Genomic DNA, 57671 nt, shown 5'->3' with positions numbered 1-57671 from the left:
CACTTAATATCAGATGTGCAATCTCCTTCACCTCTAATGTCGAAACAACAGTATTCAACATGTAATTCTTTTGATGAGAATATCCTCCATAGCTTTTCCAAACCGAAATACCATGACGATACTTCTTTGTATATGCAGCTACAATTTCTTCAGGCATCTTACTTGTTATCTGTATCGTACTACGGTCATATCTTCGATACAGACTTTCAATAACTTTGGTCGATACAAACTGCATAATAATAGAATACCCTGCACGCTCCCATCCAGACACAAAACCAAAGATACATAACAAGATACAGTTATATACAAAAACATATGTCCAAATACTCTTACCTGTCTTATTCGAAACATATAAGGCAATAAAATCTGTACCACCTGTACTTGCATTACCTACTAACGCAGCCACAATTCCTAAGCCGTATACCGCACCACCAATAACGATGTTTAACATGATATCATCAAACAAAATATCAAATTGAAATACAGTTAAGAATATTGACACACATGCAAATTGCAATGATGATAGTATAGTAAACTTTGTTGAAATAGACTTACCACAGAGTATCGCTACTGGTAGATTCAGTAATACTATCATTAGTGCAACTGGTATTTGTATTTGATGTTGACTGCCTATCACATTGATTAATATTGCAAGACCCGTAAATCCACTCGACAGCAATCCGGCAGGTCTTAAAAAAACTTTTAAGGCATAAGTTTGCAACAAAGCCGAAAAGATGACACAGAGAATACTGAATAATAAACGGATCGATTGTTTCTGCTTAAAATCGATGAGTTTCTCTTTCATTCCATCCCTCTTTTTCTATTACTATTTTAATCAATTCTCAGTTAGATTCCTATGTTTTGTTTTCCTACTATTAGGAAAATATTATTCTACGCTACGAAAGGTGATTATCATGAATAAACGACAAGAAAAAATTCTTCACATTCTAGGTGAAGAAAACAAATGGTTCACTGCAAATGAACTCGCTAAATTATTATCTGTATCTAATCGTACGATTCGCTCTGATATTGATACAATCAATAAAGTTTACTCTGAGAAGCTAATCACCTCAAATCTTCGAAGTGGATATGCACTCATCCCTGAAAACTATAAACAATTTCAATCAAAACGACAAAACTTATTGCAGAGTTCCCTCGAAAGAAATTTATATATTTTAAAGTCACTTCTCTTATCGCGTGATTCTATCTATATTCCTGATTTATTAGAACAGTTATGCATCTCTGAATACACTCTCGATGCACATCTCAAAGAGATTCGTAAACAATTAGCAAATTATCAAAATCTCAAACTCAAGAAATCATCAAACCATCTCGTCCTATTAGGCTCTGAAAATGAACTACGTAAATTATACAAACATCTTCTCATGGACGAGACCAAGCAAAATTTCTTAAATATCAACGAGCTAGCAAATCTATATCAAAACTTTGATTTACTTAGATGTAAAAGCGAGTTGGAAAACTTACTGCAAGAACACAACTATGTAATTAACGCAAATGCATTACCATCTATTCTATTACACATCAGCATTTCCATCGATCGTATTCTCAGCGGAAAATACATTGAATCAACATACACAAGTTCCAAGATTCACGATGCTATCGAATATAAGATTGCCAAAGAATTCTACGAACGAATCGCGATCTTATACCAAGCGCATGTTATTGAAAGTGAAGTTAATATCCTTGCATTATTACTGATGGGAAACAACCCTGCTCAAATCAGTGATACAGAAATCTCCAACTATATGCCAGATGGATTACTCTGTAGCGATATCGTTAATGAGTTGATTGCGTTTATATACGGTCATCATGGTATCGACTTCTCTAAAGATGATGACTTTAAACTTGGTCTAACACTCCATCTTCAATCATTAATTGAACGTAGTATTAGTCAAACCCACACAACCAACTTATACCTGCAAGAAATTAAACGTAAGTTCCCACTGATATTTGAAGTGGGTGTAAGTACTGCAACCTTCCTTGCAAATAGGCTACACATCAACATCAATGAGGATGAAATTGGTTTTATTACTCTACATCTAGGACTAGCCTACGAGCGTATCTATCACTCAAAAAAACTCAGAGCGGTATGGATTTATCCGTTGGGTGAAAAAGCATTCTATACCCAACGCAAAAAGATTGAAACGATATTCTATGAACACATCGAGATTGTCAAAGTGTATGCATACTTCCAGGAAGAACTCATCCTTGCGGACGAGCCAGACTTATTGATATGCTCAATTCCACTACGTCACAACCTGAAGATTCCAACTGTTGAAGTTTCATTACTGTGCGGTAAAGATGATGAAGCTAAACTTTTCGAAATGATTCACAAAATCGAAAGAACACGTACGCAAAAAGAATTCTACACAAATCTAAAAGGATTGATTTCAAAACAGTTCTTCTATAACCATCAACTCTTCAATACACCACAAGAGATTCTAGAGTTCATGTCAAAAGAACTCCAAAAAGCCTCTATTGTGACAGATGCATTCTATCCATCTGTAATGCGACGTGAAGCACTATCACCAACATCGTTTAATTTTAACTTTGCAACACCACACCCAATTGACTCCTCTTGTCTAAAATCCGCAATTTCAATCATGTTATTAGATAAGCCAGTTCTATGGGGCAAGTATGAGGTACAGCTTATTTTCTTACTAGCAATCGATAAACCGGATACCACAACACTGAAACCATTCTTCGATTGGGTTGCCTCTCTTACAGAAGATTACGAAAAGTTATCGCACTTAATTTCAAGTAACACATATGAAGAATTCATTAGTTATCTCATCTCATAAACTCAAAAGAAGATGCAACAAGGATAATTCTCTTGGTACATCTTCTTTTTCATATCTCAAACAAAATTCTAAAATACTACAAAGTAAATCTAAACTTCTGCCAAGGCTTTAGACTATCAAGAATAAAGAGTTCTTCTTCACGAATATGTCCAACTACATTAGTTCTTCCACTATTCTTCATATCCTGTAATGCAACCTGCAGTTCACCAGCATATGTTCCATATTCACTACTATCAATCAATACATCACCTCGATGAATCATATCTGGTGCATGGAATACATCAAAGTGGTGGCCTCTATATTTCACTCTACTTTGACTTGAACGAATCATGCATGGATTTAAATCACCTCGATTTAAATGGAGTTCTTCTAATACAATCTTCTTTTCTGTTTCAGGAATATTTGGTTCAAGTTCAACTTTGAAATTTACAACATCTAAAGAAACATGCTTTAATGCTTCTTTCTCTACTGCACTTGGATAACAGTTTGCGATAATAATATCATCAATCATATCTAATGCGACTAGATGTTTTAATTGAATATCGATCGGCATATGACGATGCATCTCTAATGTACATAAACCATCTGTTGTAGGCCATGGCCCATACGCATCTTTTTCCAAAGAGCCGATAAACGCAGCTGTTCTCAATCCATAGTGTCTAAACTTTTCAGAACATTTCAAGAAGAAATCTAAATCCAATCCTGTATAATCGTGTGGATAAAAATTATGACATGCACACAACTGATAACGATTTGGTTGATAGTCCATGATTGTATCAATTGTATGTGTACTTGAACTCATGTTAATTTCTACTTTCAATCCATATGGATTGTATGTCATAAGCGCTTCTTCAAAACCACTAAAACCTCCATCCATACGGATACCATCCGCATGAATATCATGGAAGAATTTTAAATCTGTATAACTAACACCCAATTCTTTAAATACAGATGGATTCACATCCAAGATGATTTCATAACCAAGACTCTTTGCGTAATCATGAATCTTTGTAAACTCTTCCTTAATTTCATTTGCTGGCTTTCTTACAGATAATAAGCAAGAAAATATTCTCTTTGCACCAATTTCACTCATTTCTTTTAAATATGCAAAGATTTCTTCAATACTACTTTTTTCTGGATAAATAGAAACTCCTAGTTTTCTCATAACTTCTCCTCCTCTAATGGATTTTCAGGTATCTCTTCTGTACTTAATTTATATAGTGTCCATGCATAAATTTTTGCACACGCAACTAAATCATCAATATTGACCCATTCATTTGGCTGATGTGCAATTCCATTTTGTCCTGGGAAACTTGGTCCATACGGAATAATGGAATCACAAACATGCGCGTATGTTCCGCCTGTTGTTGTCGTCGGTTTGACGCTAGTATCCGTCGCCTCTTCATATGCCTTCTGCATTGTCTTTACAAGCCATGAATCTTTATGGTGTAGCACTACTGGGGAATTCGATACTAACTTCACTTCTAAACCTACTGCTTTTGTTTGAATCTGTTGCATAATCTTATCCATATCACAAGTTGGATAACTAAGCGAGAAACGAATTCCCATCTTATTATTTGCATACAATAAAAGTTTATTGCGAGTCTTCATTTCACCAAAATGTTCATCCTTTACGGCAATGCCCAATCTATCACCATTGATATTTGCATTCATAAAATACTCATTCGCAAATTCAATTACTTTCTGTTCATCACCCCAGACCTCAATGACCGCTCTACCACGTTCACCATAAATGGCTGGAAATTTATTATCCGGTGTAAAACCAACAAGAGGTTTTTTCTCATGTTTCAAGAAGTAATGCATGTCTTCCATGCCAGTTTCTTCATTTGTTCCAAAGATGATATGTATCGCTGTTTTTGGCTGAATCCCTAAATCTTTCAATGCAAGCATGCCATACATTGCCGCAAAAAGTGGTCCCTTATCATCTAACGCACCGCGTCCCCAGATTCTTCCATCGTGGATTGCGGCAGAAAAAGGCGGATCAATCCAGCCATCACCAACTTCAACAACATCTACATGTCCAACAATACCAATATATTCTTCACTATTCCCGAAACTACCATAACCCATATATCCATCTACATTTTTCGTTGGCAGTCCCTCTCGTTTACAAATTTCAAGTGCTTTTTCCAAAGCGTTTGCAGGCCCAATTCCAAAAGGCATTCTATCTTGTGGCTCACCACGTCTTGAATCAATTTGTACCATCGTACAAATATCATCAATCATATCTTGTTTCCGTCTTTCAACCTGCGCAAATATCTCTTCCTTATTCACAATTGATCTCTTTTCTTTTAATCTTATATACATGCATGTATATAAATTTTTCTATTTTTTAAAATAAGCCCGAACAGATAGAGTTTGTCCGGGCTTGACTTATTCTAATAACAAATTGTTTCTTTTAATGCTTCAAGATTTTCCGGATGATTTACGGATGCATCAATGAACTTTGCCATATTTTCAAATGACTCACTCAATCCTGTTCCACCTTTCTTAGGCATCTTAAGGATTGTAATATCATTCTTATATTGTGCAATCACTTCTTGATTTTCAATTGCCATCATACTTGCGACTTTTGCTGTTGTTTTTTCTGCAATTAATTTTGCACAACGAGCAGCCATCTCACTGTATTCAGGGAAGTTAAAGCATGGCCCACACAAGACAAAATCTGGTTCCAATTTTTTCACCATCGCAGTCATCTTCATAACCACTTCATCTTTATTCTGCTTGTAGTAATCCATTCCACAATAAAGTGTTGCACTAATCTGACCGCCTATTTCTTTCAAATATGGTTCTAAAAGCATTGCAGTCCCAGCAATCTCTCTCGTTGCACTTAGTGTACAATCAGGGTTGCTCTTACCACCTGCTCCAGCTAAGCCGGAATCAAAAATCAATATTACTTTCATATTAGTCTAACTTCAAATCATCGAAGGACAATTCATCAAGTTCATCCTTCTTCTCTTCCTTTGCTAACTTCTCTTCTTCCTCTAGATACTTACTATCTTGCATCTTGAAGAATGGATAGTAGAGAGCCATGTCTGCAAGTAACATAAATAGCTGTAAGATTACAGCATTAATCGAACCAGTCGTCAGATAACCTGAAATAAAGATTGGCGTTGTCCATGATAACTGAACACCAGATGTAACTGGAATGAATCCTACTGCTGTTGCAAGTTGTCCAATAATTGTATTCATAACTGGCGCTAAGATAAATGGAATTACCATGATAACATTCAATACCATTGGGAAACCAAAGATAATTGGTTCATTGATACCGAAAATACCGGCAGGAAGTGCCATTCTTCCTAATGTCTTTAAACGCTTGGACTTTGCCATAAATGTCATCATCAATACAAGACCCAATGTAGATCCTCCACCACCGAAGTTGCAGAAGAAATCTGAGAATGCTGATGTAAATACATTTGTCATTGGTAAACCAGCCTTCGCCAATTCATAGTTCTCTAATGTTAATGCCTTATGAATTGGAGCGAAGATTGTATTTGTAACAGCAGGTCCATTGATACCAAAGAACCAGAACAATGTACTTAAGAACTGATAGATAACTTCAAATGCTTGAGACTTGCCTAAACCAACTAATGGAGCTTGTAATACTTGATAAATAAATGTATGTACATTTCCAAATGGAGTATTAACAAAAATCATGTTAACGAAGAAGAATACAAGCATGGATAATCCTGCTGGAATTAACGCAGCAAATGAATCCATAACTGCTGGTGGAACACCATCAGGTAACTTAATAACAAGTTTCTTCTTAACTGCAAATGCAAAAATTTCTGTAGAAATAATGGCTACAATCATTGCCAAGAAGATACCCTTTGTACCTAAATGGCCGAATGAGAAACCAGAGAACATCTTGCCATCTGCATTCATGAACGCAGCATGTTTCATTGGAGTAATCATCAAGAATGTAACAAGAGCAACAACCGCAGATTCAATCTTATCTACACCCTTTTCACGTGCATATGCATATGCAATACCCATAACAGATAGTAATGCATAGCAATCAAATGTAACTGCAGTTACTGCATCAAAATATTTCTCCCATCCTTCGCCAGCAAATGTCGCAATCATCTCTGACCAACCTTCGATTGGGAAGTTGGAGATTAATAGGAAAATAGATCCAACGATAACTACTGGTACTGCATACATAAAGCCATCGCGGATAGCCACTAATACCTTATTCTTAGATAAGGCATCAGCGATTGGGATAAGGAACTTTTCTAAAGCCTTAATCATAATAATTATTTACCTTCGCTTTCTGCTTTCTTCTTTTTAATTTCTAAAATGGCACGTTTGAGAACTCTCTCTCCGTCCATGTTACCGTACTCTTCAGTATCAATAACGAAAATTGGTTTTCCAAGATGGCCATAACGGTCTACAACCTTATCATATAGATACTTAACCTGTGGACCTAAAAGAATAGCATCTGGATTTTGTTCCGTAATGATTTTATCTAATAAATTATCAGAGAATGCTTTTACTTCAATATCTAAAGAATGTTGATCTGCAACCTTCTGCATTTTACTTGCCATCATAGAAGTAGACATCCCCGCATTACAGAACAGATAGATTTTATGCATAACTTTCCCTCCTTTCTATCGTTCTACCACTATATTAATCGTAAAACTAAACTATAGTCCTTAATTTATCTGCCGCATGCTAGGAAACTTTACTTCCTTTCTCTTCCAAAGAAAAAGGATGTGACAAAGTTCTACCTCGTCAACATCCAATGTATCATTTTAGTTTTCGACTTCATATCATGCTTTACTTATAGCACCAACAAATCTGCTAGACAGGTTATATTGTTAGTTGAGCGTATAACTCTCTTATACTCCTGAATAGCTTGTATTAATTTATCAATATCATCAAAATAAGATTTAATAAAATTAGGATTTTTGATGTTTTTAATTTTTAAAACCGACTTGCAATACTCACTTGGTTTTGTACTATTCTTGTATTTCCTTGAGTACTCTTCAAACTTTTCCTCACTAATGATTACTAGCATTTCTATTTCTGGTGCAGTAATTACATTTATTACTTCAACCTTATTTTGATATGCTTTACGCAATTTAAACTGTTCTCGCTTCGAATCTAGAATTCGATAAACTGTAATTTTTGCAACAAAGCTTTTACCCATGTATCGATCTTCAAAATTTTTTGCACATCTACATCGTAGTACTTCTTCATCTATAAGCTGTTCCCTAGAAAAGCACAATTTATTATTATCTAACAGCAGTTCAATAATAGCCTTTTCAGTGGCCCCTTCACATAAACATGCGATGGATGCCGTCATAGTTTAATAGCTCCGTGCATAATTGCTTTTTTTAGTTGAAGATAGGCATCATATGATGGCGCTGTCCCCTTCAAATAGTCACTCTTGAAAGCATCACTCTTTTTAATGTCTGTCCTCTTTAGAATATCGTTTAACTTTTGAATCGTTATTCTATCTACATTTCTTGTGATGTAAATATTATCATTTCTGCTAAACTCATCTAATAGCTCTGAGTAATGTGTTGAAAATATCAGTGTTGCACCTCCGACATTTACATTTTCCTGAGTGAAGAATCTAATTAACGTAGAAACTATTTCTCTATTAAAGTGATTTTCCAATTCATCCACAATTACATATCCACCATGCTTGAATGCAAGCATCGCATTAATAAACACAACAATTCCCTTAATAGTTCCTGAGGATAAATAATTTTGAAATTGAATAGGGCTAGAAATTGTAATTGGTTTTCTACCATAAAACTTTAAGATTTCTTCTTGTGTTTTCTCATTATATGTTATTGATTCAATACTCGGATCTAAAAACGCCAATAATTCGCGTGGATAATCCCCTAGTATTCTCAATACATTTAAATTGGTAAAATCAAGTAAATTTCTAACATAAATTTTATTATCCTTCGTGATTGATAGTGCAATACTAATATCATTCTGCAAGAATTCCTCCGTATTGTCTCTTTCTCTCATCAAGTGACTTTCATCAAATGTTAACATATCTTTTTTCTTCTGAATGGTAGATATTTTTTTGAAATACAATTTCTCATTTTTTATGATATATTCTTCATCCAAGTCAATCGTTTTAACTTTTCCTATTGCTGATACAAGATGATACACCCCCTCATTTTCAACATAGAAAGTAGTATCGATTTGTATGTTCTCGGAATTTGTAAAGATATCATTATAGTCAATACTATTAAGTGACTTTCCATTAATAAAATCAAAACAAAGTGCGATCAATTTTAATATTGTCGTTTTCCCCGAGGCATTAATACCCACAAGAGATATCACATTGTTTGTATATACTCTTCCAAAAAGATTTGATAACATTCCAAGTTTATCTGACAAAACTCTTTGTTCTGCAAAAAAGTCAATATCTACCTTTTCTTTTAGTAGATTTAACCCACTAGCTGATAATCTAATTAACTTAATCATGATATTTTCTCCTTGAAGTAGCTTTATTTTATCATAATTGTTGAATATTTTCCATATTTTACACGTATTATGCGTGTAAAATATATAATTTCTACAGATTTTATCTCCTATTTAATGTTTTAAACATAAAGTTCGCACAAAATATTGAATTAAGATATTTATATGGTTTCAATCCTATATCATGGTTGATAGCTCTCCAAAAACCATCGATCTTTCTCTAAGAATAAGTTTCTACATCTACCTTGGATAATACATACATAACGGATACCACAACCACCAACACAAGACTCTTTCCTAGAGTGACTTAGCACTTTATCAATTTTATACTCCCGTCCATCATTCCAACATAGATAGAGTGGACGTAATTCTCCTGTTTTTCTTTGCATCACCACGACATCTACATATTTCTTATATAGCTGCATATCTCTCTCCTGTTATTTGTATTATATCGATTTGTGTTGCGTATTTCAATTATATACGCAACATTTATAAATTAATTATCTTCTAATTGTCGCAAATCTGTTATACTAATGCTGAGGTAATGTAGATGACACTAAAAGAAATGATTCACCAATACAAAACAAAAACCGGATGTAGTGATTCTGAACTTGCACGCAGATGTAATGTTTCTCGTTCGACTGTTGCACGATGGTCTAGTGGAGAAATTAAGAAGGTCAACGATGATACTGCCGAGATCTTATCTCAATTATTAGGTTACAACATCACTCCTATCCTAATGGGAATGGACACAACCATTCGCTTACCAATCCTTGGTTATGCAAAAGCTGGATATGATTTATTTGCAGAAGAAAATTATCTTGGCGAAGAAGAAACAACTCTAAAAGAAAGAGAGAATGGTGATTATTACTTGCGTATTACTGGTAACTCCATGTCTGGTATCGGAATCATGGATGGCTCACTTGTATTAGTTCGCCAATGCAATTCTATTCCCAGTGGTAAAGTTGCGGTTGTCATGATTGATCAAGAAGTTACCGTCAAGCGTGTTATCTATAAAAAAGGGATGATGATTCTTGAAGCTGCAAACCCAGATGTTGCAAGCCGTTACTTCACCCCAAAAGAGATAAAAGAATTACCAGTAAAAATAATCGGACAAGTATTGTCTTGTCGCACAAACTTCTAGACACAAAATGAGCGAGTAGCAGTGGAATATGCTATTCGCTCATTTGTAGTATGAATTTTACTTAAGCAAAAATAGTACGATCTTGGATTATCAATCCTTGATAGTACTATTTCTAAATGACTTACTTCCACTTTATTTTTTATTCTTTAGAAGTGGAATTTAACTTTTCACTTGAGCGAATCATAATCGCAACTTATTATTTTTAAGATTTTTGTTTCTTTTTTGTTCTGCTGCTTTATGATAGTTTTCAATTATAGACCCATTCACTCCCTGTTGAGTATTATCTTCAGAAACGTCGGGGTTGATTCTATTCATAGACATCACATCATGTGCTGGTTTCACAATTAATCTATTCTTTCCAAACACAGCTTCAATTAGCATGCAAATCATTGAAATCATCATAGAAATCATCAGCATACCAAGGTATTTCTTCACATGAAGCGAATCGCTTGTCTTTGGTGTTGGAACTGTTAACGGACTATTTTGTATAAATTTCCCTCTGATAACAACATCTCCATCTGGCATTGAGAAGGACTGACCAGCTTGTACATAAACATCATCAGATGTCCATCCGCTGAAATGATATCCTTCTAGCTTTGGATTATCAGCAATTGTCACAACATCTTCATAAATATGTGTTTCCGGTGCTGGAACAAGTGCTTGACTTTCATTTGGGCCTTCAATAACATAGGTCACTTTATATTGAATTGGCTCCCAAACCGCTGTCAATGTAATATCCTTATTCACAATTCCTGTTTTGAAAGTATCACTTTCTTTATATACATTACTATCTTCATCTTTCCAGCCCACCAATCGATAACCCGTTTTCTTCATTGTACCCGCACCTAGCACGGTTACTCGATCTGTATTGGAATCATCAATACTTGGGTAATATGGTGTTGTATCCACCGGTGCATCGCCAGTAACACCCACCGTATCATTCTTATACAATACGTTTGCATAAACAGCCGCGTTAAATTTACCCTCAACGACATCACCAAGTGTATTCGCTGTTGAAACCTGAATATCTTTCACCAAACCGGTTTGCTTTGGTGTTACCTTACCGTTCGCATCCGAATCAAGAATGTTTCCCGAAACTGGAACATACGTTAATGCCGGTTTCAAATTATTCGGATTTTCGCTGCTTGCATTTTGGTTAAATGCGGATGGTGATTCCGTAACATGGATCATTTGCATCGTCAAATTCAGCTCAGGAAGCTTAATAAGTCCTGCCGCAACATTTTGCGCATTTCCTGCTGCATCAAATCCATTGAAGGTTGCCGTCTTAATTGTTGTTCTATCAAAATCAGAATCTGCATCACTTACTGTCGGATCACCTGTTCCAGTTTGTTTTGTAGCTTTGACACCAGCCGGTAACGTTCCTTGTACAGAATAACTTGTTGACTGTGTATTCGTACGTATTGAGAAATTTCCGTGTCCATCAATAATTCCTTCTTCTCCCGATGTTGATCCAACAACATTTCCATTGGCATCTTCCAAATTCATCACAATATCGGTATTCTCTACTGCCGGCTCGTCCGCATCAACGACTCCATCTTCGTTCTTGTCCCACCACAATTTACCTTTTAATGTATATGGCTTCCAAATATATTGGGCTGAAGATGTATTTGCTGAGAGCACTTCACTACCTGTCGTAAAGGTATATGTACCTGTGATATAACTGCTTAAGTCATCCGCTTTAGCCGGTGTATCTTCCGCATTAACAGGAATATTCACATCAATATTTGCATCACTTCCTGGGTTCGGCTGATGTACAATTTTAGCCTTAATATAGCGGTAGTCCTTCCAATCCGCAGATGAAATTGCACTTTCATCTACATAGTTTTGTCCATCTTTACTATACGTGTATGTAACCGTATCCGTACTTCCTAATCCCGAGATGTGATTGCTCTTTGCTGGACCGGTTAAACGCATGGTAAAGTCACATGTCTTTGAAGTCTTTATTTCGTTACCTTCGCTATCAAAGGATGTCACATTAATTTGATTTCCCTTTTCAGGAAGTTGTACAACAACTTCAGCTTCATTGAGAGACCCTGGAATATGCACTTGCTCACTTACCATTAAATTCTCTTTTTCGCGTGTCAAGAATGTTACTGGCCCATTTCTATCGACAATATTATTCTTTCCTGGGTATAACTGCACACCGTTAAGAACATGCTGTAAAACTCTAACTGTGAATTTACTCATGTCACCGACTTCAAATAAAGTTGGTGTCGTCGTATCACCTGTCTTACGAATATCATCTACATCCGGAACAGCACCCTTAAACTCATATTTCTTATAAGCCGCTGCTTCTGATCCATCATACTTTGTTAATAAACCGGAAACATCATAATATACCTTTCCGAACGGATGATGATCTCCCAAAGTAGCACCATTCCAAACCTGTAAGTTGATCTTGCCTAACTCATATTTCAAACTTCCTTGGAGTTTATCAAAATGGCTCAAAGAACCTCCACTAGAAATCTTAAGATATCGTTTCCCATTTGCATGAACGACGGATATATCTTCGGCACTCAGATTATATCCATATGAAAAATCATATTTTCTCTTCACTTCCGAAACAACGGAGGCAACATCAAACTCATCATCCGTCAATTCAACATACACTGCTTCCGGCACATCCATTGGAGCATTGCCTGTAGACGATCTCTCATCATTCAACAGATCTTTGCGTTCTGCTCGGAAACTTCCGTTAAATACTCCGGATTTTTCCATGAACATATGCGTTGTATCTTCGCTTTCTTCTGCCGTTGCAATACCACCCTGATAAGCAACAACAGTGCGATCATCGCTCTTAAAATTTGCGCTCTTTAACGTCCAACGTTCTCCTTGTGGCTTATATCTCAAAGCCATTCCGTCTCCAGATCTGACTTTACTTTCAATTCCGTTCGGATCCGTATAGACTGTTCCGGAGCAAGGATCATCACATTTAAAATATCCGTCAAAATAGATCTGTCCACGATTTGTTTCCGGACCATTCACCTTTACATCCTGATTGTGATATAAAGATTTATTTCTTGATGTATCACCCAATATACGAACCATTCTAAATTCGATTTGGTGATTGTACAAGAAATCAATATCACTATCGTACTCCAAATGGAAAACTCCATCATACTTCAGCTGTAGAGATGTAAAATACTCGTTTTCATCTAATCCTAAAGTCTCTTTACTGATAACAGTATCGCTACCGCTTGGATCCATATTCGCAACGGTATACTCTTGATCATTCTTTGTTACACCGGTAGATTTGTTGTATGTTGAATAAACAACTTTCCACCCTTTCATGCGCTTGCTTAAAGTAATCGCCTTAATATAACTGATTGGCTCTTCAATGCCTACAATATTATTTGCACGTGCCTTTATTGTAATAACGGGGTTCGTATATGTACTTCTGTAATTTGTCTCATCACCTTTAAAATAGATTACACCGGCATTTGGCTCATTATACCAAAATTTTGCCTCATTCTTCTGTCCAAAGAAATATACATCTTTGGTTCCAGTATTGTCCTGTTCCATAAATTCATTACATTTTTCTTCACCGACCTTCACATATAAATAATCGGTATCCGTATCTGTATCGTATGTATACGGTGCACTATCTTTTTTCGGATGTTCTACATGATATCCAATTTGGATTAACTCATCCTTAACAAGTGGTGTTCCGTCGGCATGCGTTCTCGCTACCGCATAATTAAATGTTCCTGGAGTTTTTCCGCCACCCGAAGAATTTGTAAGAGCACTCCATTCTATCTTTACTTCACTTACTCTGTCTCCGTCTTCCAAATATTTTGCAAATGAGAAATTCGTACCATCAGAACTATATCGTATGTCATTTTCATCAACCGCTTTTGTTACAGTTGTTCCGTCTACTTTTACAACCGTTAAAATAATATTTTTCAATTTTGACCCTGATCCATATGAATCACTTCGTTTAAATGACGTAGGTCTTATTTCATAAGGGAAACGATATGTTTCCGTATATTCACCTTCAGACATAACCAAATCACCATTTGCATCATAATTTGATAAGTATCGATAATTATATACCTCTACAAATTTTTGCTCAGATTTGGAGTGACCAGGAATGACTTCCTCAATATTTGCGGAATCCTTTTTGAAATTCGGACGTGGTGTTACCTTAAATCGATCATCATAAATGCCCTTTGAAACCTTCATCTTTGTACCGGTTACACTCTTAACAATTTCTTTTCCGCCTTCGCTTTCAAAGGTAATTTCCGTATCTGCAGCCTCACACAAAGTTCCGCTTGGGAGGAATGCTCCCTCTTTGAATTTCCAAATGGCCCTAATCTTTTTCAACTGATCTCTATTATATGTCAGCCCTTGAAATCTTGAATCATTTACCTTTGAATCCGCTTCTAAATCGTACTCGAATATATCATAGGTTCCATTGGCATCTACCTGTGGAGTTGTATTCACCTTTTTGAATGATCCACCGCCGATTACATTTCCGTTTTCAACATCAAGCGAGTCTGGCCAGCATAAATCTTCCAATCCCTTTGGACGATAGACCTTGACTTGTTTGATTCGTATCAGCTTATTATCGTCTGTTCCCGCAGAAGGAATATCTAATTTTGCAAGAGGATATAAATGGTCTCGAAAATACAAACCTTTTTCCACAGAATTGTTGATATCGTTACTTATTGTAACATTTGCCGTATCTGTATCAAAAATGGAAGTTGCATTAATTTTCTCAGAGTTTCCCGTCTTTGGGCTGACAACATAGTTCTTGTTTTCGCCCATTAAATTTCCGTTCCTGTCAAGTAAGCGGAAACAAATAGTTTCCTTAGGAATACCATTTTTTATGATATTATCCAAATCACCGGTTGACATGTAATTTATATCCGTATTCACCGCCAATGCAGTAGCAAGATTATCCAATGCACCTGCATCTCCCTTAAAGGTGACTGTAACCGAAGTTAAATCATTCGGATCATATTCCACACTTTTCACTTCCGTCTTATCCTTTAAATGGTCCAATCCTGCTTGATCAAACTTCATTTCTTTTGGAAGTGTTGCTGTCAACCTGAAATCGCCACCGTGAAATGCTTCTTTTGGAATGGTAATGTTAAATACACCATTTGTCCCAGGATTAAATTGATAATGATATACACCCTCACTATCTTTTCCAACATCATTTAACATCTTACAATCAACCGTCAAAGGTACATTTGTGATGCTTGGCAGTATCGGAGAACCCAGCACACCTAAATAGAATGGGCTAAATGAAGAAGCAGTAAATGTGATTTGTCCCTCTTCATTCACTTTTAAATCAACCTTTTCCATCTTACCATCAGTATAATGAACCAACTGGTATTGTTCTCCTTCAGGTAGCTTTTCCCCATCTTTTCTCGTTAATGTTATCTTTACCTGCTTATCTTTAGCCGGTTCAACTTCATTATTATCCCATTGATTTCGAAAAGATATATTCATTCCATAAATATTTTTAATTGAAATCTCTTCCTCTGTTTTTCCAGATTGTTTAATAAAGGCTTCCTTTGCCAATTCCATTCTACCGGTAGATAAGTCTGAACTTGCCTGTAACGTCGTGGACAAAGGAAATGTATTTTCACTATATTCTGCTTTAATCGTGAATATGCCACTAATATCGCCTTCAAAGCTTCCAGCCTCCATATATTGAGGAGTATTCTGTACAGCCTGAATATCATCATTTCCCGATTCTTCTACCTTATCTGTATTTTCTTCCTTAGTAGAAGGTTGGTTATCAGGAACACTTGTTTTTTCCGGAAATCCATTCACTTCATTAGAAGAACTTTTCGCATCTAGAGAATCCTCCGTTGCTGTTTCATTTTTTTCTATAACATTCGTTGTCTCACTTTGATCGGCAGATGCTTCATCTGTTTCAGCACCAATCGCTTTAGATGTTGTGCTTATATCAGTGCCATTTGCCGTCTCTGCATAAGTTGCCAAAATATAATGACTCACCATACTGAATATAACCAGTAAACTAGTTATAAATGTTTTGAAATTCCTTAGTGCTCGGTTTTGTGTTTTTTTCTTCATACTTTCCTTACGTCCTTCTTTTCTTTAAATACCCTTAAATAATTGCTTCAATATTTCATTTTTTTGACCATGATTTATTCCACAAAATCCTTCATAACAATCTAATTTTTTCTTTAATATGTATTTTGCAAATTTTAATACCATTGCCAAACCAACCCAAATTAATATTCCCAAAATTGTCAATTTATTCATAATTTTTATAGTTTCCCATTTTACTTAGCAGCATCGTTTGCTTTCTATTAATCCAAATTAATGTTTGAACCATCGGTAATAAGATGGATATGCCATATATTCCTGTCAAAATTATAGATGTTAAAATAACAATATTTAGTGCAGAGAGTTGCCAATCATTGTTAATATTCTTTGTAGGAATCACCTTTAGAACATCATATCTTTTTTGTTTGGAAAATTTATTCTCTGCAGCCGAAGAAATAAGGTTAAACCCATTTTCGTCAGAAATCTCGTTATTTTCCTCAACAATCTTATTGTTGTCAGATTCCACAAACTGATTCGCATCAATTGACTGGATTATATTTCCTTCTATATTATCTGATGACATTTCTATCTCTTCATTTGATACATTCAAATTGTCGTTGTCCTTATCAAAATCAACCGACTGATTTGTATTTGAACCAGATTCTGTCGACTGATTTACATTCGGTTCAGATTCTGGTGACTTTGTTTTTTCAGATTCCGAGGACTGATTTGCATTCGGTTCGGATGTTGGCGATTTTGATTTTTCAGATTCTGATGATTGATTTGCGCTCTCTTCAGATTCTGGTGACTTTGTTTTTTCAGATTCTGATGATTGATTTGCGCTCTCTTCAGATTCTGATGATTTTGATTTCTCAGATTCTAATGGCCCATTTGAATTCGGCACCGTCATTATGTTTTTGGTATATATATTTGGGAAACCATCACCCATTAAAAAATCTGATTTTCCCCGATTATCCATATCCACGATAGTATTAGAATTGATTTCTTCTGCCTTTACTACGAATCGAGGTGATAATATCAACAACAGTATAGTTGAACCTATTAATACCATTTTATATTTACTCATAGATTTCCCTTTCTAACATTAATAGTACAAGTAGTATATTTTATTTTTCTTATTATAATACCAATTTTTGTATAAACGACATCTATTGTGAGTAGACAGCGGTCTAAGTATATAACTTGGAATCTCTACCGATAAAAAACTCCTATGCTAAAATTCAGTCTTACAAGTGATTGAAATTAAACATAGGAGGCGCCAAATGGCTATAAATGATACTATCATATCCACGCTCAATGCTAGTGACGATATGATCTTTTCGATTGATACATATAAAGCAAATAATACTCATTCTACCCATGTTGTTGAAAATAAGTTCCAATTTGAAACTTGCGTATGAATTGGAGGAACTATATAGGAACTTTAATAAACGCTGTTCTTTTGAAGAAGTTACTATACAATATAAAAACAGTAATAGAAGCACTTGAAACCCGAAATCATCAATAGTTCCAGAAGCCCTTATGATAATAGACGACAATCTATCACATTAACTAACGGACAGCTAATCAATGTAATACCATCAATCACTTGTACACAAAAGGATGACTACATCAGAATGCCAATACTAGCACTCTATAGTCATCCTATTTTACTACTCAAAACTCATTACTTAATTTACTTGAACAAAGTTATGCACATAATGTCACATCTCTTTCGCCTACTATTTTCACAAACTCTATACTATGTGATTTTTCTATAACTATAAGCTATTTCACATTATCTTTATAAATGTAATAAAGTCTTTACATTACTACGATATTTTCTGCCCACTGGAATTTGCATATTGTTTGCTAAGCATAAACCTTCTTGATAGGAATATCTTACGATCTTATCGGCTGAGACCAAAAATGATCTATGTACACGAATAATACGATAAATCAATAATGTATTCTGCATTTTATCTAAAGAAGAGTAAAATTCAAATTTTTGCTTATCTCCATAGTACACAATTATTCGATTATTTTTTGCTTCAAATGCAAATATATCCGAAAGTGCAATATTTCTATATTCACCAATACCTTTTAATAAAAGATACTCCTTCTTCTTTTCTTGTGCATTGCATATTGCCATTCCAATAACTTCTTTTATTCTAATATCTGATGTTTTGTTTTTTACAATATATCCGCTAGCATTCACATCAAATGCATCAAAAACATATTTTTCAGATTTTGTAATAAAAACAATCTCTCCTGCAAAATGATATTGTTTACGTAACTCTTTAGATACCTCTATACCGTTCTTTCCTGATACCATACCAATATCCAAAAATAGAACATCAACAAGTGCTCCATAATCTTCAATATTTAATAAAACTTCTGCTGCTGAAGTACAAGTATGTATCTCTAATGGAATGTTTATATTTTTTGCAATTTCTACCGCAATAATCTTGTATTTTTCAATATCTTCTATTTCGTCATCGCAAAATAAAATATGCATATATAGCCTCCAAATACATTTTAAATTTCCCAGATTTAAATGTTTCTATTAAATAAACACCGTATGATTAGGTATATTGTACAAAGACATTACATCATTTTGCAAGTTTACCATGTAAATTCATTTCGCACTTCGTGTTCAACAGGACCATTCGTTCATAAATAAAAGTTAACCCTCTAATTTGCTATCCAACTTTTGGGGTTAACTTCGGTTATTTTATATTATTCTTTCATTGTTTCTTCTGTAGCAGGTTCTGATGTATCTTTTTCTTCATATTTGAAGTCTGCAGAAATATCTTCACCCTTTACAACTCTTTGAATCTGCTCAGCTGTTAATGTTTCATATTCCATTAATGCATGGGCGATTGTTTCAAGTTCTGTCTTATGGGCTTCGATAATCTGTCTTGCCTTTGTATGGCATGTATTAATGATCTTACGTACTTCCTGATCAATCTCATACGCAACCTCACCAGAAACGTTATTTGGTTGGTTATAATCTCTACCTAAGAATACATTCTCATTACCGGCGTTGTATTTAATAGGTCCAAGATCACTCATACCATAGAGCGTAACCATATCTTTTGCGATATTTGTCGCATTTTGAATATCGTTACTTGCGCCTGTCGTAATGTCATCAAAGAATAATTCTTCTGCTGTACGTCCACCCATATAGGAAGTGATTGTATCGAGTAAATCGTTCTTTGTATGCATCATCTTTTCTTCCTTCGGTGTCATGAGGTTATATCCACCCGCTTGACCACGAGGAATGATTGTGACTTTCTGTACTACCTGTGCATTCTCTAAGAATAAACCGATAATTGCGTGTCCACTTTCATGGTAAGCAACTAACTTCTTTGTCTTATCATCGTATGTACGACTCACCTTTGCAGGTCCCATCATAACACGGTCGATTGCTTCATCAATCTGTTTCATGCCAATTTCATCTTTGTTTTCACGTACCGCAAGAATTGCAGCTTCATTCAATACGTTCTCTAAATCGGCACCAGAGAAGCCTGGAGTACGCTTTGCTAAAGCACCTAAATCTAAGTCCTTTACAAACTTCTTATTACGAGCATGTACATGTAGAATTGCTTCTCTACCCTTACGGTCTGGAAGTGCTACTGTAATCTGACGGTCGAAACGTCCTGCACGTAATAATGCTGGGTCTAGTACATCAGGTCTATTAGTTGCCGCAATGACAACAACACCTGTGTTTTCTTCCATACCATCCATTTCAACGAGCAATTGGTTCAATGTCTGTTCACGTTCATCGTGTCCACCACCAAAGCCAGCACCACGTTGACGACCTACCGCATCGATTTCATCGATGAAGATAATGCATGGTGCAGTCTGTTGTGCCTTCTTGAACATGTCACGAACACGGCTTGCACCAACACCGACAAACATCTCAACGAAGTCTGAACCAGAGATACTATAGAATGGTACATTTGCTTCACCGGCAACTGCCTTGGCAAGCAATGTCTTACCAGTACCTGGATGACCACTTAATAGGATACCCTTTGGAATACGAGCACCCATCTTCTCAAACTTCTTAGGATATTTGAGGTAGTCGATGATTTCTGCCATTTCTTGCTTTTCTTCATCACAACCTGCCACATCACTAAAGCGAACACGAATCTTACCTTCTAATTTCGCTCTTGATTTTGAGAATTCAAATGCCTTCGCATTAGCACCGTTTGCGCCATTCATACGGTTTAACATCCAAACCGCAAATACCGCAAATAAGATAAATGGAATAATGGATACCACTGTTTCCAAGAAGATATTGGATGCGTCCGCATCCACAATTGTCAACTTAGTGGATTCATTTCCAAGATTTTTAATCACCTGTCCAATTTGATCAGAAGTTGATGGAATTGTCGCAGTAAATGTTACTTTTTGTTTATCTTTTTCGTAAACACCCTTTACGACTGTCACATTCGTCCCGATTGAGACAGATACTTCATCTACCTTTTCTTTTTCAATGACATTCTGTAGTTCATAGTATGTGATGCGTTCTGATGAAGCACCCATGTTTAATCCTAATAAGCTGATAACCGCAAGAATGACCACAAGATAAGGGAGAAAGTTTGCTAATTTATTTCTCTGCATTTATTTACTCCTCATTGCATTGATAACATTCGTCTTTCAATACACCAATGTACGGAAGACAACGATATCTCTGGTCGAAATCCATACCAAATCCAATTACGAATTCATTTTCGATTTCAAAACCAACATAATCCGCTTTAATATCTACGACACGACGACTAGGCTTATCTAATAGTGTAATGATTTTAACGCTATTAGCACCCTTATGTAATAGTGTTTCACGTACCGTCTGAATTGTTCTTCCTGTATCAACAATATCCTCTACAAGTAAGATATCTAGTCCTTTCACAGATGTATCTAAATCCTTTAAGATACGAATATCGCCAATCGATTCTGTACCTTCATAACTACTAACATCCATAAAGTCATACTGAATGTCTAAATCAATATGTTTAATTAGCTCAGCTAAGAAAGGAACTGATCCACGTAACAGCGCAACTAATAGTGGTTGTTTTCCAGTATAGTCTTCTGTAATCTTAGCGCCTAATTCCTTAGAACGTTCACTAATCTGTTGCTCACTAACTAACACTTTCTTTATATCTTTTTCTACCCACATGAGAAATAACTCCTTTTATAACATTAGTATTGTATCACATTCAAATTAGGCATTGTAGAGTAATGCAGCACATTACAGCCAAGTCCAGGCACAAGAATAATCTCTCCCGTAGCGTTCTCTACAACTGGCCAAGTTTCTCGTTGATATTTTGGAATATGACGGTCAATAAAGAAGCGATGCACTTCTTTACAACCAAAACGCATTTGAATCTTATCTCCTGCTTGAAAAGAGCGAATCCGAATTGGAAAGTCTGCCTCTTCTAGCGTTAGCGCAAAGACGCCAAGACTTCCGTTTTCTGTATAGAAATGTTCTTTACGAATATCTTGTAATTCCTCCATTGATTCAAACACATAACAATATGGTTTTTCTGAAACATACTTCAAAAGATATGTCCCATCACTCACTAACGATAACTCACCTAGTGGAATTATAAAATCACATGCATGCATGATAGTTTTATCAATCCCTTGCAAATGCTTTAAAGAATAGTGTGGTGTCTTTTCCACAAACATTCTTAGCATTGTCACTCTATCCTCTTGCGCTAATGCACGATATGTCGCTAACAGAATCTTGTCTTGTCGAATATAGGTTTTCACACGACATCTTCTTTCCTGCATAATAGCGTTTTTTTGTTTGATTTCACGTAGATATACGCTTCTTTCGAAGGAAGTCATCGGTTCTACAATTTGATGGCGAATCTGATTTCGCGTATACTCATCACTTAGATTTGTCACATCGATATAATAGCGTAATTCATGCTCCTTACAGTATGTAACAAGTTCTTCCTTCGTCATTTGCAGTAAAGGCCTTTTAAACAATACACCATGCATTAACATCTCTTCCCGCAAGCCATAATACTCTGGCACAATATTCTTACTTTCTTGCATGATATACGTCTCTAATAAATCATCTTGATGATGCCCAATCAATACACCCTGAAATCCCTCACGTCTTACAATCTCTACAAAAAAGCGATAGCGTAACTCACGTGCCGCAGCCTCAAAGTTCCCCGTATAAACAAATGGATCATTATGTACAAAGATTGAAATTCCTCTTTCCACACAAAAACTGCGGATATAGTTTTCTTCTTCATCCGCTTCTGGACGATGATGATAGTTTACATGCGCAACCGCACAATCAATACCCGCATCAATACACATTTGTAAAAGTGCCATAGAATCTGGTCCAGATGAAACCGCAATTAACCACTTTCCTTGTAGTTTTTCCATGTCAGTATAATAACATATCCCATCACTCTGTGCTGAACATCACCCTCAACATTCTTTTCTGAACTTCTTTAAACATAGGTGCTGTAACAGGAATATGTGCTTTAATATCAATCACTCTAGCTGTATTGATAAAACGTATATCATTTAAAAATAACACCGATGGTTTGTTCAAACCATTTATTAAACCGATCTTCATTAAGTGATATTTCCCCTGTGGATGATAGATAGAATCATAAGCTTTTTGATATGTTGCCTCATTGGAAGTCATCGGAACAACCAAAGCTTTCTTTGCACACACAGATACGACTAAACCAAAATGTTGATAACCCATTTCATTCAGGTATGATTGACCAAATTCGATATAACAAATATCACCTGGTTTTACACTGATACCAATATCCTTCCCCGATTGATAACGTGAACGTATCACCCAGTTTGCTTCAGATATCATACCCGCTTCAATATTATGAGGTTGTATAATCCGATAGAGATCCTTGCGGTAGGACATGTAATGATGCCATAAATCATATTTTTGTGCCTTATCTTTCATATCATTGTTTCCCCTTTACTTCTATATTCAAAGGGAAACTAGAAACTCCACATCATTTCTCAAAGTTTATGAATATAACTACAAAAGACCAAATGCATATCCTCAAATGGTCGAATGATACAGTCATTTATTATCTTAAGTCAAAATATAATTATTCTTCATTTTTCACTACTAAAACAATTGAATAAAACAAGGATTATTCCCAATTTATTTTTAGTTTCTTCTTTTCCTTTACACAGTCTGCTAAATATAAATTAATTAATGTTTGATAAGGAATACCCGTATGCATCGACTCATTTTTAAAATAGTCAATCACAGATTTATTAATATTAATCGTAACTTGCCGCTTTAATTCCTTCACATATGGATTTTTAATCGCTTTTTCAAAATTAAACTCTTTCTCTAGATATTCATCTTTTTTTGTCATACTCAAATACCCCTTTCGTAATTCCGTCTTTCTGTTAACGTTGCTTTTCGAGATGATATGATTCTAATTATTTTCTCCTCTCTAATGCAGTGAACAACCAACAATATATTTCCTAACTCACTACTTCCTAAGATACGAAATCTATCTTCATCATTTGAATGCAAATTATCATATTCTAACAATGCATTTTCATCATAAAACACTGTCATTGCTTCTTCAAATGTTACACCATGTTTAGATTGGTTAATTTTACTTTTATATTGATCCCATTCAAACGAATACATCAAGATACCACCTACATCTATATGATAATTATATTGTAATTATCATATAATTCAATATTATTAATCAAATTGGCATTAATTATATAACAAAACAGGCAACCACAAATTATTGTAATTGCCTGCTTACTTTATCCAAAATGGAAAAAACTTAATATAAATGAACCTGCTAGGTATGCAATTGCCATCACTAGGATGAAGTAAAGCGCCTGTGCTTGATTCACTTTATTTTTGCGTAATAACTTTTCATAATTGATTGCGTCCATCGCAAACCACGTCACAAGGAACATCAATAAATATACAACGGAGCGCAAGATAAAGTACAGATTGGACATGTCTTACTTTGTACCGAAGATACGGTCGCCAGCATCCCCTAATCCAGGTACGATATAACCATTTTCATTGAGATGGTCATCCAATGCGGCGATATATACATCTACATCTGGATGACTCTTTTGAATTACCTTGACACCTTCTGGTGCAGCCACTAAGCATACAAGCTTAATATTCTTTGCGCCACGCTTCTTGATTTGCGCAATCGCATCCTTTGCACTACCACCAGTCGCCAACATTGGGTCAACAACCATAACGATAGTGTCTTCTAAATGGCTTGGGAACTTCGCAAAATATTCTACAGGTTCTAAAGTTGTTTCATCACGATACATACCGATAAAACCTACCTTTGCTGTAGGAACCAGACGTCTAATACCATCTAATAAACCAATACCTGCACGCAAGATTGGAACGATGACTACTTCTTTACTTAATTCATAACCAGTACACTTCGCAACCGGTGTTTCAATTTCAATTGGATTTGTTGGTAAGTCACGGCATACTTCATATGCCATTAATTCCGCAATCTCGTCAAGATTCTCACGGAAATCCTTTGTTCCGCACTCTTTACGACGCATCTGTGTCAACTTATGTGTAATTAGGGGATGATTCAATACTTCTAACATTATCTTCTTTCCTCCATATTTCCTGTTCTAAATGATATAAGAAGATACCCATACATGCAAGGATATCACGAGTTATTTCAATAATTTTTCTGTGATGTCCTGCATTGTGATTGGACCTGGTCTTAAAATAGCTAGTTCTTCTTTTGTGCAATCTACAATGGTACTTGCTTCACCAAAGGACACATCACCTTCTAGCATTCCATCTAAATCGGGACAACTCTTTTCAATCTCATCTAACGATGTACAAGTTGGCTCTCCCGATTGATTCGCACTTGTCATAAAGATTGGTCTTCCTAAACCTTTGATAATCTTCGCAAGTGTATCAGACGTGGCCATACGAATCGCAATCGTATCCAAGTTTTCTTGGGATAGATTGACTCCATCTTTGCGCTTTAATATGACGGTTAGCGGCCCTGGCATAAAGCCTTCAATGACCTTCTTGGCTCTATCATCTACTTCCGCAATCTCTTGAATCTGTTCAAGATCTGCACACATCACTGGAAAAGCCTTTGTTAGAGGGCGATGTTTTACATTTCTAAGGTTCTCTTCTGCTTGATGGCTTGATACCTGCGAACATACACCATATACCGTATCTGTCGGTACACTAATAACCCCATCCTTTTTTAATATCTCAATGATTTCTTGAATCTCTTCTGCTTTAAAACGACGCATATACTTCCTCTTTTCTACTTTTATCTCTATACCTTATAATTATAGCGCGAAATATGGAGGTTATTAGATGATTCGATTCGATAGTGACTATACAGAGGGTTGTATTCCTGAAATACTAACAGCCTTAACAAATACAAATGATGAACAAACCATTGGCTATGGTAAAGATAACCATTGTTTCAACGCCGCAAATTTAATCAAACAAACCATCAAGCGTGAAGATGCGGATATTCACTTCATGGTTGGTGGCACACAAACCAATATCGCCGTTATCACATCTATCTTAAAGCACCACCAAGGCGCAATCTGTGCGGAAAGCGGTCATATTAACGCACATGAAACAGGTGCACTTGAATCCGTAGGACATAAATGTCTAACATTACCAACATCCAACGGAAAAATCACAGCCAAGCAAGTCGACACACTGATTCAAGAACACTATAGTGACGCCAGTTCTGAGCACACAGTACAACCAGGTATTGTATATATTTCATTTCCCACAGAAAGTGGTACTCTATACTCTAAACAAGAACTCACAGAGTTATATACAGTATGTCAAAACCACAACATTCCCCTCTTTATCGATGGCGCAAGACTTGGTTATGGTCTAGTGGCCAAAAAGAATGATGTGACATTTGAAGATATCGCAAATCTATGCGATGTATGTTATATCGGTGGTACAAAGGTTGGTGCCCTATTTGGCGAATGCATTGTCATCTTAAATGATTTATACAAGAAAGATTTCCGCTACGCCATCAAACAACACGGCGGAATGCTAGCCAAGGGTAGAATGCTTGGAATCCAATTTGAAGAACTCTTTAAAGATAATCGCTACCTCACAATCTCTAAACATGCTATCGATATGGCAGATATTCTCACCGAAGGATTTCAATCAAAGGGATATCACTTCTACTTCCCCGCTGAAACAAACCAACTTTTTCCAATCTTTGAAAACGCAAAGCTAGAAGAACTTTCCAAAGAGTTTGCCTTTACCCCTTGGGCAAAGATTGATGAAACACATACTGCTGTACGCTTTGTAACATCCTTTGCGACAAAGCGCGAAAACGTTGAATACCTACTAACAAAAATATAGTTGCGTATAATCGCAACTATATTTTTGTTTTATTCATGAATTGAAATAACGGTACCATCATTCTTCCAGATACTATTTTCGTGTACTACACCTCTTACACAAGATGTTGGATATACACGAGAGTGTCTACCAATCACAGTGCCTGGATTAAGTACTGAGTTACATCCTACCTCAACATAATCTCCAAGCATTGCACCAAACTTCTTAAGACCCGTATCAATACGATGATTATCCTCTCGGATCGTAACTAGTCTTTTATCACTCTTTACATTCGATGTAACAGAACCTGCGCCCATATGAGAATAATATCCTAAGATAGAATCTCCTACGTAGTTGTAGTGCGGAGTTTGAACATGGTCAAATAGAATAACATTCTTTAGCTCACAGCTATTTCCAACCACGCAATCTGATCCAACAAGTGCTGCAGAGCGAATGAACGCACAATGACGCACTTCTGTACGTGGCCCAATAATACATGGTGCACCAATATACGCAGATGGAAATACTGTCGCTGTCTTATGAATCCAAACATGTTTGGATACTTCTGTATATTCTTCCTTATCTAAGCTTTCACCTAGCTTTAGGATGAAATCCTTAATCCCAGAAAGAGCTTCCCATGGGTACGTAAATTGTAATAAATAGTCTTTCGCAGCTGTGTGTTCTAAATCATATAACTCATTAATACGGTACATAAATCCTCCTAATTTGTGGAATTATTGTTAGTTCCCTCAGGCAACGTTTCCTGGGAAATGGTTTCATCATTCATTACTTTATCAATCTCAGTATTAATAAAGTCTACTTGATTTTGGTACAGGTATACAACGGATAATACTTGATCCGGTGCGGATGCACAGTATTCGTTACCAGTATCACCATCAAGATGATACTTCACAATATTCCATTGGATATTCTGATCCAACTGTTTCTTACATAATGCATAAATCGAATCCGTAGAAACATTGGTCAAGAACTTGCCTTGCAAGGCGCTCAAAATATTATTAAACGAACTAATTAATTCTGGACTTAACAACTTATGAATAATCGCAGAGAGTACAATTTGTTGATGGAGATTACGATCAAAGTCACCGTTAGGCAAACTATAACGTTCACGCACATACTCTAACGCTAGCTCTCCATCAAGATGTAATGTACCCTGTGGATACGTACGGCCTGTAAAGTGTGTTGTAAATTCAAATGGATTATCAATATCAACACCATCAATTGCGTTAATAATATCTTCAAATGTCGTAAAGTTTACTAACATGTAGTAATTCACATCTGTCCCAAGTAAGTTACTAGCACCCTTTAATGTATTCTGAATACCATTTAAGCCAAGATGCGTTAATTTATCTTTCTGATTCTTATATGCAGGATTTGGAATATAAGAGTCACGTGGCAAGTTCGCAATCAAAATCTGATGTGTATTTGGATTTACCGTTACTGCGATATCTACGTCTGTTCTACCTTCCAAGCTTAACTCACCTGGCTGGTCATTTCCCGCGATAAAGAGGGTAAATGGTGTATTCGCAAGGTTTGTTTTATCTTCTGTTGCTTGGGTTGTTTCTACCTTGCGGAAATAACTACCTATCAGTTTTGTGTCTGTCTTAAAATTCTTGAATTCATCTGTCTCTAAAACTGTCGATAAATACGAATCACTCAGTAATAATACATCACCTTGATTTGTATATAAGTTCTTTACAGCAGACTGCACAGAACTACTGTTGACGGTCTTTAGATTATCATTCTTTAAATCCACCCGTAACTTCTCTAACGTATCGTTTTGATTATTTCCATCAACGCCTAAGGCAGTGATAAATTTTGCGTTTTGATATTCCGCTAACTTCATACTCTCTTTATACTGAGAGTTAGCGAAAACATCCTTGTGCTTGTCTTTATACGCATCTGTCATAACATAGATGCCAATTCTAACCTCATTGCCTAACACAGAAGAGAAGACATTACTCAAGCGGTCTGTATAGTACGGTAGTGCAATATTTACGATAATAAGCGCTACCGCAAGCACTGTGTTTACTACCTGTGCAAATACGTTATTCGGCTTCACCTTCGATGTTAGTAAGAATGTTAACCAATCAATCACCGCAAGTACAAGTACTACGATAATACTCCACTTCGTTGGAAACATTGGCATACGCCAGAATGTAATCGCAAATACAATACTCGCAAGGAAAAGTATCAACCATAAAAATCTTGCGCTGATATATCTCTTCTTACGTTTTTTCTTCTTTCGAATTACTCTGTTTGGATTTTGTTCCATCATAAATGTTTTCCTTATTTATGAAGCTTTTACCAGCTTTCCAACTAATACATATCTACCATCATCAACATCATAGGAACATGTCGATAACATTACAATTTGGTCTGTTGCCAAAACTGTCTCATCACTCTTAAATGTTGAGGCAGACACGAAACGATCAATATAGCTTAAGAATTCACTATCACTACCAAAGTCATATTGTACATAGTTACCCGTACCCGTTGTAGAATATCCTGCAATCGGATAAATCTTGTATGTACCACTTGGTGTCTGGAAAACCATTTCCTTATGACTATCATAGTAAGACTGTTCCTTATACTTTTCGATATCCGCAAACATCGAGTCATTTAACATATGGTGACCATAGATCACAGTATTCTTATGGCTGAAATCTCTTCCGTTGTTGTAATCAATAAAAACTGTTCCACTTAGATTGTATGTGCCATCAAATAAGTGGTCCAAGTAATAGCTATTGCCATACTTATTTTCATCTGTACTAGCACCAAACACAACCGGATAATCTACATTGGAGTTTGGAAGTGTAATCCAACCAGCACAATCTGGATTCTGCTCTAACAACTTCTGAAAGTCTAATGTAGAAGTTGTATCATCTTTGTCAGTATCCTTCTTAGTTGTAACGGCATTCTTACGTAAGTTATCATACGCATTTCCTGCTTGGTTATAACTTGCTAAACCTTTATATAACTGATAGCCAGAAAAAATCGCAACGCCTAGACATACAACCATAATGATATCAAGTGCGATTCTTCCCACTCTAGATAATTTCTTTTTATTCTTCTTTTCTTTCATATTAACCTCTGCAATATTTTACAGTCGATTGACTGACTGTGCAAGCATTCGCCAAATGCACGCAACTATGTAATAATAATACCATGTTAGGCGTAGACATCGTAGATATGCATCGTATTGACTTAGAAAAACCCATCATTTCACACGTTTTAACACAATCTGAAATGGTGGAATTCTCCTTAAAGCATACTACCACACAGAAAAAACAATACTTTGCGGGACGCTTTGCGGCGAAAGAGGCTATCTTCAAGGCAACCCAGGATAAAGATTACCTACAGTACAGTATCCTAAATGATGAAAGTGGAAAACCTTACATCAAAGACCATCCTGAACTTGAAGTGAGTATCTCCCATGACGCAAATATCGCAATCGCGATTGTTCAAGATGCACTACAGAAATAATATGATGTACCCAATAAAAAGTTCTCTTGTACAAAAGAGAACTTTTTATTCATGATCTTTCGGTATTTTTCGATAAATTAAATAAGCCCTAACAAACAATATAATTGTGATCAAAATGAAAGCTGTAAGGGGTGCTGATACCCAGGTATCATTCATATAAATTCCTGCCAAGTAGATCTTAGTAAAAAATTGTATTGTGATACCCATCAAAGTTAAAGCTGTTAAATAGAAACATAGAAATAATAACTTTTGTTTACTCATAAAACTCCCTTTCCAATTGTTTAAAATTCGACAAGTACTGGATGAATGACGCATAGAATGTAATTGTGGTTGATTCAAGTAAGTGTTATCTGTACCCATATTATACGCTCAAAAAAAGGAAAGCATATAACTTTCCTTTTTAACTAAGCTTTCTATTTAATGAGTCCGCTATTCTTTAACAGAATTTCAATATCCGTTCCCTTTGCGCGATTCAACACTTGATTGAGCACAAATTTTTCAATAAAGGATAATTCCTTTACTTCAGTAATTGGCTTCTTATCAATCGCATAGTAACATGCGCGCAATAATTCACGTACATCATACTTACTAGCCCAAACTTCAGGCACACCACGGTCAATATCTAAGAGTGTATAAACAGACTCCATACCTGTACGCATGGAATATTCCGTTGTAAAGATCGTATCTCTTGGTGTCTCCGCAAATTGACCGATAAAGGCAAAGTTTACTGCTCCATCTGGCACAACCTTTGGACGATCGGATTCTTTACGTGGTTGGAAGAACGCATTGATATATGGCATGAAACATGTCGTTGTATTACATGCGTCTTGTGCAAGAGAGGCAATCTTATCAGTTGGAACACCAATATGATATAACCACTCTTCACATACCTCGATACCTGTACAATCACGCATTGGCTTCTTGATATAGTTACCTTCTTTATTCGTATTTAATGCATATAGCCAAATTAATACGAGGCCTTTATCCTGAGACTTAAACTGTGGTTGACGGTTGATAGTCCAAGATAGATACCAGTTATCCGTACTATCTTTTACTGTAACAATACCACCTGTTGTAACTTTTCCTGTACGTGGGTCACGCTTGCAGATGTTTGTGATATAGCGAATGATTTCTTCATTGGAAGTAGCGACTGTCGCACTCATCCAGTTTGTTGCATTTACATCGGTACAGAAAGCTTCTGGGTTTCCATATTCGCCATGCATTGCTTGTGCTGCGATTGCTTTCCACATATCCCATGATTCCCCATAACCATTCTTTACATTTGATAAATCCGGAACATGTGTCTGATCTCCATAACAGGAAGTATCCGTACAACATCCATTGGTAATAAACACAAGGTCATCTTCAATTAAGTCAATGGATTGTTCAATTCCATCTTTCTTATATACGATTTGTCTAGCTATCTTCTTATTGCCACGTGTTTCAATCACAACATTCTTTACATCCATTCCGTATTCAATATGAACCCCATGATTCTCCAAATACTTCACAAGTGGTAAAATCATGCTTTCATATTGGTTATACTTTGTAAAACGCAAAGCGCTAAAGTCAGGCAATCCGTCAATATGGTGTACAAAGCGGCAAAGATAACGTTTCATCTCTAGTGCACTAGACCACTTTTGGAAAGCAAACATCGTCTGCCAATATAACCAGAAATTTGTATCCCAGAAAGAAGCTGGTAATACATCAGAAATCTTCTTTCCTTCCAGGCCCTTTTCAGGTGTTAAGAATAGTTTTGATAATGCCATTGCAGACTTCTTATCAAGTTTAAACTGTTTATCCGTGTGTGCATCCTCACCACAATTTACAGTCGCTCTACATAGTGAATAGTTTGGATCACGCTTATTTAACCAATAATACTCATCTAAGACAGATACATCCGGTGTTTCAATGGAAGGCACATCACGGAAGGTATCCCACATTACTTCAAAGTGGTTATCCATTTCACGACCACCACGCATGAAGAAACCTTTTGTGACATCCTTACGTCCATCACAACTACCACCTGCAAGTGTAGCCTTTTCTAATAAGTGAATATGTTCTCCACTCATCTGTCCATCACGGACAAGATAAAACGCTGTTGTTAAACCAGCTAGTCCTGTACCAATGATATACGCTGATTTCTTATCAACATCCTTTGGTTTTAAAGGTCTAGCAAATGACTCATAAGTTCCTGCTGAATAATACATATGAAATCCTCCTTCATCCATATGCATCATATCAACTCTATACGCTTTTTCATTTAGCAGGGAGCTAAAAAAGATAAAAGTTTTATCACTTTTCTCATTGTGATAAAACTTCATACTTTGATAAAAATTTTAATACTGAAATCTAGTTAACGAAGCCCGAATAGAACCTTTAATTAGCTTATTCAAGCGTTCTACAATTTCCTGTGGGTTCTCTTGCATATCCTCTTTGATCCAATCTAACATGATGCCGATAAAGATATAAGAATATGCTTGTACGATAAAGGTTTTATCTTCATCCCGTACGTTTAAGCCTTCCGCTTCTTCATTTACCACATTTAAAATTAGATCTTCCACAAGCGGTCGCAAATACATTTCTACCTGTTCACGATGAACACAGTGATAGACATTCATGATAAACGGTTTATTTGCCTGTACAGCTTCTAATATCTGTAGGAACCCCTGTTGCCAAGTATCATAGGTCTTCTTCTCATCTAACGCACGCTTTGCGTCTGTTAGACAAGCCCATTCAACCAAATCATAGATATCTTTGAAGTGATAGTAGAATGTCATACGATTCATACCACAGTCTTCCGTTAAATCACTGATTGTGATTTTCGATAATGGCTTTTTCAACAACAAATTCTTAAGTGATTGTTCCAAAGCGCGTTTCGTTACTTGTGACATACTACCTCCTTTTACAATCAGATGATAACTAGTAATTTTGAATCGTATTGATTGGATAAGATTCTTGCATTTGTCTTGCGACGATGTATTCATTCTCTGCTGTACGCAATAGAATCAGTGGCATCGTACGGCTTAAGAATAAGTGAATACCTTCAGTGACGGAGTACGCACCACAGTTATTGAAGGCTAAATAATCACCCTCATGCAAGCCCTGTAGCGTTACATCTCTGACTAGCACATCTGCAGTTGTACAAAGGCTACCACATAAACACCAATTCATTTCTGCTCTATCATCACATGCATGCAAGTGTTGAATGTGTGGCACTTTCATACCCATCATCTGTCCATAGTAGTTAAGATGATTCATACCTCCATCTACGATACAGTAATTTACACCTTCATTAGACTTACAATCCATTGCGCGTGTGAGGTATGTTCCACAGAATGTGGAATAGAATCTACCCATTTCAATTGTTAAATCAACAACCTCAGATAATTCTTTCAACTTTGCATGGATATTCTCAAGAGGTTTTAGTGTATCACTAAAATCATCCCCTTCAAATAATGGTACTGATAATCCTGGACCATATTCAATCTGTTCTACTTTACGATTGAATGTTGTTTGAATCTCTTTGATTAATTCCAACAACATATCCAACTCTTTGATTTGTTTATCGTTCTTCTTACGTTGTGTACCCGCAAAGTAGTGAATCCCCTTTACAATCACATTTGGATAGTTTTCTTCATTTGCATAGATTGAGAATAAATCTTCCTTGGACATACCAAACTGACTACCTGCATTCAAGCGTGGTAGAATTTCCACTTTCTTTTGGTACTTTCCAGCAATACGATTGACAATATCCATATGTAGTAGAGATTCCGCTGTGTAATGAATCACACCATATTCCATCGCATCTGTAACATCCACTTCTGTCTTATTGACACCAGAATATAAAATCTTAGTTGGTTCTACACGAAGTGCTTTACAGATAGATAACTCACCTGGACTACATACTTCTAACTTATCAGTAATCTCTGCCATCGTCGGAATCAAGAATGGATTTGCCTTGATGGAATAACATAGATGATACGCACCACCTACAATTTCCCTCATCTTTTTAACACGTTCTTTTACCGCTTCTAAATCAAAGATAAAACAAGGTGTTTGATAGTGTTCTGCGATATACTTTAGTTCTTTCTCTTGCATTATTCGATTCCTTCCATCTTCTTTAATACGGCACGATCAATCTTACCATTCTTTGTCATTGGCATTTCATCCAAGTGTACTAACTTGTTAGGTACCATATAGCTTGGCATAACGACCTTTAGCTCGTTATGTAATTCTTTTTGATCACGCTCACCTAACCAGAATAAATAAATACGTTTCTTGTTGTGGTCATAGATTGCACATGCACGCACAACACCACTACGCCCTTGTACTAGACTTTCAATTTCACCTAGCTCAATACGGTGTCCTAAGTGCTTGATTTGGAAGTCTTTACGTCCGATATAAACAAGTTCTCCTTGCTCATTGTATTTCGCAAGGTCACCTGTACGATACATGCGTTCATAGTACACAGTGTTTAATGGATTCTGTACAAATACAGCTGCTGTCTTTTCACCGTCATGATAATATCCTAACGCAAGACAAGCACCTGCCACACAGATTTCTCCACTTTCATTTGGTGTATCAACCAATTTATTTTCATCAGATAGTAAGAATACCTTCTCATTATCAAATGCTGAGCCAATTGGAATGATTTCATCCGCCGCATATTCGCGATTCTCTAAACGATAATATGTGCAGTTACATGTAATCTCAGTAGGTCCATACAGGTTGATAAACTCTGCCTTTGGACAATTCTTCATCCAGATATTCAAGTGCTTGATTGGCATAACTTCTCCACTGAACATCACCAAACGAATTGTCTCAGGATTACGATAACCAAATCCATTCATAATGGACACAAAGCACATTGCACTAACAGCCCATGTTAGTACAGTTACCTGATGGTCACATAAAAAATCCATCAAGTGTGTTGGGTTACTAAAGAATTCACGTGGAATCAGTTCTACTCTAGCACCCACGTAGATACTACTGTAGATATCTTTAACAGACACATCAAAATCAAACGGTGCTTGGTTGGCAATACGATCATCAGTACAAATTCCAGATACCTTTACAAATTCTGGAATAAAGTCAATAACAGATCCATGTCCAACAACAACACCCTTTGGCACACCAGTGGAACCACTGGTAAAGTTTACGTAAAGAGGGTCTGTACTAGCAGCTTGTTTACGAATCCCTGCAAGCATGTTTTCATCAATGATACCTTCATTGATGATATCTTCAACCTTTAAAATAGTAACTGCAGTCCCTAATTTTTCACGTGCTTCCTCATAGAAACGTTCATTACTCAAGATTACTTTCGGACTTAATACTTCAATGATTTTTTCCACACGACCAATTGGTTGTCTTGTGTCAATCAGAGAATAAAATCCACCTGCATATACCGCACCATACATTGCGGCTAGCGTTGTATTACTCTTTTCCATATACATCGCAACCGCCTGGCGAGGTTGAATATATCTCGCAAGTTTAGTTCCAAGAATCTTGGCATCTTTTACTAACTCTTCGTATGTCATCTCTGCGGTTTCATCTGCGACCGCAATCTTACCTGGATGTTTTTGGCAAGAGGCTTCTAGCCACTCAAGAATATTCTTTGTCATAGTTTTTACTCCTAACGTATCTATTTTACTATGTTCATTGATTTTTGAATGTAAAATTTATCTGAAAACACAAAATGGAGGATTCCTCCATTTTTAGCAATTAAAATATACAAACAACATGCGGTCTTTACCGTTCATGTCTTTGCGTATTTCATAGCGAGCATCCGGTAACATTTCTTCAACCAGCTTACTCATACGTTCACGCTGATCCCAACCCATCTCAAAAGCCATAAATGCTTTCTCGTTGAGAACTTTCTTACAATCCTTAAAGATCATGCGATAGAACTTTAGTCCATCCTCACCACCAAATAAGGCAACGTGGGGTTCAAAGTCCACAACAGAAGTTTCCATCTGTTCGTCCTGTGGGATGTATGGAGGATTGGAAATTAATACATCCAAGTGACGATTTGCGTCAATTAACGGTTGTAACATATCCCCCGCCGTAAAGTCGATGTCCACTTCGTTATTTTTCGCATTCTGACGTGCAGTGACTAACGCTTCTTCACTGATATCCGTAGCGTGCATCTTTACACGGCTCTCTTCTTTTGCGACTGTAATCGCAATGGCACCAGAACCTGTTCCAACATCCGCACATTCTACCGTTTCCTGTGTTGGGAAGATTTCATCAATACGAGATAATATCAATGCACAGAGTTCCTCTGTTTCACAACGTGGAATTAATACATCTTCATTGACAATCATCTTATATCCATAGAACCATGAATAGCCTAATACATGTGCCATTGGTTCCTGTTTCAAGATTCTTTCCATGCCTGCATGGAACTCGCTTGCGAGTGCTTCTGGCATCTCGTCATCGATATGCATAAACAAATCATAGCGTTCACGTTGAGAGATTTCTAGAAGATATGCCATAACCGTTTCTGCAGGAATATCATTTTTTAGACACTCTTTTTCGTATTGCTTGATTGTTTTCGCAAATGTACTCACAACTGTGTCTCCTCGAGTTTTCTCTTTTCTTCTTCTGCTAGTAAGCCCTCAATGACTCCATCAAGCTTACCTTCCATGATACGGTCTAACTGTGTAATTGTTAAACCAATACGGTGGTCTGTTACACGGTTTTGTGGGTAGTTATATGTTCTAATCTTTTCTGAACGATCACCAGTACCAATCTTGGCACGGCGAATCTTACCAGCCTCTTCTTCCTGAATACGTTTGAGTTCTTCGTATACACGTGCACGAATTAAGCGCATTGCAGTCTCACGGTTTTCAATCTGTGAACGTCCATCTTGACAGTTTACTGTAATACCTGTTGGAACGTGCACAATACGTACGGCAGAATCTGTCTTATTGATATGCTGACCACCGGCACCAGAAGCACGGTGTGTTTCAATTGTTAAGTCCTTTGGATCGATTTCGATATCGGTATCTTCCGCTTCAGGTTGACATAGTACTGTTGCGGTAGAAGTATGAATACGTCCCTGTGTCTCTGTCTTTGGAACACGCTGTACACGGTGTACACCAGATTCAAACTTCAATTCCTTATACACATCTGTTCCCTTTACAGAGAAGATAATCTGCGTATATCCACCTGCTTCACTGACAGAAGCTTCCAGAACCTGCACCTTCCAACCCTTGCTTTCTGCGTACTTACTATACATACGATATAAGTCACCAGCGAAGATATTGCCTTCATCTCCACCAGCACCACCACGGATTTCCATAATGACATCATGGTCATCATCCGGATCACGTGGCACAAGTAGGTGCTGAATTCTTTCTAACAAGGCTTCACGTTCTGGTTCACACTCATCCTTTTCCATACGCGCCATCTCTTTGAGTTCAGGATCATTCTCCTTTAACATCTCATCTGCTTGGGCAATACGAGAGTCTAACTCTAAAAGTTGATGGTAAGCCTCAACAGGCTGTGTAAGTCTTGCCTGTTCTTTGGATAATTTTGTAAGGAGCTTAGGATCTGACATTACCTTTTCATCCATCAGCTTCTCTACGATTTCTTTATATTGTTTTTCTATTTCACTTAATTTTGTTCTAACTGCGTCCATAGTATTCTCCACATATTTTCCATAACAACTTTAACATAGATTATATTCTTTGTATTCAAAGAAAAAGGTCCGGAATTATACCGGACCGGCTTTATTTCATACCGTACTTCTTATTGAACTTCTCGATACGTCCTTGAGCCTGTGCGAATCTCTGACGTCCAGTATAGAATGGATGGCAGTTTGAGCATGTATCTACTTTGATTTCAGATAATACAGAACCTGTTTCGAATTCTGCACCACAGCTTGTGCATACTACCTTCGCCTTGTGATAAGTTGGATGAATATCTTTTTTCATTTTTTATCTCCCTTCTGCCTTAAGCCTCCGATTGGCTTAAAGAAAGTGCTAAATTGCCTATTTATACTACCATAACAATTTTTTTCGTGCAATCTTTTTATTCAATAGTTTCACGCCAAATCACTGCACCTAGATTTTTTAACTTCTGGTCGATTTCAGCGTAACCACGATCGATGTGATATACATCATGGATTTCTGTGACACCTTCTGCTAGTAGACCCGCCACTAACATCGCTGCACCACAGCGTAAATCGGTCGCAACGACCTTCGTTCCAAACAAGGAACTAGGACCCTTGATACTAGCAGAACCTGTCGATACTTCAATATCTGCGCCCATACGTTGTAACTCTCCACAATGTTTGAAACGCTCTATATAGATTGTCTCAACAACCTTAGACTCACCATGTGCTTGTGTCATCAGTGTGGTAAGTGGTTGTTGTAAGTCCGTCGCAAAGCCAGGGTATGGTCTTGTGGTTACATCCGTCGCAACCAGTTTATCCGTATGACGGATCGTAATACGGTCTACATCGATATCCATATCGACACCCATCTCCTGTAGCTTAGAAGTTAAGGCATCTAAGTGTTGCGGGATAATATTCTTGATCACCATCTTCTTCGCACATGCGGCTGCGATGACCAGGAACGTACCCGCCTCGATGCGATCTGGGATAATTTCATGGAAACATCCCATTAACTTATCAACGCCATCGATTGTGATGACATTTGTACCGGCACCACGAATATGTGCACCCATCTTATTTAATAATGTCGCAACGTCGATGATTTCTGGTTCCTTCGCTGCATTTTCAATCGTTGTACGCCCCTTTGCGTATACAGCAGCCATCATAATATTGATAGTTGCGCCGACACTTGCGATATCCAAGAAAATCTTCGCACCCTTTAATTCCTTAGCTTCAATCGTATAACAAGCCTTATCATACGTAACTTTAGCACCCAAGGCTTCAAAACCCTTTAAGTGTAAGTCAATTGGTCTTGGGCCCAAATAACATCCACCAGGCATCTTCATGCATACACGACCAAATCTACCTAACAAAGCCCCCATGAAATAGTATGATGCACGAAGTTTTGTGACTGCGTCATCTACTAAATCAATGTTTTGGATATTTGTAGGGTCAATAATTAAATGATCAGAAGAACGTGCTTCAACTTGAACTCCTAATAAATTTAAAATCTTTGTTAGGGATTCAACGTCCGCAATCTGTGGAACCCCAACAATTGTGACTGGTCCATGAGCCAGTACAGTAGCAGGAATCAGCGCTACTGTCGCATTCTTCGCACTAGAGATTGTGACTTCTCCCTCTAGCGTATGTCCACCTTCAATTTTAATTACTTCCGGCATAGTTATTTTCCTTTCTGATCAGCTCTGTCAGCTCGTGTATATCCTTTACAAGTATATCTGCTTTTGATTGATCCTGGTAGAAGCGATTGTCAATTCTAGCAACCGTTCTTATTCCCGCTGAGATACCAGCTTGTATCCCTGCGGTACTATCTTCATATACCAAGCACTCTTCTTTGCGTACTTGTAGTGCCTCTTGAGCTAGTAAATAAATATCTGGATATGGTTTTGAACGTTTGCAGTTTTCACCACTTTCGATAAAGTCAAAGTATTCCAAGATTCCCATCTCGTGAAGACTTGTGACAATCAAGTCATATGAGGATGCAGAACATACTGCTAACTTTAAGCCCATCTCTTTCATCTGTTGTAATGCTTGCGGTACACCTGGAAACATAATTTCCTTAAAATGGATTGGATGTTCTACATTGAAGTATCTTTCGTTATTCTCACGAATTACATCAAGAGGAACTTTTCCGTCTAACATGTCATACAACATCTCATAGGTTGTCTGCATTGTTGTACCGATGATTCGGTAAATATTCTTAGCAGGCCCATCATAACCATACGCACGCATCTGCGCAACTGTCCCCTGCATATAAAAGTATTCACTATCGTAAAGAATACCATCCATGTCAAATAATACCGCTTTTATCATATACAGCATTTTACATGAATTTTCGTATCCATTCTAGATGTATGCAAAAGTTTGCGTCACCATTATACAACGAGATATAAAAAAAGAGGCCCATGTGAGCCTCTATATCACTCAATTTGTAATTAAGCTTTGTCAGCGGAACCGAATTGGTTAACCATTTCGATTACCTTAGCAACGATTGCGTCAGCACCTGGTTTGAGTAACTTACGTGGGTCAAAGCCCTTACCCTGTTGGTCCTTACCAGCTTCGATGTATTCACGAGTTGCCTTAGCAAATACAATCTGTAAGTCTGTATTTACGTTGATCTTAGATACACCCATTGTGATAGCCTTATGTACTTGGTCAAATGGGATACCAGAACCACCGTGTAATACTAATGGCTTGCCATTTACAGCAGCATCAATTTCTGATAATCTTTCGAAATTTAATCCTGCCCAGTCTGCTGGATAAACACCGTGGATGTTACCGATACCTGCAGCTAAGAAATCAACACCTAAAGAAGCGATTTCTGCACATTCCTTTGGATCAGCTAATTCACCATTAGATGTAACGCCATCCTCTGTACCACCGATACCACCAACTTCACATTCTACAGAAACACCCTGTGAATGAGCTAACTTGATGATTTCCTTTGACTTCTCTAAGTTCTCTGCGAAATCGTAGTGAGAACCATCAAACATTACAGATGTGAAACCTGCTTCGATGCAAGCCTTAGCACCTTCAAATGTTCCGTGATCCAAGTGTAAAGCAACTGGAACTGTAATACCCATATGGTCATGAATGTTCTTAACCATATCTGCACACTGCTTGAAACCACACATATACTTCGCTGCACCTTCAGAAACCTGAAGAATGACAGGAGAGTTTGCCTGCTGGCAAGCAGCTAAGATAGCCTTTGTCCATTCCATGTTATTGATGTTGAACGCACCAATTGCATAATGACCTTCATGAGCCTTTTCAATCATTTCTTTTGCTGAAACTAATACCATGAGATTATTCCTCCTTATTTAGCGTTTCCATATTAAACTATTTCCAAACATTTTTAAAGTAGCATGATAAAAAAAGGCTGTTTTTTCAGCCTTTTCTCATTTAATTATCGAATGCGTCATCGCCCTTTGGTAAATCTAGACCAGCAACTTCAATTGGCTCATCTAATTCATCATCCTCAAGTTCGATTTCAGAAGTATCGATATGAACTTCCTCAAACTTACGACGGTTACGTAAATCCCACTTGTTATTTTCTAAAGAAGCAAACCTATTATCCAACATCAAGTCACTATAGAATTGTGCCTTTTTACGTCTGATTTTATCCTCAGGAATATCCATTGTCTTTGCAACTTCATCCCAGATCTTTGAGAAATCTACTTCTCTTTTTCTTTTTTTCAGCCAATTGTAGGCTACGTCCGTCATAGTCTCATTATTAACCATTGTAAATCTCCTTTATACAAATGCATGTTATGCTTGCTTCGCCATGGCACTATACCCCAAGTTCCAAATAAAGTCAAATATTTTTTATTGGGGTAAATTCCCAATATAATTTTTGGTGAAGTATGACCTCGTCATTCGATAATAACTGATACTCAACAGACCAGTACTCATCACATTTTTCCGCATGACAAAGCCTTGTCTGCATGTACATCTTTCCATACTGCGAGTCCACAGTACTTTCCCCATCCTTGTTATCATAGAGGGTGATTTTTGTATGAACATCTGCTTTACGCTCAAAAGAAATCAAATCATCCCCAAAATACACTTGATGAACTCCACCATTATCCCCTTCGCAATAGCGTAATGTATTTCCATCATATAATGCGTTCGTTTCCAATAAAATCTGTTTCTTATCTTCCAACAAATCATGTTGTGTTAGTTTAACTGATATTCGCATATTCACCTTCCGTGAATGATTATATGCGAACTTGCCTTCCTGTCAACCTTTGAGCACATTAAAAAACTCCCACAGAAATCCATGGAAGTCAGTGTATCAAATTATTCGTAAGTAGCGATGAGATATAGTGTTCTTGAACTAAAGCCATCGACTGCGAGCGGAAGAGACAGGATTACCTTTTCGTTATTTTCATTTTCCTTATAAATACCTACGTGATATGTCTTGCCAAACTCTACATCAAACGCAAAATTGATATCTGTAGCGTAATAATTCTTGTGCTTTGCTACGATACCATTTTCCGTTATTTGGAAACTGCCAACGAATGTATGATGACCCGGTTCTAACGCTACGATTGTATCTAGCATTTGGCCCTTAACTGGATGATATAAAGCCGCATCTTGACCATCAATTTTCGAAACATTTCCATACAAGTGCACGATTGCCTTCGTTGTATTTTTCTCAACAAGTTGTGCTTCCACCTTCTTACGCATCATCTGAATCGTAATAGATACCACAAAAGCCACCGCCCAAATAATAACCACGGCGATTATCATATACATTTGGTTCATATTTCACCTCGCAAAAATTCTAAAGTATTTTTCATAAGTATTATTATACAAGAATCCTTCTAATATTTATGTACAAAATGTAGTAATTTATTTGTACTTGTTGCTATTTGAAACAATTTATTATTTTAAAACCTCAATTCCTTTCGGATAATATACGCTAAATACATCATGGACAGGTCCATGTACTAAACTATATACAATATTCGATGCGTTCGACATTTCCACAATCGTTCCATCCTTTTTCTTCACCCAAACCGCATCACCTCTACTATCTGTATAAGGCTCATATGGCATTTGATATACCTCATCCTTTGACCAATAGTAGACTAGATTATATCCAGCTTTCTTCAGCTGATGACGTAACTTCCGGTTGTTAGATGGATTACTTTCAGAGTATGCAAATAATTTACGATCACGGATACGTAAGGACAAATCACGCACGATAGGATCCTTATGTTCACATAACATCGAAAAGCCATAACTAAATGCATATTCATCTAACATAAAGTACTGTTTTAAAGAAATCTTCTTGCCTGTTAAAACAGGTTTAAATAATGGAATGATTGAAGGATCACTCACACTCTTTAAATCCCTCAAACGCTTAAAGAGTAAATGTAAAATGGTCTCAAAACTACGTGCTACTGGATGATAATAAATCTGCCAATACATGTGATATCTTGCCATGATGTAATTTTCAACTGCGTAGACACCACTTTCTTTAACTACCAGACGATTTCCATCTACTACACGAAGCGTACGTAAGATTCTCTCCAAATCAAACTCACCATACTTCGTCCCTGTAAAGTACGCATCACGCAACAAATAATCCATACGATCCGCATCCAGTTGTGAACTAATCATTTGTACCAATAATGGATTTTTACTCTTATGACGAATGACATCCGCAACATCCTTCGCTAGACCCTTAGCACTAGCTTCTAGTATCTTCGTAATCTCCGTATTCTCTTCGATGATGCGACAGGTGAATACTTCATGCGATGTTCCACTAACAGCTTCAAACGCATGGCTATAAGGACCATGACCAATATCATGCAACAGACCTGCTAACATGATTGTTACCTTATCATACTCATTTAATGCATTTACAATATCCGGAACTTCTGTCACCATACGACGCACGATTTCATACACCCCAAGGGAGTGAGAAAAACGAGTATGTTCTGCACAATGATATACAACATATGCTCCACCCAATTGACGGATGCGACGTAAGCGTTGAAACCAACTGCTATTGACGATATCCCATACCACCTGTAAATCAATATGTACATAGCCATGTACCGGATCACGTAACACTTTCACTTCTGATGTTTTCGCAAACATGAGCTAGCCCTCCTTTACAAGGAGTACAACTGCCTGTGCTTGTACACCTTCCGATTTTCCAACAAATCCTAAACCTTCTCCACGTGTTGCTTTCACACTAACACTATCCAAATCACATACAAGTGCTCTAGCAATGTTTTCTCGCATTGCCATAATATGTGGTGCCATCTTTGGCTTTTCAATCATAATAAGACTATCAACATTTCCAATCGTATAACCACGCTCGCGCATCATTACACCAACCTGCGCAAGAATCTTGATAGAATTGGCACCTTCCCATTTAGGGTCAGTATCTGGGAACCATTTTCCAAGATCACCTAACGCAAGTGCACCAAGGATAGCTTCCGCAACCACATGACATAACGCATCCGCATCACTATGGCCAACAAGACCCAAGTCTGATGGAATCTCCACACCACCCAAAATGAGTTTACGTCCTTCTGCGAGACGATGAATATCCGTTGATTGTCCTATTCTCATATAATCCCCCTTGTATCGGATTGTTCTTTACCAAAAATATTTTGCCTATATTAATCATAAGATGTTGCGGAATGAAATTAAAGGAAAAATCTGATAAACAGCCATATTTTATGCGATTATTCCTATGTTCATGAGGATTTCTATCCATTTCTTTAACAATCTAACTATAATAGAATTATGAAAATTCAGATTCCAGAATATATTCAAGTTCTTATCGATTTGTTAAATCAAAATCACTATAACGCCTATGTTGTCGGTGGCGCAATTCGCAATGCTTTACTAGGACTGCCGATTCATGACTATGATCTAACAACAGACGCAACCCCAGATGAAATGCTACAGGCATTCTCATCATATAGACTATTTAAGACGGGTATTCAGCACGGTACGATTACTGTACTTTCTAATGGACAACCTGTTGAAATCACAACATTCCGTAGTGAGAATACCTATGAAGACCATCGTCATCCATCCACAGTCTCATTCTCCAACAACATCGAAGAAGACTGTAAACGACGTGACTTTACGATTAACGCACTCTGTTATAACAAAAGCGAAGGCTTAATTGATTTCTTTGGTGGTATTGAAGATTTACAGCATAAAATTATACGTTGTATTGGTAATCCTCATGAACGCATTGACGAAGATGCCTTACGTATACTCCGTGCTTTACGCTTTGCAGGAAGACTCTCATTTACAATTGAGGAAAACACCGCAACTGCGATACATAAACAAAAACAATTACTACACTATATCTCAGAAGAACGCATTCATAATGAATGGGTTGGCATCCTAGAGACAAATGCCCTCTCTTCTATCCTTACAGAATATAGTGATATCATACAGGTATTTATTCCTGAATTAAAAGAATATATCATCCAGGACAGTTTAGCCTCAATCAATCAATCTCCGCTTAACGCAAATATCCGTATGGCAATTCTACTCAAAGATATTTCTAACGCAAAAGAAATCTTAGAACGCCTGAAATACTCAGGTGCAGAACAAACTGTCATCCTGAGTTGTATTCGAAATTCAGAATACAAACTTTCTTCAAAGATTGAACTAAAACAGTTCTTATCTACTCTCAATATCCCATTTAATACCTATCACCAATATCGCACAGCGATTGATCCTAATTATCAAAGAGAGAACATTCATGCATACTATCAAGAAGTACAGAACATGCATGAACCCTATCAATTAAAAAATCTTGCGATAAACGGAAATACCGTTAAAGAACTCGGCTATCAAGGAAAAGATATCAAAGATATCTTACAAAGATGCTTAAATGCAGTTATTGAGAACCCAGAAAATAATACAATTGAATATTTAATTAACATGATAAAACGCACCTCATAGTGCGTTTTATTTTTTTAAAATGATTTTTGATAGGCAATACGCTTATCCCCATTATCCAGGTATATTGTTCCGCATGCATGGTAACCTAGTTTGGTTAAAAATATACGCATTGGAATATTATCATGGTGTGTATCAATACGAATATCCTGTAGTTGATGTTCCCTCGCAATCTTTTCCGCAAACTCCATCATATAACAGGCAGCACCCTTACCCTTGTAGTCTTTACGAACCGCAATGCGATGTACAGCGACATAAGGATGATCATTCAACCATTGACCACCTTCTATATAATCATAACTTGGCTCGTGTCCAGCAACAATATATGCAGTACCAATGATATTCTCATCTTCCACAAGAACATAACCATTTCCTATTTTTATGTCCTGGGAAATAACGTCTTCACTTGGATAACCATCTTGCCATTGCGGGATTCCATTAGCACGCATACTTTCTTGCGCCTCATGAATCACACACATTATTTTTTCAATGTCTTCCATTCTACTTTTGCGAATTTTCATACTGCTCAACTACTGCTTCTAACTTTGAATTCACGTCTGCCCCAACAAGGTCAATACCATCGGCGCAATAATACCTTACATCATCAATCTTCCAGAACTCTTTGCATAAAGTTCGAACATATGAGATTGCACAATCATTTTTAGGCACATATCCACCAGCTGTCAATATAAGCACTAGTTTCTTTGCCTGACAAAGACTATAGTACTCTCCCGCTTTATTCAAATCAAAAGTTAACCCTTGTGTACAGACAAGTTCAAGATAATCATGCAGTACTGCAGGTAATCCAAAATTCCAAAACGGTGCCGCAATCACAATTTCATCAGCTTTAGCAAATTGCTTTGCATAACGATACATTTCATCTTGAAAATCATGGCTACGAGAATCCTTACAATACTTCTCTAAAGATGCTTTTTGAAGTGGTCGTATATTTTCTTCACCAAGATTCAATGTTTCCACAGTATCTGTAAGAGTTGATAAATACTTCTGTGCCAAGTCATGTGTTCTTGAATTTTCACGGAATGCCGCATTTACAAATAATATTGTCATACTATTTCCTTTCCCAAATGATAAAAGAAAGCAGGTCACCCTGCTTTATAGTTTCTTGAATTGTTCGATGTCCAATACAAAGATTGTCGCTCCACCGATTTGTACTTCAACCGGGAAGGATGCATATCTTCCAACGTCATATGATGCGGTAGATGGGACAATTTCTGTACGACGTTTTGCTTCTTCGCCGATGACTGCGATACATTTATCTACAAGCTCATCTTCCGTACCAACGATAATCGTTGTATTTCCAGCACGTAGGAATCCACCAGTCGTTGCTAAACGTGTCATATAGAAATTATTCTTCGTAAGTGCAGCAGAAACTGCAGATGCATCATCATTGGATACAATTGCCAAGATTAGTTTCATAAGAGCCTCCTATTGTTACCCCTATTTTATCATGATTCACTGTGAAAATGAGATGAATTATACATTGAAACGGAAGAAGACAACATCTCCATCCTTCATTAAGTACTCTTTACCCTCTAAGCGCATCTTACCATGTTCCTTAACAGATTGTTCTGTACGATATTCCATTAAGTCTTCATAGCTATAGATTTCCGCACGGATAAATCCCTTTTCAAAGTCTGTATGGATAACACCTGCACACTGAGGGGCTTTCATACCCTCGTGGAAAGTCCATGCGCGGCACTCTGGTTCACCGACCGTAAAGAATGTTCTTAGACCTAACAAGTGATAAGCAGCACGAATAATCTTATCCAAACCAGATTGCGCAATTCCTAGGTCCTGCATGAATGCAATCTTCTCTTCTTTATCAAGACTAGAAAGTTCTTCTTCCATCTTTGCACAGATAGCAATACATTCACTACCTTCATTTGCCGCAAATGCTTTTACCTTTTGGTAGTATGCATTACTTTCAGGATCACCGATTTCTTCATCACTCATATTCGCAACATAGATAACCGGCTTCGATGTAAGTAAACCATAGTTCTTTAAAACCTCGCGGTCAGAATCTTCTAAGTCACCTAGCCGTACTGGTGTTCCTGCCTCTAATAACTTTTCAAACTTCTGCAATGATGTATATTCAGCTACCGCATCTTTATCCTTGGATGTCTGTGCCTTTTTAGCAACCTTACTAATACGATTCTGGACTGTATCCAAATCACTTAAGCAAAGCTCTAAGTTAATTTCTTCAATATCACGAATTGGGTCAACAGAACCTTCTACATGCTCGATATTACTATCATCAAAACATCTTACAACGTGAACGATTGCGTCTGTCTCACGAATATTCGCTAAGAATTGGTTTCCTAAACCTTCACCCTTTGATGCACCTTTCACAAGACCTGCGATATCTGTAAATTCGAATGTTGTGTAGATTGTCTTCTTTGGATGGAAGAGTTCTACGAAGTCATCCATTCTCTTATCGGGAACTTCTACCACACCAACGTTTGGATTGATGGTTGCGAATGGATAGTTCTCCGCTAGGACCTGGCTGTTTGTAATTGCATTAAACAAAGTTGATTTACCAACATTTGGTAAGCCAACGATACCTGCTGTTAATGACATATATGAAATCCTCTTTTCTTTCCTCTTATTCCTGTGGTGCTTTTTCAATAATCTTCTTTAGCTTACGCTCAAATTCATGTCTTGGAAACATCACGACCGCACCACAACCTAAACACTTGATTTTAATATCCGCACCCATACGAATCACTTTCCAATACTTGGACTTCTTGCATGGATGTTCCTTTTTCATTTCAACTGTATCATTTAGATTAAAATCACTAATCATAGTCCCTGCCTCTTTTCATACGCAGTAATTGTATTTTGCAATAACATGCAAATAGTCATCGGACCAACACCCTTTGGTACAGGTGTAATCGCACCTGCCTTAGGAGCTACAGATTCAAAATCTACATCACCGCATAAATGACCATCAACACTATTTACACCAACATCGATGACATACGCACCTTCTTTAACATATTGAGCATCAATCATCTTTGGCTTACCCACTGCAACAATCAAGATATCTGCTAAGTTGGTAAGTTCTTTTAAGTTTGCTGTATGGGAGTGACAGATTGTGACTGTCGCATTGGCATTTTGTAATAGACGAGCAACTGGTGTTCCTACTAATTTAGAGCGACCAATCACCACCGCATGTTTACCCTTTGGATTACATCCCATACGCTTGAGAAGCTCCATAATACCAAGTGGTGTACATGGCACAAAGGATGGTTGATTCATAAAGAATCTTCCAAAATTCAATGGATGTAATCCATCCACATCCTTTTGTGGGTCAATACAAGCTATCGCCCTATCCTCATCAAACCCTTCAGGTAATGGTAGTTGAATCAAGATACCATCAACTGTATCATCACTCGTACAATCACAGATTGTCTTCTCTAGTTCCTCTTGAGAGATAGAAGAAGATAAACGAATGGTATTAGTTTTAATTCCAACTGCTGCACACGCCTTCTCTTTTCCACGTACATAAGACTCAGACGCTGGATTATCTCCTATAAGGATAACCGCAAGACATGGCGTTCTCATCCCCTTAGATACCCAAGACTCCACCTTTGAACGCATATTTTCTTTTAGTTCGGCAGATAATTCACTACCGTAGATAATTTTTGTCATTTTAAATCCTCCGAATCCAGCCATATTGTGATTGGTCCATCGTTGAGCAGTTCAACTTTCATATCTGCCGCAAAGATACCCTCTTCCACTTGTAGACCATAACGTCTTAATACTTTATTGAAGTACAGATACATCGCTTTGGCATGCTCAGGCTTTCCAGCCCCATCAAAACTTGGTCGATTACCCTTTTTGCAGTTTGCGAATAACGTAAACTGTGAAATAGATAAAATCGCACCTCCTACTTGTTGTAATGCTAGATTCATCTTTCCGTTTTCATCATCGAAAATACGCATTTTGGCAATCTTATCTGCCATTTTTTCTACAACTGCTTCCGTGTCATCATCCTTGATTCCAACCAACAATAGGAAACCCTGTTCAATTTTCCCATTTACTACGCCATCAATGGTAACACTGGCATGTTTTACTCTTTGAATTACTGTTCTCATATCGATAAAAATTATATCAGATATTGTAATAATGTTGCCGCATAATCACAAAAGAGCATATATTTTCTCTTATATGCTCCTATAAATAATCAAAATTTATCCACTTATACAGTTATTACTAAATTTTAGAAACTATGGTTTCGTCTTTCCCATTCCATAATTCGTATGTCATATCCGCAAAAGGAATATATTCTCTATCATGCGTAACACTAATAATTGTCTTTCCATCTTTTGATAGTTCTTTGAAATACGATAAAATCAACTGCGTATTTTCATGATCTACATTTGACGTAATTTCATCCAATAAATATATCTCTACATTTCTCAATAACGCTCTTGCGATACACAAACGCTGTTTCTGTCCAGTAGACATAATTTTACCTGCTTCATAAATATCAGTATCCAAAGCATCATCCAACGAGGAAACATAGTCTTTCATATTCACCGTTTTTAATACTTCCCAAATCATTTCATCTGTAATTGTATCGCTACTAACCGTTAAATTACTGCGAATACTACCTGGGAATAAAGAAGGTGATTGTGATAAATAAGCTACTTTACTTCTTAAATCATGATTATCAATATCCTTCAGTGATATATCATCAACCATGATTTTACCTTCATACTCTGTATAGAACTTTTCTATCAGTTTTAAAATTGTACTCTTTCCGACACCACTTTCACCCAATATAACAGTCCATTTATGCGCCTGTAATTCTAGTGTCAAATTTTTTAGGACAGGTGTATTTGTATATTGAAAATTCACTTTATGAAAATGAATTGCTTGTTCAAATGAAAATGGATGCTGATTTGTAGAGATATCAGAATCTAATTCAAATAATTCTTTTGTCTTTGTAAATTCACCTTCAAACTTTCCTTTTTCAACTTCTGTTGAGAATATTGTATGTAAATAGGAATACAACAACTCACAATAGCTTACAACAGAAATAATCGTTCCGACTGTAAGTTTTGTTGTATACATCATCAATAATGCAACGATACCAAATGATAGCCCGGTAAATAGAGAGGTCATAAAACCATTGATCCATACACCTGCTAAAGATTCCATCGACGCTACACTTCCCCAAACAGAAACAATTCCATCATTATTCTTTTTAATCTGATTGATATAAAATGTCTCAAGGTTGTTACTCTTGATATAGTCTATATTCTTAAACATGTCTGCTTTTAACTGATTGTTCTTTGCATTCTTTTCAAGAACGTTATTTACTAAACTCTCCAACTTGCTATGAATATATCTAACCGGAATAATACTAAGCGGTAAGAATAATATTTGGAATATTCCTATCACAGGGTGATAAGAACACAAAATTATAAAGATGATGATTGAAGATAGAATTGCACTATAGTAACTAGGAATATCTTTGATATAGAACAATAATAAGTTAGAGAGTTCTCGACCTGATTCCGTCAGTAACTCAATAGAATTATGCGTATCAAAAAAACGGAGTGGTTGATGAATAATCTTTTCCATCAGTTGAATTGCATACTCATTTCCTTTGTTTCTTGCAAATACAATCGTAAAGTAATTAAAAATTGATTTTACACATATATGCAATAGTGGTATTGACACAAATATTAGAATACTAATGATAATTGTATGCATGTTTTTCTGCGGAATGACTGTATCAATGATATATTGCATTAATCTTGGGGATACTAGACTAATGATTTCTGATAAAACACAAAAACCAAATGCAACTACTGCATATTTCAACGTGGATTTTTTTATGATCCTTTCTAGTTGTGACATGTCTACCTCTTATTATCTAATTCTTTCATTATCATTATTATATTTTATGTAAGATAATACAACCCAGAAAAAAACATCGCACTTCTTCGTACGATGTTATTCAATATAAGAATTTATTGCAGAATTGGCAATCGATAAGAGAATACTTGCGATAAACGCTGATGGAAATCCCGTAATATACGAACCCGGCGCAAAACTAAACGCTGTTGCGAGTACAACCGCATTGATGACCAATGAAAATAATCCAAAACTCAAGAATGTAACTGGTAAGAAGATTAACTTCATTAGCGGCTTCAGAGTCGCATTTAAAATCATTAGTACAAAAGCAATCGCAAATAACGCATTCGGTGTTGCGATGTATATAGATCTCATGAGGTAATCAATTACCCAAAGCGAAATTACATTCACGAGTAAAGCCGTTATAAATTTCTTCATTTTTTGCTCCTTTTCATCTGAAAATATAGAACGCCTAATGCAGCTACGAGTATCAGGATAATTACCGATACAACATCTAATATACGCATAACATAAGCTCCTTTACAATATGATTATTTTACCATACTTGTAAATATAGGAATACTAGTTATTCCTTAACATGAAGAAGTCGAACTGCGTTAATAACGCATAAAATTGCTACTCCTGTATCCGCAAAAATTGCCATCCACATATTCGCAATACCAAATGCACCCAATACTAATGCAAGCACTTTAATCGCAATTGCGAAGACAATATTTTGATTTGCAATACGTATAATTCTCTTTGCCTGCCGAATAGTTGTGTCAATCTTATTTAGATTATCATCCGTGATGATGACATCTGCTGCTTCAATTGCCGCATCACTACCAAGAGAACCCATCGCAAAACCAATATCTGCACTTCTCATCACCGGCACATCATTAACACCATCACCTACAAATGCGACCACGCCATCTTTCTTGACAGTATTCACGCATGTAATCTTATCTTCTGGTAAACAACCACCATATATAGAATCGATATCCAGTTCTTTACCTACTTCTTGACAGATTTCTTTCGCATCACCAGACACCATCATGCAAGCATGATTCTTGTTTAAGTCCCGTATTGCATTGGCTGCATTTTTCTTAACCGTATCATTCAATAAAATACAGCCTAAGAAGATACCATCCTCTGCTACATATACATAGGTTCCAGGTTCCATGTATTGTTTACAATCTACACCGTTTTCTGCCATCATTTTATAATTACCAACAAGAACATGATGGTTTTCTAAAGTAATAGAAATACCTCTTCCAGCAACTTCTTGCATATCAGAAATTTTTGTTTGATCTACTTCGTTTTGATATGCATACTGTATTGCTTTTGCGATTGGATGATTTGAATAACTTTCGGCATATGCTGCAAGTTTCATCAGCTTTGTGTCATCTAAGCTATCCAGTAACTGGCTTACCTCAAACTGTCCTGTTGTTAGAGTCCCTGTTTTATCGAAAACAATTGTACGAATCTCTGCAATCTTTTCAACGTAATTGGCTCCCTTTAACATGATGCCATGCATGGATAATCCACCAATACCAGTAAAGAAAGAAAGTGGAATAGAAATGACTAATGCACATGGACAAGAGATAACTAGGAATGTACAAGCACGATAAATACCCTCATTCATATCACCAGTTACTAAACTTACTACAATTGCCACAATCACTGCTAATGCGACCACGATAGGTGTGTAGTAATGAGAAAACTTTGTAATGAACTTTTCTTGTTTTGATTTTGTTTCATTATTCTCTTCAATAATACTCAGAATTCTAGATACTGTTGATTGTGCAAATTCCTTTGTTGTACGAATTAATAGTACACCACTTGTATTTACAACACCCGATATAACTTCATCATCCACATCCACATCACGTAAATTGGATTCTCCTGTTAGAGATGCAGTATCCAAAGAAGAACTTCCTGACACAACAATACCATCTAATGGAATACGTTCTCCTGGTTTCACTTGGATAATTTCACCAATCTGCACTTCTGTAGGATCAACTTTGATAAACTCTGTTCCGCTTTGTACAGATGCATAGTCTGGTCGAATATCCATCAAAGATGCGATAGATTTACGAGAATGATCTACTGCTAAATCTTGGAAGAACTCTCCAATCTGATAGAACAACATGACACCCGTTGCTTCTTTCCAATCACTCAGATACAATGCCGCAAAAGTCGCAATTGTCATTAAGAAATGCTCGTCTAATAAATTTCCTCGTCTTAGATTATTAAAGGCTTTGTAAATAACATCATATCCCAAAATAATATAAGCAACTAATGTTGAAATATTACTTGTAATCCCCGTCAGGATGAATGATAGTCCAAATAAGAATGCACCTAATACCAAGCGAATAATCATCATTTGTGTACTATGCTCTTCTTTCTTTTCAACCTTCTGCTCTGCATAATAACGCGAAAATTCAACGTCCGGCTCTTCTCTAGCGATCATTTCACGTAGTGCATTTTCGATACGTATATATTCACTTGTCGCAAACTGTACGCGTAAAATTGCATGCATGAAGTCAGCTTCCGCATGTTCTACGCCTTCAATTTCCATTGCCTTCTCTGCTATTTCATTTGCACAATCTGCACAATCAATATTCTTAATATTAAATTTAAAGAGATGTTTTGTCTCTTCACTGAGAGCGGTAATCACTGCATCAGGTTCATCATCATGAATAATATCAAAAACCTTCTGCTCAATCACAGAATGTTTTTCTTCATCACATGCAAAGTATAGTTTTTGTTGCAGAAAATGGATATCTGCACTTAGTACACCCTCTATTTTTCTGATTTCCTCTGCTAATTCTGCGGCACAATCTGCACAATCAATGCCTACAACACGATATTGATATTCCATCTTAACACCTCTTACACATATAACACTTGAACAGTTATTCAACTATTATGATATTACTTTTGGATATTTTGTCAAACTATGTTAGGAATGATATAATTTCATCGTTTTGGAGGTATACCCCAATGATTAAAGCAAACTATCATACGCATACAGCTCGTTGTGGTCATGCGATCGGTACAGATGAAGAGTATGTTCAAGCTGCGATTCAAGCAGGTCTAAAAACCCTTGGTTTCAGTGACCATGCTGCATATCCTACACCATGTCCTGGATTACGTATGAATATTGAACAAATTCCTGATTATTATCAATCTATTCGTTCTTTACAGGATAAATACGCATCTCAAATCGATATTCATCTAGGTATGGAAGTGGAGTATTATCCAAGCCAATGGGATACCATTCGTGAATATCGAAAGACATTAGATTATATTATTTTAGGACAACACAATCTAACTATTGATAAAGATAGTGTATATGAATTTGACAACAAAGACCAAGTTGGACGCTACGTAACATGCTTAGAGGAAGCTTGCCAACATTATATGTGTGATTATATTGCTCATCCGGATGTATTTCTCTGGAAATATCCTAGAATTGATGAGAGTGTACTAAGCGCTGCAGAGAAGATTGCAGACATATCACGCTACTATGACATTCCACTCGAACTAAACTGTGGTAGTGGTGTACGCACAGGTAAGAAGGAATATCTTGATGGAGAACGTTATGCCTATCCAACAAGAGAATTCTTTGAAATTTTTGCTAAAAAGAAATGTCCTATTATCATCGGCCTTGATATTCATAATCCACAACATTTCCTAACAGAAGAAAATCTAAATCGTGCTTTATCAGTTGTGGAAGGTCTTCCACTAAACTTTCTGACAGACTACGACTTAGTCTCAAAAGCAAAAGAACGTAAAAAACTGTTCTGGTAACATCTAAAAGCCTAACTGAAATTCATATCAGTTAGGCTTTTATCATAATTAGTAATTGCTAGTACTCCTAAATTTACTCTTAGAGTAAGTCAAAAAAGTAGTTGTAAACGCCACAATATTAAGAGACTCTTCTCACATAATCAAATCATTTATTGAGAAAAAACCTTCTCAAATTATGAATAAAATACTCATTTTCATTTAAATAACTAATTGCATTATACTCATCAAAGATGGTATGACAACTACTAACAGTACTGTACTTAACGTCACAATATTGGTTGCGTACTCAACGTCTCCACTTCCTTGATGTGCAAGAATCGGCATTACAGCAAGAGATGAAACTGCCGATTGCAACATGAATGTCTGTGCCTCTAAATTTGGTAAATTTGTGCCAATTGTCTTTAAGACTATCATCATTAATAAAGGTGCTATTAGAAAACGTCCACAAAGTGCATACACAGAATCTTTATCAAACTTCACACTTGCTAGTCCAGCTTTTGCTAGTACAATCCCAATATAAATGAGTGAAAGTGGTGTCACAATATTCCCAACATAAGTTAGTGTTTTTGTCATTACCTGTGGCACTGGAATCTTAGCAAGTAGGAATACGATTGCCACAAGGAATCCAATAAGTGGTGGTGGTAATAATTTTTTCCAGTCAAATGATACTGTTGTTTTAGATTGCACCTGACTATCTGTTGTCATCAAATAGATGCCCAACGTCCAAGTAGATATCGTATTAATGATGTAATAAACAAGAAAGTATTCTGTTGCCTTATCACCAAACAATGCAATGTTTAAAGGTAGACCAATGAAAATAGTATTTGCATTGACAAAAGTATTGATAAACGTGCCCCGTCTACCAGCTCTAATTTTCAAAGCCTTAACAAGTATATAGGCAATAATATATCCAAAGATTGTGGCTAGGGCCACATAAACCAATCCACTTGAAAGTTTAATGAGGCGATCTACTGTTAGATATTCCATTACCGAAACAAATATAGATGCTGGTAAAGCAATATTCATAATTAACTTTGAGATGTTATCACTAAAACTAATATCAAACCATTTTTTTATCTGTAGGATATATCCTAGCGAAATTAAAATAATGACAGGCAATATACTCTCTAAAGATTGTAGGAAGACCATAAAGATCACCTAGTATTTTGGATACCACTTTAAATCACGCACTGCCTTTGCCATATCTTGTTCTTTCGCACGTGCAAGACCTTGCTCCTGTGCCTTTTTAGCAACCGCCTCCGCAACCTTAATAGAAACATCTGCGACATACTTGAATGGTGGTAGTACAGGTGCACCAGGTTGAGATTGGTCGATGATACCACTTAAGGAGTGTGCTGCAGCACCAATCATTTCATCTGTTAAAAGACTAGCTTCCGATGCAAGCATACCAAGTCCAAGACCTGGATAAATCAATGCATTATTTGCCTGACCGATTACATAATCAACTCCCTTATAGGATACCGTATCCGCAGGAATGCCAGTTGCGACAAATGCTTTTCCATCTGACCAAGTGATAATATCTTCAGCACTGGCTTCTGCTAATACTGTTGGATTAGATAATGGGAAAATCATTGGGCGCTCTGTAATCTTGCACATTTCCTCAACAATTTCCTTTGTGAATGTATTTGGTTGAGTTGAGGTACCAACTAAGATTGTTGGTTTAACGGTCTTAACAACTTCTAATAAGTCCGTTAGCTTATCTGCGTTAGGATAGTCTGAACGCTTTTTGGCAAATGGTCTTTGTTGAGGTGTTAAATCATCCATATCATCAAAGAGCAGTCCTTGTTTATCAACCATGAAGAAACGCTTATATGCTTCTTCCTCAGGTACACCTTCTGCAACCATTTCACGTAGTACACGAGATGCGATACCGGCACCAGCAGTACCTCCTCCAAAGCAAAGATAAACCTGATCGGATAGCTTTCCGCCAGTAATTGCTAGTGAGCCGAAGATACCACCAAGTGTTACGATACCTGTACCTTGGATGTCATC

58 protein-coding genes (1 of these 58 running past the window's edge) are annotated in these 57671 nt (G+C 36.8%); 6 read left to right on the top strand and 52 right to left on the bottom strand.

Translation table 11 applies throughout. The features are described from left to right. Positions 1-805: the 5' portion of a YitT family protein gene (locus tag RWM19_RS03465; protein ID WP_313983733.1), read on the bottom strand. The gene continues 77 nt to the left of window position 1, outside the view; only the first 805 of its 882 coding nucleotides appear in the window; the start codon lies at positions 803-805; its stop codon lies beyond the left edge, outside the window. Positions 806-914: 109 nt separating this feature from the next. Between RWM19_RS03465 and RWM19_RS03460 the strand changes: the two genes are divergently transcribed. Next, positions 915-2822, top strand: coding sequence for a BglG family transcription antiterminator (locus RWM19_RS03460; RefSeq protein ID WP_313983731.1), 1908 nt, complete (start codon positions 915-917; stop codon positions 2820-2822). Positions 2823-2898: 76 nt separating this feature from the next. Here the strand turns inward: RWM19_RS03460 and RWM19_RS03455 are convergent, their stop codons facing one another. The 8 genes from RWM19_RS03455 to RWM19_RS03420 form a co-directional block, all read right to left on the bottom strand. Continuing rightward, complete coding sequence (locus RWM19_RS03455; protein WP_313983728.1) at positions 2899-3987, bottom strand: MupG family TIM beta-alpha barrel fold protein; 1089 nt, start codon at positions 3985-3987, stop codon at positions 2899-2901. Beyond that, positions 3984-5117, bottom strand: a complete 1134-nt coding sequence (locus tag RWM19_RS03450; protein ID WP_313983726.1) for a Sapep family Mn(2+)-dependent dipeptidase — start codon at positions 5115-5117, stop codon at positions 3984-3986. The genes RWM19_RS03455 and RWM19_RS03450 overlap by 4 nt, the downstream gene beginning before the upstream one ends. Positions 5118-5221: 104 nt before the next feature. Then, the gene (locus RWM19_RS03445; protein WP_006526742.1) at positions 5222-5746 is read right to left on the bottom strand and encodes a GrdB-related putative oxidoreductase; all 525 of its coding nucleotides are present in this window, start codon (positions 5744-5746) and stop codon (positions 5222-5224) included. Between the two features lies 1 nt (position 5747). Then, complete coding sequence (locus RWM19_RS03440; RefSeq protein WP_294020133.1) at positions 5748-7097, bottom strand: PTS sugar transporter subunit IIC; 1350 nt, start codon at positions 7095-7097, stop codon at positions 5748-5750. A 5-nt stretch (positions 7098-7102) separates the two neighbouring features. Further along, a complete protein-coding gene (locus RWM19_RS03435; RefSeq protein ID WP_294020132.1) occupies positions 7103-7441 on the bottom strand; it encodes a PTS sugar transporter subunit IIB in 339 nt (112 codons plus the stop codon). A 188-nt stretch (positions 7442-7629) separates the two neighbouring features. Continuing rightward, positions 7630-8154 carry a hypothetical protein gene (locus tag RWM19_RS03430; RefSeq protein WP_313983719.1) on the bottom strand — a complete coding sequence of 175 codons (525 nt, stop codon included), beginning with the start codon at positions 8152-8154 and terminating at the stop codon, positions 7630-7632. Then, entirely contained in the window at positions 8151-9299 is a 1149-nt protein-coding gene (locus tag RWM19_RS03425) for an ATP/GTP-binding protein (protein ID WP_294023644.1), read from the bottom strand. Before RWM19_RS03425 ends, RWM19_RS03430 begins: the two co-directional genes overlap by 4 nt. Positions 9300-9478: 179 nt before the next feature. Further along, positions 9479-9721, bottom strand: coding sequence for a hypothetical protein (locus tag RWM19_RS03420; RefSeq protein ID WP_294020124.1), 243 nt, complete (start codon positions 9719-9721; stop codon positions 9479-9481). A gap of 125 nt (positions 9722-9846) precedes the next feature. On the opposite strand from RWM19_RS03420, the gene RWM19_RS03415 reads away from it, so the two are divergent. Beyond that, the gene (locus RWM19_RS03415) at positions 9847-10440 is read left to right on the top strand and encodes a S24 family peptidase (RefSeq protein WP_313983713.1); all 594 of its coding nucleotides are present in this window, start codon (positions 9847-9849) and stop codon (positions 10438-10440) included. Positions 10441-10620: 180 nt separating this feature from the next. On the opposite strand, the gene RWM19_RS03410 is transcribed toward RWM19_RS03415, so the two are convergent. From RWM19_RS03410 to RWM19_RS03350, 13 genes are all read right to left on the bottom strand, one after another. Beyond that, entirely contained in the window at positions 10621-16509 is a 5889-nt protein-coding gene (locus RWM19_RS03410; RefSeq protein WP_313983710.1) for an InlB B-repeat-containing protein, read from the bottom strand. A 24-nt stretch (positions 16510-16533) separates the two neighbouring features. Continuing rightward, positions 16534-16701, bottom strand: coding sequence for a hypothetical protein (locus RWM19_RS03405; protein WP_294023687.1), 168 nt, complete (start codon positions 16699-16701; stop codon positions 16534-16536). Beyond that, complete coding sequence (locus tag RWM19_RS03400; RefSeq protein WP_294023685.1) at positions 16694-17572, bottom strand: hypothetical protein; 879 nt, start codon at positions 17570-17572, stop codon at positions 16694-16696. The genes RWM19_RS03405 and RWM19_RS03400 overlap by 8 nt, the downstream gene beginning before the upstream one ends. A gap of 717 nt (positions 17573-18289) precedes the next feature. Beyond that, positions 18290-19003: a LytTR family DNA-binding domain-containing protein gene (locus tag RWM19_RS03395; protein ID WP_294023682.1), complete on the bottom strand. Its 714-nt coding sequence runs from the start codon at positions 19001-19003 to the stop codon at positions 18290-18292. Between the two features lie 221 nt (positions 19004-19224). Continuing rightward, positions 19225-21114, bottom strand: a complete 1890-nt coding sequence (gene ftsH / locus RWM19_RS03390) for an ATP-dependent zinc metalloprotease FtsH (RefSeq protein WP_313983703.1) — start codon at positions 21112-21114, stop codon at positions 19225-19227. Positions 21115-21118: 4 nt separating this feature from the next. Then, the gene (hpt, locus tag RWM19_RS03385; RefSeq protein WP_294020112.1) at positions 21119-21670 is read right to left on the bottom strand and encodes a hypoxanthine phosphoribosyltransferase; all 552 of its coding nucleotides are present in this window, start codon (positions 21668-21670) and stop codon (positions 21119-21121) included. Positions 21671-21693: 23 nt separating this feature from the next. Continuing rightward, positions 21694-22899, bottom strand: a complete 1206-nt coding sequence (tilS, locus tag RWM19_RS03380; protein ID WP_313983698.1) for a tRNA lysidine(34) synthetase TilS — start codon at positions 22897-22899, stop codon at positions 21694-21696. A gap of 22 nt (positions 22900-22921) precedes the next feature. Continuing rightward, positions 22922-23449, bottom strand: coding sequence for a type II toxin-antitoxin system PemK/MazF family toxin (locus RWM19_RS03375; RefSeq protein WP_313983695.1), 528 nt, complete (start codon positions 23447-23449; stop codon positions 22922-22924). A gap of 196 nt (positions 23450-23645) precedes the next feature. Then, complete coding sequence (locus RWM19_RS03370) at positions 23646-23876, bottom strand: BrnA antitoxin family protein (protein WP_294020108.1); 231 nt, start codon at positions 23874-23876, stop codon at positions 23646-23648. A 2-nt stretch (positions 23877-23878) separates the two neighbouring features. After that, the gene (locus RWM19_RS03365) at positions 23879-24160 is read right to left on the bottom strand and encodes a BrnT family toxin (RefSeq protein WP_294020107.1); all 282 of its coding nucleotides are present in this window, start codon (positions 24158-24160) and stop codon (positions 23879-23881) included. 128 nt (positions 24161-24288) lie between these two features. Next, entirely contained in the window at positions 24289-24492 is a 204-nt protein-coding gene (locus RWM19_RS03360; RefSeq protein WP_294023674.1) for a DUF1146 domain-containing protein, read from the bottom strand. A gap of 3 nt (positions 24493-24495) precedes the next feature. Further along, complete coding sequence (gene upp / locus RWM19_RS03355) at positions 24496-25116, bottom strand: uracil phosphoribosyltransferase (protein ID WP_294020105.1); 621 nt, start codon at positions 25114-25116, stop codon at positions 24496-24498. A 72-nt stretch (positions 25117-25188) separates the two neighbouring features. Continuing rightward, positions 25189-25788 (bottom strand): L-threonylcarbamoyladenylate synthase, encoded by a 600-nt coding sequence (locus RWM19_RS03350; RefSeq protein ID WP_294020104.1) that lies wholly within the window; start codon positions 25786-25788, stop codon positions 25189-25191. Between the two features lie 67 nt (positions 25789-25855). On the opposite strand from RWM19_RS03350, the gene RWM19_RS03345 reads away from it, so the two are divergent. Next, on the top strand, positions 25856-26881 hold the full coding sequence (locus RWM19_RS03345) for an aminotransferase class I/II-fold pyridoxal phosphate-dependent enzyme (protein WP_313983687.1): 1026 nt from the start codon (positions 25856-25858) through the stop codon (positions 26879-26881). Between the two features lie 29 nt (positions 26882-26910). Here RWM19_RS03345 and RWM19_RS03340 read toward each other — a convergent pair whose 3' ends face one another. The 3 genes from RWM19_RS03340 to srtB are packed head-to-tail and all read right to left on the bottom strand — an operon-like array spanning position 26911 to position 29966. Further along, a complete protein-coding gene (locus RWM19_RS03340; protein WP_313983685.1) occupies positions 26911-27573 on the bottom strand; it encodes a UDP-N-acetylglucosamine pyrophosphorylase in 663 nt (220 codons plus the stop codon). 8 nt (positions 27574-27581) lie between these two features. Continuing rightward, positions 27582-29159: an LCP family protein gene (locus tag RWM19_RS03335; protein WP_313983682.1), complete on the bottom strand. Its 1578-nt coding sequence runs from the start codon at positions 29157-29159 to the stop codon at positions 27582-27584. A gap of 15 nt (positions 29160-29174) precedes the next feature. Continuing rightward, positions 29175-29966, bottom strand: a complete 792-nt coding sequence (gene srtB / locus RWM19_RS03330; RefSeq protein WP_313983679.1) for a class B sortase — start codon at positions 29964-29966, stop codon at positions 29175-29177. 83 nt (positions 29967-30049) lie between these two features. Between srtB and RWM19_RS03325 the strand changes: the two genes are divergently transcribed. Next, positions 30050-30367: a 4'-phosphopantetheinyl transferase superfamily protein gene (locus RWM19_RS03325; RefSeq protein ID WP_313983676.1), complete on the top strand. Its 318-nt coding sequence runs from the start codon at positions 30050-30052 to the stop codon at positions 30365-30367. Between the two features lie 413 nt (positions 30368-30780). Here the strand turns inward: RWM19_RS03325 and RWM19_RS03320 are convergent, their stop codons facing one another. The 15 genes from RWM19_RS03320 to ispF form a co-directional block, all read right to left on the bottom strand. Then, positions 30781-32577 (bottom strand): oleate hydratase, encoded by a 1797-nt coding sequence (locus RWM19_RS03320; protein WP_313983673.1) that lies wholly within the window; start codon positions 32575-32577, stop codon positions 30781-30783. Between the two features lie 129 nt (positions 32578-32706). Then, a complete protein-coding gene (locus RWM19_RS03315; RefSeq protein ID WP_313983670.1) occupies positions 32707-33261 on the bottom strand; it encodes a TetR-like C-terminal domain-containing protein in 555 nt (184 codons plus the stop codon). Between the two features lie 28 nt (positions 33262-33289). Further along, positions 33290-34468, bottom strand: coding sequence for an alanine racemase (locus RWM19_RS03310; protein WP_313983668.1), 1179 nt, complete (start codon positions 34466-34468; stop codon positions 33290-33292). Next, positions 34468-35991 (bottom strand): amino acid adenylation domain-containing protein, encoded by a 1524-nt coding sequence (locus tag RWM19_RS03305; protein ID WP_313983665.1) that lies wholly within the window; start codon positions 35989-35991, stop codon positions 34468-34470. The genes RWM19_RS03310 and RWM19_RS03305 overlap by 1 nt, the downstream gene beginning before the upstream one ends. Before the next feature lie 93 nt (positions 35992-36084). Then, complete coding sequence (prmC, locus tag RWM19_RS03300; protein WP_313983662.1) at positions 36085-36939, bottom strand: peptide chain release factor N(5)-glutamine methyltransferase; 855 nt, start codon at positions 36937-36939, stop codon at positions 36085-36087. Continuing rightward, on the bottom strand, positions 36936-38012 hold the full coding sequence (gene prfA, locus RWM19_RS03295) for a peptide chain release factor 1 (RefSeq protein WP_313983659.1): 1077 nt from the start codon (positions 38010-38012) through the stop codon (positions 36936-36938). Before prfA ends, prmC begins: the two co-directional genes overlap by 4 nt. Positions 38013-38103: 91 nt before the next feature. Beyond that, positions 38104-38307, bottom strand: a complete 204-nt coding sequence (gene rpmE, locus RWM19_RS03290) for a 50S ribosomal protein L31 (RefSeq protein ID WP_006526712.1) — start codon at positions 38305-38307, stop codon at positions 38104-38106. A 97-nt stretch (positions 38308-38404) separates the two neighbouring features. Beyond that, complete coding sequence (locus tag RWM19_RS03285) at positions 38405-39667, bottom strand: UDP-N-acetylglucosamine 1-carboxyvinyltransferase (protein ID WP_313983655.1); 1263 nt, start codon at positions 39665-39667, stop codon at positions 38405-38407. Next, positions 39651-40319 carry an HAD family phosphatase gene (locus RWM19_RS03280; RefSeq protein ID WP_313983652.1) on the bottom strand — a complete coding sequence of 223 codons (669 nt, stop codon included), beginning with the start codon at positions 40317-40319 and terminating at the stop codon, positions 39651-39653. The genes RWM19_RS03285 and RWM19_RS03280 overlap by 17 nt, the downstream gene beginning before the upstream one ends. A gap of 122 nt (positions 40320-40441) precedes the next feature. Then, complete coding sequence (gene fba / locus RWM19_RS03275) at positions 40442-41308, bottom strand: class II fructose-1,6-bisphosphate aldolase (protein WP_006526709.1); 867 nt, start codon at positions 41306-41308, stop codon at positions 40442-40444. A gap of 100 nt (positions 41309-41408) precedes the next feature. Then, entirely contained in the window at positions 41409-41747 is a 339-nt protein-coding gene (gene rpoE, locus RWM19_RS03270) for a DNA-directed RNA polymerase subunit delta (RefSeq protein WP_294023256.1), read from the bottom strand. A 73-nt stretch (positions 41748-41820) separates the two neighbouring features. Continuing rightward, entirely contained in the window at positions 41821-42204 is a 384-nt protein-coding gene (locus RWM19_RS03265; RefSeq protein WP_313983646.1) for a hypothetical protein, read from the bottom strand. 101 nt (positions 42205-42305) lie between these two features. Then, positions 42306-42773 carry a hypothetical protein gene (locus tag RWM19_RS03260; RefSeq protein ID WP_313983643.1) on the bottom strand — a complete coding sequence of 156 codons (468 nt, stop codon included), beginning with the start codon at positions 42771-42773 and terminating at the stop codon, positions 42306-42308. Between the two features lie 120 nt (positions 42774-42893). After that, positions 42894-44117: an HD domain-containing protein gene (locus tag RWM19_RS03255; protein ID WP_313983640.1), complete on the bottom strand. Its 1224-nt coding sequence runs from the start codon at positions 44115-44117 to the stop codon at positions 42894-42896. Between the two features lie 3 nt (positions 44118-44120). Continuing rightward, complete coding sequence (gene ispF / locus RWM19_RS03250; RefSeq protein ID WP_313983637.1) at positions 44121-44597, bottom strand: 2-C-methyl-D-erythritol 2,4-cyclodiphosphate synthase; 477 nt, start codon at positions 44595-44597, stop codon at positions 44121-44123. 177 nt (positions 44598-44774) lie between these two features. Here ispF and RWM19_RS03245 point away from each other — a divergent pair, with 177 nt between their 5' ends. Continuing rightward, the gene (locus tag RWM19_RS03245; RefSeq protein WP_313983635.1) at positions 44775-45956 is read left to right on the top strand and encodes a hypothetical protein; all 1182 of its coding nucleotides are present in this window, start codon (positions 44775-44777) and stop codon (positions 45954-45956) included. A 14-nt stretch (positions 45957-45970) separates the two neighbouring features. Here RWM19_RS03245 and RWM19_RS03240 read toward each other — a convergent pair whose 3' ends face one another. The 10 genes from RWM19_RS03240 to RWM19_RS03195 all read right to left on the bottom strand — a co-directional run bounded on the left by RWM19_RS03240 (position 45971) and on the right by RWM19_RS03195 (position 54726). Next, positions 45971-46474, bottom strand: coding sequence for a GNAT family N-acetyltransferase (locus RWM19_RS03240; RefSeq protein ID WP_313983632.1), 504 nt, complete (start codon positions 46472-46474; stop codon positions 45971-45973). Next, complete coding sequence (locus RWM19_RS03235) at positions 46455-47021, bottom strand: NAD(P)H-dependent oxidoreductase (protein ID WP_313983629.1); 567 nt, start codon at positions 47019-47021, stop codon at positions 46455-46457. The genes RWM19_RS03240 and RWM19_RS03235 overlap by 20 nt, the downstream gene beginning before the upstream one ends. Before the next feature lie 45 nt (positions 47022-47066). After that, positions 47067-47390: a cyclic-di-AMP receptor gene (locus tag RWM19_RS03230; protein WP_006526699.1), complete on the bottom strand. Its 324-nt coding sequence runs from the start codon at positions 47388-47390 to the stop codon at positions 47067-47069. A gap of 57 nt (positions 47391-47447) precedes the next feature. Beyond that, a complete protein-coding gene (ychF, locus tag RWM19_RS03225; RefSeq protein ID WP_294023247.1) occupies positions 47448-48551 on the bottom strand; it encodes a redox-regulated ATPase YchF in 1104 nt (367 codons plus the stop codon). A gap of 25 nt (positions 48552-48576) precedes the next feature. Then, positions 48577-48777 (bottom strand): DUF951 domain-containing protein, encoded by a 201-nt coding sequence (locus tag RWM19_RS03220; RefSeq protein WP_006526697.1) that lies wholly within the window; start codon positions 48775-48777, stop codon positions 48577-48579. Next, positions 48774-49625 carry a bifunctional methylenetetrahydrofolate dehydrogenase/methenyltetrahydrofolate cyclohydrolase FolD gene (gene folD, locus RWM19_RS03215; protein ID WP_313983617.1) on the bottom strand — a complete coding sequence of 284 codons (852 nt, stop codon included), beginning with the start codon at positions 49623-49625 and terminating at the stop codon, positions 48774-48776. Before folD ends, RWM19_RS03220 begins: the two co-directional genes overlap by 4 nt. Next, the gene (gene dtd / locus RWM19_RS03210) at positions 49622-50071 is read right to left on the bottom strand and encodes a D-aminoacyl-tRNA deacylase (protein WP_294023245.1); all 450 of its coding nucleotides are present in this window, start codon (positions 50069-50071) and stop codon (positions 49622-49624) included. The genes folD and dtd overlap by 4 nt, the downstream gene beginning before the upstream one ends. Positions 50072-50189: 118 nt before the next feature. Further along, complete coding sequence (locus RWM19_RS03205; RefSeq protein ID WP_313983613.1) at positions 50190-51845, bottom strand: ABC transporter ATP-binding protein; 1656 nt, start codon at positions 51843-51845, stop codon at positions 50190-50192. A 96-nt stretch (positions 51846-51941) separates the two neighbouring features. Next, a complete protein-coding gene (locus RWM19_RS03200) occupies positions 51942-52280 on the bottom strand; it encodes a phage holin family protein (protein ID WP_294023243.1) in 339 nt (112 codons plus the stop codon). Positions 52281-52428: 148 nt separating this feature from the next. After that, on the bottom strand, positions 52429-54726 hold the full coding sequence (locus tag RWM19_RS03195) for a heavy metal translocating P-type ATPase (RefSeq protein WP_313983610.1): 2298 nt from the start codon (positions 54724-54726) through the stop codon (positions 52429-52431). Positions 54727-54848: 122 nt separating this feature from the next. On the opposite strand from RWM19_RS03195, the gene RWM19_RS03190 reads away from it, so the two are divergent. After that, complete coding sequence (locus RWM19_RS03190) at positions 54849-55658, top strand: histidinol-phosphatase (protein WP_313983607.1); 810 nt, start codon at positions 54849-54851, stop codon at positions 55656-55658. Between the two features lie 198 nt (positions 55659-55856). Here the strand turns inward: RWM19_RS03190 and RWM19_RS03185 are convergent, their stop codons facing one another. Both RWM19_RS03185 and maeA read right to left on the bottom strand, forming a co-directional pair. Continuing rightward, entirely contained in the window at positions 55857-56807 is a 951-nt protein-coding gene (locus tag RWM19_RS03185) for an AEC family transporter (RefSeq protein WP_313983604.1), read from the bottom strand. A 9-nt stretch (positions 56808-56816) separates the two neighbouring features. Beyond that, positions 56817-57671, bottom strand: an 855-nt coding sequence (gene maeA, locus RWM19_RS03180; protein WP_313983601.1) for an oxaloacetate-decarboxylating malate dehydrogenase, incomplete at its 5' end; no start/stop codon positions are given.

It is taken from the genome of uncultured Solobacterium sp., assembly GCF_963517755.1.
Classification (GTDB): domain Bacteria; phylum Bacillota_I; class Bacilli_A; order Erysipelotrichales; family Erysipelotrichaceae; genus Bulleidia.
Note: the sequence above shows the minus strand (reverse complement) of the source record. Positions and strands in the feature narration are given on the sequence as shown.

What these genes read in the sequence shown, in the direction of transcription:
- RWM19_RS03460 (WP_313983731.1), top strand. Translation starts at nt 915, where the DNA reads ATGAATAAACGACAAGAAAAAATTCTTCACATTCTAGGTGAAGAAAAC.
- RWM19_RS03455 (WP_313983728.1), bottom strand. Translation starts at nt 3,987, where the DNA reads ATGAGAAAACTAGGAGTTTCTATTTATCCAGAAAAAAGTAGTATTGAA.
- RWM19_RS03445 (WP_006526742.1), bottom strand. Translation starts at nt 5,746, where the DNA reads ATGAAAGTAATATTGATTTTTGATTCCGGCTTAGCTGGAGCAGGTGGT.
- RWM19_RS03440 (WP_294020133.1), bottom strand. Translation starts at nt 7,097, where the DNA reads ATGATTAAGGCTTTAGAAAAGTTCCTTATCCCAATCGCTGATGCCTTA.
- RWM19_RS03435 (WP_294020132.1), bottom strand. Translation starts at nt 7,441, where the DNA reads ATGCATAAAATCTATCTGTTCTGTAATGCGGGGATGTCTACTTCTATG.
- RWM19_RS03430 (WP_313983719.1), bottom strand. Translation starts at nt 8,154, where the DNA reads ATGACGGCATCCATCGCATGTTTATGTGAAGGGGCCACTGAAAAGGCT.
- RWM19_RS03425 (WP_294023644.1), bottom strand. Translation starts at nt 9,299, where the DNA reads ATGATTAAGTTAATTAGATTATCAGCTAGTGGGTTAAATCTACTAAAA.
- RWM19_RS03420 (WP_294020124.1), bottom strand. Translation starts at nt 9,721, where the DNA reads ATGCAGCTATATAAGAAATATGTAGATGTCGTGGTGATGCAAAGAAAA.
- RWM19_RS03415 (WP_313983713.1), top strand. Translation starts at nt 9,847, where the DNA reads ATGACACTAAAAGAAATGATTCACCAATACAAAACAAAAACCGGATGT.
- RWM19_RS03410 (WP_313983710.1), bottom strand. Translation starts at nt 16,509, where the DNA reads ATGAAGAAAAAAACACAAAACCGAGCACTAAGGAATTTCAAAACATTT.
- RWM19_RS03405 (WP_294023687.1), bottom strand. Translation starts at nt 16,701, where the DNA reads ATGAATAAATTGACAATTTTGGGAATATTAATTTGGGTTGGTTTGGCA.
- RWM19_RS03400 (WP_294023685.1), bottom strand. Translation starts at nt 17,572, where the DNA reads ATGAGTAAATATAAAATGGTATTAATAGGTTCAACTATACTGTTGTTG.
- RWM19_RS03395 (WP_294023682.1), bottom strand. Translation starts at nt 19,003, where the DNA reads ATGCATATTTTATTTTGCGATGACGAAATAGAAGATATTGAAAAATAC.
- ftsH (WP_313983703.1), bottom strand. Translation starts at nt 21,114, where the DNA reads ATGCAGAGAAATAAATTAGCAAACTTTCTCCCTTATCTTGTGGTCATT.
- hpt (WP_294020112.1), bottom strand. Translation starts at nt 21,670, where the DNA reads ATGTGGGTAGAAAAAGATATAAAGAAAGTGTTAGTTAGTGAGCAACAG.
- tilS (WP_313983698.1), bottom strand. Translation starts at nt 22,899, where the DNA reads ATGGAAAAACTACAAGGAAAGTGGTTAATTGCGGTTTCATCTGGACCA.
- RWM19_RS03375 (WP_313983695.1), bottom strand. Translation starts at nt 23,449, where the DNA reads ATGAAAGATAAGGCACAAAAATATGATTTATGGCATCATTACATGTCC.
- RWM19_RS03370 (WP_294020108.1), bottom strand. Translation starts at nt 23,876, where the DNA reads ATGACAAAAAAAGATGAATATCTAGAGAAAGAGTTTAATTTTGAAAAA.
- RWM19_RS03365 (WP_294020107.1), bottom strand. Translation starts at nt 24,160, where the DNA reads ATGTATTCGTTTGAATGGGATCAATATAAAAGTAAAATTAACCAATCT.
- RWM19_RS03360 (WP_294023674.1), bottom strand. Translation starts at nt 24,492, where the DNA reads ATGTCCAATCTGTACTTTATCTTGCGCTCCGTTGTATATTTATTGATG.
- upp (WP_294020105.1), bottom strand. Translation starts at nt 25,116, where the DNA reads ATGTTAGAAGTATTGAATCATCCCCTAATTACACATAAGTTGACACAG.
- RWM19_RS03350 (WP_294020104.1), bottom strand. Translation starts at nt 25,788, where the DNA reads ATGCGTCGTTTTAAAGCAGAAGAGATTCAAGAAATCATTGAGATATTA.
- RWM19_RS03345 (WP_313983687.1), top strand. Translation starts at nt 25,856, where the DNA reads ATGATTCGATTCGATAGTGACTATACAGAGGGTTGTATTCCTGAAATA.
- RWM19_RS03340 (WP_313983685.1), bottom strand. Translation starts at nt 27,573, where the DNA reads ATGTACCGTATTAATGAGTTATATGATTTAGAACACACAGCTGCGAAA.
- RWM19_RS03335 (WP_313983682.1), bottom strand. Translation starts at nt 29,159, where the DNA reads ATGATGGAACAAAATCCAAACAGAGTAATTCGAAAGAAGAAAAAACGT.
- srtB (WP_313983679.1), bottom strand. Translation starts at nt 29,966, where the DNA reads ATGAAAGAAAAGAAGAATAAAAAGAAATTATCTAGAGTGGGAAGAATC.
- RWM19_RS03325 (WP_313983676.1), top strand. Translation starts at nt 30,050, where the DNA reads ATGTTAGGCGTAGACATCGTAGATATGCATCGTATTGACTTAGAAAAA.
- RWM19_RS03320 (WP_313983673.1), bottom strand. Translation starts at nt 32,577, where the DNA reads ATGTATTATTCAGCAGGAACTTATGAGTCATTTGCTAGACCTTTAAAA.
- RWM19_RS03315 (WP_313983670.1), bottom strand. Translation starts at nt 33,261, where the DNA reads ATGTCACAAGTAACGAAACGCGCTTTGGAACAATCACTTAAGAATTTG.
- RWM19_RS03310 (WP_313983668.1), bottom strand. Translation starts at nt 34,468, where the DNA reads ATGCAAGAGAAAGAACTAAAGTATATCGCAGAACACTATCAAACACCT.
- RWM19_RS03305 (WP_313983665.1), bottom strand. Translation starts at nt 35,991, where the DNA reads ATGACAAAGAATATTCTTGAGTGGCTAGAAGCCTCTTGCCAAAAACAT.
- prfA (WP_313983659.1), bottom strand. Translation starts at nt 38,012, where the DNA reads ATGGACGCAGTTAGAACAAAATTAAGTGAAATAGAAAAACAATATAAA.
- rpmE (WP_006526712.1), bottom strand. Translation starts at nt 38,307, where the DNA reads ATGAAAAAAGATATTCATCCAACTTATCACAAGGCGAAGGTAGTATGC.
- RWM19_RS03285 (WP_313983655.1), bottom strand. Translation starts at nt 39,667, where the DNA reads ATGCCGGAAGTAATTAAAATTGAAGGTGGACATACGCTAGAGGGAGAA.
- RWM19_RS03280 (WP_313983652.1), bottom strand. Translation starts at nt 40,319, where the DNA reads ATGATAAAAGCGGTATTATTTGACATGGATGGTATTCTTTACGATAGT.
- fba (WP_006526709.1), bottom strand. Translation starts at nt 41,308, where the DNA reads ATGGTATTAGTTTCAGCAAAAGAAATGATTGAAAAGGCTCATGAAGGT.
- rpoE (WP_294023256.1), bottom strand. Translation starts at nt 41,747, where the DNA reads ATGGTTAATAATGAGACTATGACGGACGTAGCCTACAATTGGCTGAAA.
- RWM19_RS03265 (WP_313983646.1), bottom strand. Translation starts at nt 42,204, where the DNA reads ATGCGAATATCAGTTAAACTAACACAACATGATTTGTTGGAAGATAAG.
- RWM19_RS03260 (WP_313983643.1), bottom strand. Translation starts at nt 42,773, where the DNA reads ATGAACCAAATGTATATGATAATCGCCGTGGTTATTATTTGGGCGGTG.
- RWM19_RS03255 (WP_313983640.1), bottom strand. Translation starts at nt 44,117, where the DNA reads ATGTTTGCGAAAACATCAGAAGTGAAAGTGTTACGTGATCCGGTACAT.
- ispF (WP_313983637.1), bottom strand. Translation starts at nt 44,597, where the DNA reads ATGAGAATAGGACAATCAACGGATATTCATCGTCTCGCAGAAGGACGT.
- RWM19_RS03245 (WP_313983635.1), top strand. Translation starts at nt 44,775, where the DNA reads ATGAAAATTCAGATTCCAGAATATATTCAAGTTCTTATCGATTTGTTA.
- RWM19_RS03240 (WP_313983632.1), bottom strand. Translation starts at nt 46,474, where the DNA reads ATGAAAATTCGCAAAAGTAGAATGGAAGACATTGAAAAAATAATGTGT.
- RWM19_RS03235 (WP_313983629.1), bottom strand. Translation starts at nt 47,021, where the DNA reads ATGACAATATTATTTGTAAATGCGGCATTCCGTGAAAATTCAAGAACA.
- RWM19_RS03230 (WP_006526699.1), bottom strand. Translation starts at nt 47,390, where the DNA reads ATGAAACTAATCTTGGCAATTGTATCCAATGATGATGCATCTGCAGTT.
- ychF (WP_294023247.1), bottom strand. Translation starts at nt 48,551, where the DNA reads ATGTCATTAACAGCAGGTATCGTTGGCTTACCAAATGTTGGTAAATCA.
- RWM19_RS03220 (WP_006526697.1), bottom strand. Translation starts at nt 48,777, where the DNA reads ATGATTAGTGATTTTAATCTAAATGATACAGTTGAAATGAAAAAGGAA.
- folD (WP_313983617.1), bottom strand. Translation starts at nt 49,625, where the DNA reads ATGACAAAAATTATCTACGGTAGTGAATTATCTGCCGAACTAAAAGAA.
- dtd (WP_294023245.1), bottom strand. Translation starts at nt 50,071, where the DNA reads ATGAGAACAGTAATTCAAAGAGTAAAACATGCCAGTGTTACCATTGAT.
- RWM19_RS03205 (WP_313983613.1), bottom strand. Translation starts at nt 51,845, where the DNA reads ATGTCACAACTAGAAAGGATCATAAAAAAATCCACGTTGAAATATGCA.
- RWM19_RS03200 (WP_294023243.1), bottom strand. Translation starts at nt 52,280, where the DNA reads ATGAAGAAATTTATAACGGCTTTACTCGTGAATGTAATTTCGCTTTGG.
- RWM19_RS03195 (WP_313983610.1), bottom strand. Translation starts at nt 54,726, where the DNA reads ATGGAATATCAATATCGTGTTGTAGGCATTGATTGTGCAGATTGTGCC.
- RWM19_RS03190 (WP_313983607.1), top strand. Translation starts at nt 54,849, where the DNA reads ATGATTAAAGCAAACTATCATACGCATACAGCTCGTTGTGGTCATGCG.
- RWM19_RS03185 (WP_313983604.1), bottom strand. Translation starts at nt 56,807, where the DNA reads ATGGTCTTCCTACAATCTTTAGAGAGTATATTGCCTGTCATTATTTTA.